The sequence below is a fragment of the Streptomyces sp. PTL18 genome, from assembly GCF_059510295.1.
The window spans coordinates 339515-395071 of sequence record NZ_JCAJZO010000005.1 but is presented as its reverse complement, the minus strand read 5'-3'; the positions used below and the strand labels follow the sequence as shown (position 1 = coordinate 395071).

The following is a 55557-nucleotide window of genomic DNA, read 5'->3' as shown; positions in this document are numbered from 1 at the left end:
CCGTATGCCCCAAGAGTTCGGCCTCAGACGCCTGCTGACTATGAGTGAAATACGATTTGTCGCGGCGTCCGGGTGACGGCGGGTGCGTACGGGTGAACGAGGTGGCGGACAGGCTGCCGCGGCTCAACGTTTTGCGACCCACGGGGGAGTGTCGTGTTCGGAATGGTCCGGCCCTGTCGTCACCGGATGAGCGAGGGCCTGCGGGCCCAGTGGACGGCGCACCTGTGCGGGCTGTGTCTCGCGCTGCGCCGGGACCACGGGCAGCTCGCGCGCCTCGTCACCAACTACGACGGCCTGCTGGTCTCCGTTCTGACGGAGGCTCAGGCCGCGCGGACCGCCGGGCGGCGCACCGCCGGTCCCTGTCCGCTGCGCGGCATGCGCACCGCGTCCGTCGCGCGGGGCGAGGGGGCGCGGCTCGCGGCCGCCGTGTCGCTGGTGCTCGCCGCCGCCAAGGTGCGCGACCACGTGGCCGACGGGGACGGGCTGTTGGCGCGCGCGCCGGTGGCGTTCGCCGCGCGCCGGGTGGCCGCGAACTGGGGCAGGGCCGGGGCCCGTACCGGCTCCGACATCGGGTTCGACACCGCCGTGCTGGTGGACGCCGTGGACCGGCAGGTGGGCATCGAGGCGCTCGCCGGGCCCGGCACTCCCCTCCTGGCCGTCACCGAACCGACCGAGACCGCCACCGCCGCAGCCTTCGCGCACACCGCGGTCCTCGCCGGGCGACCCGGCAACACCGCACCGCTCGCCGAGGCCGGCCGGTTCTTCGGGCGGCTTGCGCACCTGCTGGACGCCGTGGAGGACCGCGGGGCGGACGCCGCGTCGGGCGCCTGGAACCCGCTGACGGCCACGGGTACCCCACTTCAGGAGGCCCGTCGCCTCGCTGACGACGCGCTGCACGGGATACGGCTCGCGCTGCGGGAGGTCGAGTTCGGCGACGGGCGGCTCGCCCACGTCCTGCTCGTCCACGAGCTGCGGCGCTCGGTGGACCGGGCCTTCGGCACGGAGTCCTGCGGGCACGACCCTCAAGGCGCCTTCGGCCCACCGCGGCAGAACGGCCCGTACACCACGGAGGACCTCTCGAAGCCCGGCAAGCGCGGCCTCCTCGCCGGCTGCGCGGTCGCCGTGGGGCTGTGCTGCAGCTGCCGGGTGTGCTGCGCCGACGAGTTCGAGGGGCCGTGGTCACGGAAGAGGCGAGAGGGATGGTGCAACGACTGCGACTGCGACTGCGACGATTGCGGCGACTGCTGTGAGTGCTGCGGCAACTGCTGTTCCTGCGGCGACGGATGTGACTGCGGCTGCGACTGCTGATGTCCGTCACGTGAACAAGAAGCATGATCTGGTGACCGGTGCGCCATGGAAATCGTTGGCGAGGGGCAGAACGATTTTCTGCCCCTCCGACCATTCGTCCTCCATATAAGGCACTTAAGGCACTTCATCAGTGGACGTCACACCCCCCACCACCCGCGCCAGAATGCTGAGGTTCCTCGTCCTCGCCCTGGCCGTCCTGCTCTCCCTGCTCGGCGCGGCCGCCGCCCAGCAGATCTCCGAGCACCGCGACGCGGCCGTCGCCGCCGACCACGCCCATCTGGAGATCGCCCTCCAGGGGCTCGTCCACGAGCTGCAGAAGGAGCGCGGGCTGACCGCCGGATACGTCGGCGGCGTAGGGCAGTTCGGCCCGAAGCTGCTTGCGCAGCGCAGAGCCACCGATGCCGCCCGCGCCGGGCTGGACCGGGTGCTGCGGGGCCGCGACGATGCCGCCGCCGACTCCGTGCGCGCGTCCCTGCGACGGCTCGACGAGCTCACGGTGATCCGCCGGCAGGCCGACGACGGCACCGGCGCCGTCCAGGCGACCTTCGCCTCCTTCAGCGCCGGTATCGCCGCCCTCGACCGGCTCGAGCTCGGCCTCGGCGACGTGTACGACGTCCAGGTGCGCGCCGTCTGCCAGACGCTCCACATCCTCGGTGACGCCAAGGAGTCCACCGGCGAGGAGCGCGTCCTCGTCCTGGGTTCGCTGCGCGCCGGACGGTTCCACGGCGACGACTACAGCCGCTTCCTGCAGCTCCGCGCCGCCAGGCTCGCCGCCCTGGAGAGCTTCCCGCGCTATGCCACCGCCGCCCAGCGCCGGCGCCTCAAGGCCGCGCTCGGCACACCCGAGGCCGAACGCGCCCTCACCTACGAGAACGTCGCCGTGCACGCGGACGGCCGCCTCCGCAACGGCGGCATTCCTCCGATGGCCTGGTGGGATTCCATGACCTCCACCGACGACGGACTGCGCGCGGTGCAGATCTCGCTCGGCAGGGACGTGGAGGAACGCGCCGCCACGCTGGAGCACGCCGCCCAGCGCGATCTGCTGCTGCTCGTGCTGTTCGCGTTCGGCACCGTGGCCGCGCTCAGCCACCTCGCCCTCGACTGCCTGCGCTCGGTGCAGCACGTCACCCTCGGCCTCGCCGCCGGGCAGGCACTCCTGCGCCCAGCACCTCTGGCCGCCGGGCAGGCATTCCCGCGCCCGGCGTCGCTCGGGGGCGGGGGCGGGGGCGAACCGTTCAGTTCTCCGGTTCCGGAGGCGAGAGCCGCGACCTGCTGATCGCCGAGTCGAACCTCAGCCCGGGCTGCTGAGCGACCGCGTACCGCGGGCGGTTGATCCCGGTCCTGGCCGCTGATCCCGGTCCTGGCCGCGACCGGGCATCGGTGCCGCTCGTTCCCGGCCCCTCGACGCCGAACCGGTCGCCCACCGGCACGCGGCCGGTGTCGTCGACGGCTTCGCCCTCACGCCCGCCGAGCCGCGCCGTGACCTGAAGCGGCTCGTCAACGGCACGGTCGCGCTGCGCCAGCACCGCGGCCTGTTCCGCACCTTCCATCCGGGCAGCACTGCAGGGAGCACCCGGACCTGCCCCGGCCCGCCCACCGGTACGTCGTGACCGGGGAACGCCATGACGCCACGCCATGACGCCACGTCATGACGCCGCGCTCTGTCCGACGCCGTCCGCGGAACGGGTTCCTCCGATCGGGCGCCGCCGATGGGTTCTTCCTCGTACCCGCATCCCACCACGCTGCGCTCGCACCCCGGGCACACGGATCCCGTGTGGAAGGGTTGACCACATGACGACGGACGCATCCGACGAGTGGAAACAGTGGCACGAGCACCGCACCGCACAGGTGTCGGAGCCGTACGGGCCGCTCGCGTTGACCGGTACCTACTGGCTCGACGATTATCCGGATGGTCATATTCCGGAGATTCCCGGACGGTGGACGGATGACGGTGACGCGGTGGTGCTGACGGCCGGTGAGGCCGACGGACTGACGGTCGACGGGCGGCCCTTCACCGGTGAGGTCCGCCTGGACCCCGGTGCGGGGCCGGTGAGCGCGGCGCGCGTCGCGGCCGGCGAGCGCCGCCTGGTCGTCCTCGCCCGCGAGGGCGCGCGGGGCGTGCGTGACTACGACCCGGCCGCCCCGGCACGCCGGACCTTCCGGGGCATCGATGCCACACCGTACGATCCGCGCTGGTCCGTCGAGGGGCACTTCACCCCGTACGGGGAGAGCCGCACCGTACGCGTCGAGAACGCCGACGGACGTCATCGCGGGCTCGGCCTCGGCGGAGTGCTCGCCTTCACCCTCGACGGACAGGACCTGACGCTCCAGGTGTCGGTCGAGGGCGACGGCTCGCTGTGGGCCGTGTTCGCCGATGCCACCAGCGGGGACACCAGTTTCCGCTTCCGGTTCCTGCGGCCGCCCGCGCCCGACGCCGAGGGACGCACGACCGTGGACTTCAACCGCGCGCTGCTGCCGCCCTGCGCCTTCGCGCACCACTTCATCTGCCCCTTCCCGCCCCCGGGCAACACGCTGGGCGTCGCGATCGAGGCGGGGGAGCGCGCCCTGCTGTAGACACAAAGCGCCACAGGGCCGCTGTCAACCCCTATGAGCCATAGAGAGGTTAAAGACCGCACGGCCGAAAGGCGCCCTTGCGCCCTTCGGCCAGGCGGCCGAATACTCCCCCACAGCGCTTGTCAGGGGCACGGCGTGTCCGGAATCCGGATGGCACGGCCCCCGGCTGCGACTCACGGGCCCCATCCCCCACGTGGGCCCCCGACTTCCCTTGGAGGGGAACGACAAGTGAGGATCAAGCGCACCAACCCCACGAGCGGCCTCGCGAGACGGACCCGGCTGATCGCCGTGGCCACCGGGCTCCTGGCCGCCGCCGCGTTCACGGTCCCCAGCGCGAACGCGAGCTCCGCACAGACCTTCAGCGCGAACCGGCTGGCCAAGGCGAGCGACTCGGTGCTCAAGGCCGATGTCCCGGGCACCGCCTGGGTCGTCGACCCGAAGACGAACCGCGTCGTCGTCACCGTCGACAGCACGGTCTCGAACGCCGAGATCGCCAAGCTCAAGCAGGAGGCCGGCGGCAACGCCGGCGCCCTCACGATCGAGCACACCCCGGGCAGGTTCAACAAGCTGATCTCCGGCGGCAACGCCATCTATGCGAGTAGCTGGCGCTGCTCGCTCGGCTTCAACGTCCAGGACAACAGCGGGAACTACTACTTCCTGACCGCCGGTCACTGCACCGACGGCGCGGGCACCTGGTGGTCGAACTCCTCGCACTCCACCACGCTCGGCACCACGGCCGGCTCCAGCTTCCCCGGCAACGACTACGGCATCGTGCGCTACACCAACAGCTCGGTGACCAAGTCGGGCACGGTGGGCAGCGTCGACATCACCAGCGCGGCCACCCCGTCCGTCGGCACCACCGTCTACCGCCGCGGCTCCACCACCGGCATCCACAGCGGCCGCGTCACCGCGCTCAACGCGACGGTGAACTACGGCAACGGGGACATCGTCCACGGCCTCATCCAGACCACGGTCTGCGCCGAGCCCGGCGACTCCGGCGGCCCGCTGTACTCCAACAGCGGCATCGCCTACGGCCTGACCTCCGGCGGCAGCGGTGACTGCACCTCCGGCGGAACGACCTTCTTCCAGCCGGTCACCGAGGCCCTGAGCGCCTACGGCGTCCACGTCTACTGACACCGAAGGACACCAAGGCCCTTCGAGCCGGCCCATCCGCACGGCCGACCTGCATCCGGCGGCAGGCGAGCCCCCGTACGCGACCCGCGTGCGGGGGCTCGTCCTTGTCACGTCACCGGCCTGCCGTCGAAGCGGCACCAGGCACGCACCTGATGCGCCCACTTCGGACCCCGGGTGCCGGCATGGTCGAGGAGCCGCCGGCGGTGGCGGCCGAGAAGAACTCGACGCCGGGGCCCGCCCTTCCCGGTCGAGCTGCTCAAGGTCCCGGAGCGGGCGCAGCGGCCGGTGGCGCCGCCTCGGCCGCACGCTTCTTCTGGCTTGAGTCCGGACCCTGGAGGGATGGATTCCGGACAGGACCGGACCATGACGGCTGCGCGGGGACCCTGGGCCGACCTGTGGGACGGGGATCGGGGGCGCGGGAGGTTCCCGCCCCCGCTGCCGACGGCGTCCTGCGCCCGCGCGCCGGGAGAAGGAACTCTCATGTGTGGTGGTTCATCCCTGTTTGTGCATATGAACCGCCGGGGAGGATGATCGTACGGGAGTTCGAAAATTGGTCTATGGTGGGGGCGAGGGGGATGGGAACAGACGTTCGAGAGCTGCTTGGGTGGCTCATGGGTACGGGAGGTGCGTGTGCCGGGTTTCACGCATCTGCACACCGCCTCCGGGTTCTCCCTGCGGTACGGCGCCTCGCACCCGGAGCGGCTGGCCGAGCGTGCCGGTGAGCTGGGGATGGACGCCCTCGCCCTCACCGATCGGGACACCCTGGCGGGCGCGGTCCGGTTCGCCAGGGCATGCGCGGCCGCCGGTGTCCGGCCGTTGTTCGGGGCGGAGCTGGCGGTGGCGGAGTACGAGCCCGCGCGGCGGGAGAGGCGCCGCACCCCCGTGCGCGGTGGTGCCTTCGTCGACGAGTCGACACCCCGCGCGGTCTTCCTCGCCCGGGACGGCGCCCGCGGCTGGGCCGCCCTGTGCCGCCTGGTCTCCGCCGCCCACGCGCACGAGGGCAACCCCCTGCTGTCCTGGGCCGACAACCACGCCGACGGCCTGACCGTCCTGCTCGGCCCGGATTCCGACGTGGGTCGTGCCCTCGCCGCCGGGCGCCCCGACCGCGCGGCGAAGCTGCTCGCACCCTGGCGGGAGGTCTACGGCGACGCCCTGCGACTGGAGGCCGTCTGGCACGGCCGCACCGGCACCGGACCCGGCTCGCTGCGCCTGGCCGCCCGCACCGTCGCCTTCGCCGCCGAGCAGTGCGTCCGGCCCGTGCTCAGCAACGCCGTCCGGTACGCCGACCCGGGGCTCGGCCCGGTCGCCGACGTCCTGGACGCCGCCCGCCGCCTGGTCCCCATCGACCCCACCAAGGAGCTGGACTCCGGCGAGGCCCGGCTCAAGGACGCGGGCGCCATGTTCGAGATCGCCGAGCGGGTGGTGGAGGCGGCCGGCTTCCGCCGGGACACCGCCCACCGTCTGCTGGAGCAGACGCAGGCCACCGCCGCCGAGTGCCTGGTCGACCCCGAGGACGACCTCGGCACGGGCACCGTCCACTTCCCCGAACCGCACCTCGTCGGCGCCGGCCGCCGCACCGCCCAGCGCACGCTCGCCTCCCGGGTGGCGGCGGGCATGGTGCTGCGCGGCTACGCCGGCCGCCGGGACTACTGGGAGCGGATGCACGAGGAACTGGACATCATCGCCCACCACGGCTTCGCCTCCTACTTCCTCACCGTCGCCCAGGTCGTGGACGACGTACGGACGATGGGCATCCGGGTCGCGGCGCGCGGCTCCGGCGCGGGCTCCCTGGTCAACCACCTGCTCGGCATCGCGCACGCCGACCCCGTCGAGCACGGGCTGCTGATGGAGCGCTTCCTGTCCAAGCGCCGCACCGCCCTGCCCGACATCGACATCGACGTGGAGTCCGCGCGACGCCTGGAGGTCTACCGGGCGATCATCGGCCGGTTCGGCACCGAGCGGGTCGCCACGGTCGCGATGCCGGAGACGTACCGGGTCCGTCACGCCATCCGTGACGTGGGCGCCGCCCTGTCCATGGACCCCGCCGAGATCGACCGCATCGCCAAGTCCTTCCCGCACATCCGCGCCCGCGACGCCCGCGCCGCGCTGGAGGAGCTGCCCGAGCTGAGGCGACTGGCGGGAGAGAAGGAGCGGTACGGCCTGCTCTGGGAGCTGGTCGAGGCCCTGGACGCCCTTCCGCGCGGGGTCGCCATGCATCCGTGCGGGGTCCTGCTCTCCGACGCCTCCCTCCTGTCCCGTACGCCGGTCGTGCCGACCAGCGGCGAGGGCTTCCCCATGTCGCAGTTCGACAAGGACGACGTCGAGGAACTGGGGCTGCTCAAGCTCGACGTGCTCGGGGTGCGGATGCAGTCCGCGATGGCGCACGCCGTCGCGGAGGTGAAGCGGGTGACGGGGAAGCGGATCGACCTGGACTCCCTCGCACCGGGCGACCCGGCGACGTACCGGCTCATCCGTTCCACGGAGACGCTGGGCTGTTTCCAGATCGAGTCGCCGGGCCAGCGGGACCTGGTCGGACGGCTCCAGCCGGCCACGTTCCACGACCTGGTCGTCGACATCTCCCTCTTCCGGCCCGGCCCGGTCGCGGCCGACATGGTGCGGCCGTTCATCGAGGCCCGGCACGGACGGGCTCCGGTCCGCTGTCCGCACCCGGATCTGGAGGAGCCGCTGAAGGAGACGTACGGCGTCGTCGTCTTCCACGAGCAGATCATCCACATCGTCGACATCATGACCGGCTGCGGGCGGGATGAGGCGGACCAGGTGCGGCGCGGGCTGTCCGACCCTCGGGCGCAGGGGCGGATCCGGGTGTGGTTCGCACAGCAGGCGGCGGCGAGGGGGTACGACGCGGAAACGATTCAGCAGACCTGGGAGATCGTCGAGGCGTTCGGCTCCTACGGCTTCTGCAAGGCGCACGCGGTCGCCTTCGCCGTCCCCACGTACCAGTCGGCGTGGCTGAAGACCCATCACCCGGCCGCCTTCTACGCCGGCCTGCTCACGCACGACCCCGGGATGTACCCGAAGCGGCTGCTGCTGGCGGACGCGCGGCGCCGGGGCGTGCCGATCCTGGCGCTGGACGTGAACAAGTCGGGCGTCGCACACCGTATCGAACTGGTGTCTGAATCGCTTGATTCCGCCGGACGTTGGGGCCTGCGCCTCGCCCTCTCCGACGTGCACGGCATCAGCGAGGCCGAGGCCGAACGGATCGAGACCGGGCAGCCGTACGCCTCCCTGCTCGACTTCTGGGAGCGGGCCCGGCCGAGCCGCCCCCTCGCCCAGCGGCTCGCCCAGGTCGGCGCGTTGGACGCGTTCGGCGCCAACCGCCGTGACCTGCAACTGCACTTGACCGAACTGCACCGGGGCTCCCGGGGCGCGGGTGGCGCCCAGCTCCCCCTGGCCGGTGGGCGCAGGACCGCGCCGGCCGGGCTGCCCGACCTGACCCCCCAGGAGAAGCTCAGCGCCGAGCTGGGCGTGCTGTCCATGGACGCCTCGCGCAACCTGATGGACGACTACCGCACGTTCCTCGACGAACTGGGCGTGATCTCGGCGCGCCGGCTGCGCGACGCACGGCACGGTGAGACGGTGCTGGTCGCGGGCGCCAAGGCGGCCACCCAGACCCCGCCGATCCGCTCCGGCAAGCGGGTCATCTTCACCACGCTCGACGACGGCACGGGCCTGGTCGACCTCGCCTTCTTCGACGACTCCCACGACACCTGCGCCCACACCGTCTTCCACTCCTGGCTGCTGCTGGTGCGCGGGGTGGTGCAGCGGCGCGGACCGCGCAGCCTCAGCGTGGTGGGCTCGGCCGCCTGGAACCTCGCCGAGCTGATGGAACTGCGGGCGGAGGGCGGCCTCGACGAGGTGGCGGCGCGGTTGGCGGAGCCCGCAGCGCACCCGCAGGACGGCGGCGACGGCGACGCGGCGAAGGGTCGGCGCATCCGGATGCCCACGGGGTACGAGATGAACCCCTGGGCCGACATGCGTCCCGCGGGCGAGGGCCCGGCGGGCGGAAGGAAACTGTGGCACCAGAGTCCGGGGAGTGCGGGATGACCATCCTCTGCGTACGTTTCCAGCTGCCCGAGCTGTACGAGGCGGCCCTGCCCGGGCTGCTCGGGCTCCTCGAGGAGTTCACACCCGTCGTCGAGGCGCTGCCGCCCGACACCGCGCTCGCCGACCTCGGGGGAGCGGAGCGGTACTTCGGGCGGGACGCGGTCGAACTGGCCAGGCTGATCCGCGTACGGGCCCTCGCGCACCACGGGGTGGACTGCGCGATCGGGGCCGGACCCGGGCCGATGCTGGCCCGCATGGCCCTCGCGGAGGCGGCGCCCGGCGAGACCCGGGCGGTGCCCGGCGACCCGGACGCCGTCACGGAGTTCCTGGCCGACCGCCAGGTCCGCGCGCTGCCCGGGGTCGGCGGCACGACCGCCCGCACCCTCGCCGAGTACGGCCTCGACACCATCGGCGGGCTGGCCGCCGCACCCCTGTCGACGGTGCAGCGGCTCGTCGGCGCCCGGATCGGCCGCGACCTGCACGAGAAGGCGCACGGCATCGACCGCGGCCGGGTCGTACCCAACGCCGTCACGCGTTCGCTGGCCACCGAACGCACCTTCCAGCGCGACGAGTTGGACGCGGACCGGCACCGCCGTGCCCTGCTGTCCGCCACCGAGGAACTGGGCGCCCGGCTGCGCGCCGTGGAGCGGGTCTGCGGCAGGCTCACCCTCACCGTGCGCTACGCCGACCGCTCCGCGACGACCCGTACCCGCACGCTCACCGAGCCGACCGCCCACTCGGCGGCGCTCGCCGCCGAGGCGTACCGCATGTACGAGGCGCTCGGCCTGCAGCGCGCCCGTGTCCGTGCGGTCGCCCTGCGCGCCGAGGACCTGACCTCCGCCGAACACGCGGCTCACCAGCTCATGTTCGACCCGGTGGACGAGAAGGTCCGCCGCATCGAGGAGGTCGCGGACCGGGCACGCGCGAAGTTCGGGCCGCGGGCGGTGATACGGGGGGCGCTGGCCGCCTAGGCGTCAGCTCGCCCACGGGGGCGGGTTCGCCTTCGCGCGACTCGCCCCGGACGGGGCGACCGTCACCGAACTGGCCGCCCTCTCGGGGTGACCAAGCAGGCCGCCAGCCAGTTGGTCGAGGAGATCGTGCGGAAGGGGTATGCGGAGCGACGGCCTCACCCCGGGGACGCGCGGGCGCGGCTGATCGTGTTGACCGAGCGGGGGTGGGCCTGCACCCGGGTTCCCTCCAGCGCCAGTTGCTGCGTATCTCCCCCTATGGGCCGATCAAGCCCGTCTGGTGATGCTTCGTCTCATGTGTTCAGGGCGCTATCAGGAATCGCGACCCCGTTCAGCCGACACTGGAAGTTTTTACTGACGCGTAACTTCACTTGTCACCTACTCGTCCGTAACTTGACGAGTGAACAGCATCCCGTGATCCGGATCACAGGGCGCAAGGTCATCGCTCCTTCCCCGAGCCGCAAGGAGATCACCCGATGCTGCCCTGGAAACGCCTGCTCAGACCCCTTGCCGCACTGCTGCTGGCCACCGCGGTCGCCGTCGTCCCCGCCGCCACCGCCGAAGCCGCGCCGAGATGGGGGTCCCCCCTGCTCGAGCGAAGCCGAGAGCTTGCGGGAGGTTGGAACGACTACTCCTGCAAGCCGTCCGCCGCCCATCCCCGCCCGGTCGTCCTCGTCCACGGGACCTTCGCGAACTCCGTCGACAACTGGCTGGCCTTCGCGCCCTACCTGGAGACCCGCGGCTACTGCGTCTTCTCCTTCGACTACGGTCAACTGCCGGGCGTCCCGCTCTTCTACGGCCTCGGCCCCATCGACAAGTCGGCGGAGCAGCTGTCCGCCTTCGTCGACAAGGTGCTCGCCGCGACCGGCGTCGCCAAGGTCGACATCGTCGGTCACTCCCAGGGCGGCATGATGCCCCGCTACTACCTCAAGTTCCTCGGTGGCGGCGCCAAGGTGAACGCCCTCGTCGGCATCGCGCCCGACAACCACGGCACGACCCTGGACGGCCTCACCAACCTGCTGCCGTACTTCCCCGGCGCGCAGGATCTTCTGTCCGCGGCCACGCCCGGGCTCGCCGACCAGGTCGCCGGGTCCGCCTTCCTCACGAAGCTCAACGCGGGAGGCGACACCGTGGCCGGCGTCCACTACACGGTCATCGCCACCAAGTACGACGAGGTGGTCACGCCGTACCGCTCCCAGTTCCTGAGCGGGCCCGACGTCCACAACGTGGTGCTGCAGGACCTGTGCGGGGTGGACCTCTCCGAGCACGTGGCGATCGGGCTGGCGGACCGGATCGCCTTCCACGAGGCGGCCAACGCCCTCGACCCGGCCCACGCCACCGCGACCACCTGCGCGTCGGTGTTCAGCTGAACGTTCCGAAGAAGCCCGCCGGGGCCTGTCCGGCCTGAGCCGCCGGACAGGTCCCGGAGTGAGGGGCGAACAGCAAGCTAGCCCCAGGGAGCCGTGAAATCGCCTGTTCGGGGCCGCTGCTGGAGATCCTTATGGTCCCGTTAAGGGCGTGCTGAATCTGCGATCAGGGAACGACCCTGTCCGCGACCAGGAAAGGGCCGTCCGGCCCTGAAGGACGCCGCCGCGGACGTCACTTCCCGGTCAGGCAGAACGGATGCCCGGCCGGGTCGGTGAGGACCCGCCATCCGCCGTGGTCCGGCTGGTGCCCCGGTTTGCCGGCGCCCGACTCCAGCAGCAGTGCCTCCGCCTGGTCGAGGTCGTCGACCGCGAAGTCGAGGTGGATCTGCTGCGGCACGGACTGGTCCGGCCAGCGCGGGGCCCGGTAGTCGTCGACCCGCTGGAAGCCGATGAAAAGCCCGTCGTCACGGGTGAGTCCGGCGAAGTCGCCGTTGGATTCGGGGTGGAGCTCCAGCCCGGTGGCCCGCTGGTAGAACGCGGCCAGCGCCAACGGGTCGGAGCAGTCGAGTGTGATCGCTGTCAGTCTCATCTGCGGGGGCACGCCACCTCCGTGACCGTTGTTGCGCCCCTGGGTCAGCCGTCCGGCCACCAGATGCGGGCGATGTCCTTGCGGACCTCCGGACGCTCCGTGGGGCGCTCGTCGGCTTCCTCACGCGTCCGGCGGGAGTCGGTCCTCTTCAGGGGCTTGTGCACGGTCACTCGGCGCATGGCTGCCTCCTTGTGCCTACTGGGTCCCGCGTTGGCGCGGGGGTAGGCCCTTTCGGCGAGGGTTCCTCATCGGTCGAGGTATGTCTGTGGCGGCTGTCACGATTCGACTGTCAGTGGCGGCCGGCACCCTGTTGCCATGAACCGCGACATCAACACGGATATGACCAGGAACATGGCCAGGAACAGCGGGGTCCAAACCTCGGCGGGCGCGGACCCCGGCGTGGACTGGGACGCCGAGGCAGCCACCTTCGACGCCGAACCGGACCACGGACTGCGTGACCCCGCGGTGCGCCAGGCCTGGGCCGCCCGGCTGGGGACGTGGCTGCCGCGGCGGCCCGGCGAGGTGCTGGACCTCGGCTGCGGCACCGGCAGCCTGTCTCTGCTCGCCGCCGAACAGGGACACCGGGTGACAGGGGTCGACCTGTCACCGGCCATGGTCGCGCGTGCCCGCGCCAAGCTCGCCGGCCGCGACGCGGTGTTCCTGGTCGGCGACGCGGCGACGCCACCAGTCGGCGAACAGCTCTTCGACACCGTCCTCGTCCGCCATGTGCTGTGGACCCTGCCCGATCCCGGCCGCGTCCTGCGCCACTGGCGGGGACTGCTCCGGCCGGCCGGCCGGCTGGTGCTGGTGGAGGGGGTGTGGGGGACGGTGAGCCCGGCCGGCATACCCGCCGACCGCCTGACCGCCCTGCTCGCGCCCCTCGTCCGTGACGTACGCGTCGAGCGGCTGTCGGACGACGCGCGGCTGTGGGGGAGGGAGGTGGACGACGAGCGGTACGCGGTGGTGGCGGTCGTCTGAGGGGCGGCTCGGTGCACGGTCAGCGCAGCAGGGCCTCGAAGCCTTCCGCCCTGGCCAGGAGTTCGAGCTGGTCCAGGGCGCGCACGGCGGCCGCCGCGGCCGCCGGGTCCCTGTCCGCCAGGCCGCTCGCCGCGAACTCGTCCTCGTCCAGGCGCAGTACCGCGGTGCCGTCCGCCGACCGCCACAGGTCCAGGTCGAGGTCCTCCACGACGAGTTCCGAGCCGGCGACCGCGGCGGGGCGGGTGATGTCGCAGTACCAGCCCTTGAGCGTGCCCTGCCCGTCCCTGACCTCCTTCACCGAGTACCACCGGTCGCGCCAGTAGTACTCGGTGAAGACGTCACCGGGCTCGAACCGTACGAAGCCGAAGTCACGGGCACCGCCACCCGCCCAGGGAGCCCGTACGACGACCCGGGTGCCGTCGTCGTGCAGCAGTTCGGCGCGATAACGGATCTTCGTCCGACCCGCCTTGACCAGGACCACCTCGAGGCGGCGTGTGGCATCAGGCGAATTCACGGACATGGCGCACCTCCGTGCCGCAGATCTCGTAACCGAACCACTTGTTGATCGCGATCATCGGGCCGTTGCCCGCGTCGTTGCCCGTGAACGCCTCCGTGAACCCGGCGGCGCGGGCGCGGTGCAGGGAGTGGTTCTTGGCGAGCTTGGCGAGGCCCCGGCCGCGGACGGCACGGGCGGTTCCGGTCATCACGGTGCCGATGGAGGTCCCCCCGCTCGAGCGAAGCCGAGAGTGGGGGAGGGCGGCGCCGTCGGTGCGGGCCGCGCTGAAGGCGGCGGGGCGGCCGTCGACCACGGCCACCGAGGTCAGCTCGGGGCTGAAGAGGGGGTGGCGCCAGGTCTCTTCCAGCCAGGCCTCGTAGTCGGTGAACTCGTAGTCGATGTCGCTCGGCTCGTCGGACATCGTCTCCGCGTCCAGTTCGAACAGCGGGCGGGGATCGTCGGCGAAGTCCGCGCCCGTGCGCAGCTCGACGCCCGGCGGCGGGTCCTCGAGCGGCGGCAGGGTGCCGTTCGCCAGGTCCAGGCGGAGGAAGTGGGCGGAGCGGCTGCCCCGGTATCCGTGCCGCTGGGCGAAGGCGCGGTTGCCGGGCTCGTCCAGGACCCAGGAGAAGAGCCGGGTGGCGCCCACGGAGGCCAGGTGCTCCTCGGCGGCGCGGACGAGGAGCGAGCCGGCGCCGCGGCGGGTGCGTTCCGGGTGCACGTAGACGTTGATGTTGCCCTGGCCGGGCTCCCGGCTCCCCTGGGCGAGGTGGACCTGGGCCGTGCCGATGACCTCGCCGTCCTCCTCGGCCACGAGCGGCCGGTAGTGGGCGTCGGGGTGCATGTGGGCGGCGTCGTAGGCGATGGACTCCGGGGTGAACAGGATGAACGGGAGGGCGAGTCGCCGGACCCGGGCGAAGCCCTCGGTGTCGGCCCGTACGTCGGGGCGGAGGTCGCGCACGATCACTGTCATGGGGGCGCACGGTATCCGGGCCGGGCGCGGGGGTGCCTCTCATTTTCCGGCGGGTGCGGGAGAATCGGACCGTGACCTTGAAGATCCGCATCGATGGGAGCGCGCCGCCGTACGAACAGGTGCGGGCGCAGATCTCCGAGCAGGCCCGGGCCGGCGTGCTGCCGGTGGGGTACCGGCTGCCGACCGTACGGGGGCTGGCCGAGTCCCTCGGCCTCGCCGCGAACACGGTGGCGAAGGCGTACCGGGCGCTGGAGGAGGACGGGGTGGTCGAGACGCGGGGCCGCAACGGCACGTTCGTGGCCGCCGCCGGCTCGGCCGCCGAGAGGGAGGCAGCGGTGGCCGCACAGGCCTATGCCGAGCGGGTGCGGCGGCTGGGGCTGGCCGAGGACGCGGCGCTGACCGCCGTCCGGGACGCCCTGCGGGCGGCTTACGGGGACTGACCGGTGTGGGTGTCTTGTGGGGTGTGCGGGGCTGACGGGTGCGGGTGCCCCGCGCGGGGACTGAGCCGTGTGGTTGGCTGCCGGCCGGGTCCACAAGGCGGCGGGGGAGAGTTCGGCACCTCCCCACTGCCTCAACGGCGTGGCGACCCCGACTCCGCCGTCGTGGCTGATCGCCGTTGCGGGCGGAAAAGGGGGGACGCACCGCTGCGGCGGGAGACATCACGTCGTTGCCGTACCCGTGGCCGGGGCGGGCAGCTGCCGCGGCGTGCGGGTCACCCGCATGCCCGCCGTGGTCGCCACATGCGCGAACACCGTCGCGTCCAGGACCGCGGCCGCGTGCGGGTCGTTGTTGAAGTAGGCGTACACGTCCACCTCCTCCGGCCACGCCGCCTCGATCCGCTGGACCCACGTGGTCAGGGCCCGGCGGCCGTAGCGGGGCCACGTCCGGGCCCGTCCCGTGTGGAAGCGGACGTAACCCCAGTCCGTGGTGCGCCACAGCGGGGTGACCGGGCGGGAGAGGACGTCGGCCCAGCACAGGGCGGCGCCGCGTGCCTCCAGTACCGCGCGCACCTCGGGTGTCCACCAGGAGTCGTGGCGCGGCTCGACCGCGACCCGGGCGCCGGGCGGGAAGCAGGCGAGGCAGTCGTCCAGGAGTGCCGGATCCACGCGCAGGGTGGGCGGGAGCTGGAGCAGGACCGGCCCCAGGCGGCCGGCGAGCCCGGCCGCGTGGCTCATCAGGCGGTGCACCGGCTCCTCGGGCTCCCTGAGCCGTTTGATGTGGGTCAGATAGCGGCTCGCCTTCACCGCCACCACGAAGTCCGCCGGCACCCGATCCCGCCAGGCCTCGAACGTCTCCCGCGTCGGCAGCCGGTAGAACGCGTTGTTGATCTCCACCGTGGCGAACCGCGTCGCGTACTCCTCCAGCCACAGCCGCATGGGGACGTGCGCCGGGTACAGGACGCCCCGCCAGTCCCGGTACTGCCACCCCGACGTGCCGACGAACAGGGTCATACCTCCATCAAAGCACCCCTCGTGGCCCGCTACAGATACAGCCCGGCGCCCGCCCCCGCCCGCTGGTCCGGCACCGATGTCGGCGACGTGCCCCGTCGCAGCGCGTACAGCTCGGCCAGTGTCGCCCCGTCGCGGCCCACGCCCTCCTCGCGACCCAGCCAGCTCACCGCCTCCGTGCGGGTGAGCGGGCCGACCTCGATACGGGCCAGGCAGCGGCCGGGGCGGACGACGGCCGGGTGCAGGCGCTCCAGGTCCTCGTTCGTCGTCACGCCCACCAGCACGTTGCGGCCCTGCCCCAGCAGTCCGTCCGTCAGGTTCAGCAGGCGGGACAGCGCCTGGCCCGCCGTGTGCTTGGCCTCGCCGCGGATCAGTTCGTCGCAGTCCTCCAGCAGGAGCAGCCGCCAGCGACCCCTGCCCGCCATGTCCTCCTCGCCGATCGCGATGTCCATCAGATAGCCGACGTCGCTGAAGAGCCGCTCGGGGTCCAGGACGCAGTCCACCTGGCACCAGTCCCGCCACGAGCGGGCCAGCGTCCGCAGCGCCGAGGTCTTGCCCGTGCCCGGCGGGCCGTGGAGCAGCAGCAGACGGCCTGCGATGTCCTCCGGGGTCGTCTTCATCAGGCCGTCCATGGCGTCGGCCACCGGCGCCGTGTAGTTGGGGCGGACCTCCTCCCACGTGCCCGCCGAGATCTGCCGTGTCGTACGGTGCGGACCGCGCCGCGGCGACACGTACCAGAACCCCATCGTCACGTTCTCCGGCTGTGGTTCGGGCTCGTCGGCCGCGCCGTCCGTGGCCTCGCCCAGCACCTTCTCCGCCAGCTCGGCGCTGGTCGCGGTGACCGTGACGTCCGCGCCCCGGTTCCAGCGGGAGACCAGCAGCGTCCAGCCGTCGCCCTCCGCGAGCGTCGCGCTGCGGTCGTCGTCGCGGGCCACCCGCAGCACCCGGGCGCCCGGCGGCAGGAGTGTGGCTCCGGACCGTACGCGGTCGATGTTGGCCGCGTGCGCGTACGGCTGCTCGCCCGTCGCGAAGCGCCCGAGGAACAGCGCGTCGACGACGTCGGAAGGGGAGTCGCTGTCGTCGACGTTGAGCCGCACCGGCAGAGCGTCGTATGGGTTCGCAGGCATGCCGCCATGATCCGTCACGGGACCGCCTGGTGCATCCGCTTTCCGTGGTCCGCCGGATGTGTCGCCTCTGTCCCCGTGTGCGGTTTCCGGATCGGACCCTTCCGGTACGGGCTGTTACCGGGCTGTCGCACACCGAAATCTGTCCGCGGGTCAAGGAGCGCCGTTAGGGTGGCCCGTGATGGGACGTCATGGGTGGAATTCGGGGGAACGGCGGTGGCGCCTCACCGCACTGCTCGGCGCGGCCGTGGCCGCTCTGGCCCTGGTGGTCACCCTGATCAGCACACTGCCCGGGAACGGCGCGGGCATCCGGGGCACCACACGCGACGGCGACAAGGTGCACGGCACACCGGTCGACCCGCCAGAGGTGACGAGGCCGGACGTCGGCTGGGGCTTCACGCACACCCAGTACAGTGCCGACGAGGGCAGCGACGCCGCCGTCGAGCGCGTCGAGGGGCTGCTGTCCGGGGCCGGGCTGCCGCAGAACCAGCACATCATGGGATGGGGCGCCGACAATCCCGAACCGGTCGAGGGCCGCTACGACTTCACGGCGATGGACCGCCGTATCGACTTCGTCCGCAGGACCGGTGGCGCGCCGGTCGTCACCCTGTGCTGCGCCCCGGACTGGATGAAGGGCGGCAAGGCGGGGGCCGGCAACACCGACTGGAGCCGGACCGCCCTCGAGACCGCCCCCACCCGCGCCCACTACAAGGACTTCGCCGCCCTCGCCGCCACCGTCGCCAGGCGCTACCCGGACGTGCGCCACTTCATCGTCTGGAACGAGTTCAAGGGCTTCTGGAACGACTCCGAGGCCCGCTGGGACTACGAGGGCTACACCGAGCTGTACAACCTGGTGTACAAGGCGCTCAAGCAGGTCGACCCCAAGATCATGGTGGGCGGGCCGTACCTGGTCATGGACAGCGTCGCCCCGCGGCAGAAGCAGAACGCCTCCACCGCCCTGCGCGGCCCCTGGGGCGCCATGGACCAGCGGATCATCGACGCCTTCGGCTACTGGAACACGCACAAGGCGGGCGCCGACTTCGTCGTCGTGGACGGCTCCAGCTACACCGACGACGACGACCTGCTGCCCGACGAGTTCGGCGCGACCGACAAGTTCACCGCCGTCAGCGCGTGGGTGCGGCGGCAGACCCACGGCCTGCCGCTGTGGTGGGCCGAATACTACGTCGAGCCCGCCGACCGCGACGACGAGCGCAAGGGCTGGACCGAGGACCGTCGCGTCGCCGTCCAGGCCGCAGGGATGATCGCCCTGGTCAAGGGCGGCGCGTCCTCCGGCTTCTACTGGAACCCGGAGGCCGAGAAGGGCACCGGCTGCCCCGGCTGTCTGTGGACGCCGACGGACACCGCGGGCGGCGGCCGGGCCCTTCCGATGTACGGCCTGGTGTCCCGCTTCTCCAAGGAGTTCCCGCCCGGGACCTCGTACCGTACCGTGTCCGTCGCCCCGGAGGACGCCCCCGACGTCCGGGTCCTCGCAACCGGCAAGGTCGTCCTCGTGGTGAACACCCTCGGCCGCACGATCAGCGCCCAGGTCGACGGCAGGAGGTTCGACATGAAGGCGTACGAGGTGAAGTGGCTCCGGCGCTGAGCCGTCAACCGCCGCACCCGAGCCGCCTCACCCGTACGTCCTGGGAACCTCAGCCCTTCCCCATGGTCAGGAACCGCTGCACCAGCGAGGCCAGCAGCACCGCCAGCAGCGGCAGCGAGAACCAGAAGCTCGACTGCAGCACCCGCAGCTGCCGCACGCCCGGCCGTACCGCGACCCGCACCAGCTCCCGCGCCGTCAGCATCAGCACCAGCGCCACGGCGGCGAGCCCCCCGACCACCGACCACGGCGTCCAGGTCACCCGGGGGCCGATCGGGCCCGGACGAGGCTGCGGGACCTCGCCCGCGGGCTGCTTGCGCAGCGCGTACAGGGTGACGTCATCGTTGACCAGGACCTTCTTCAGCTCCTGGCGGTCGTCCAGGTTCCGGATGAGCCGGGCGGCCCAGGTGGCCGAGTACCCGACATCCATCCGCAGGTACGTCACCTGGCTCCGGTTGACCATGAGGTACGAGTGGGGGCCCGCGTCCTTGAGCGACCTGACCAGGCCCGACACCAGGACGGGATCGGAGGGTGCCAGGGTCGGCACGTAGTTCACCTTCTCCATGTCCCGGGCACCCCACGGCATGGCCGGCGTCACGTCGTTGACCGTGTCGTTGCTCAGCCACAGCAGCCGTACCGTCGGTTCGTCGTGCGCGTACACATAGTCCATGGCCGCGACCTCGCCCGGGCGGACCCGCTCGAACGGCTCATTGCCCCAGCGGGCCACCAGGAAGCCGCCCATCAGCAGCAGCCCCGCCACCAGGGCCGCGAGCGGGGCGAGGCTCACCCGGTCCTTTTCCCGCTCCTCGGCCGTCACACCGGTGCGCGGGAAGAGGGCGAGCCCGCAGAGCAGGGCGGCGCCCGGCACCGCGAACATGAACACGCGCAGTGCCATCTCGCCGCCGTAGGACTGCATGCCGAAGCCCAGGAACGGCACGAAGGTGAGGACCAGCAGTGACCGCTCCCGGTACCTGTGCTCGCGCCGCCGCCACCAGCCCCAGCAGGCGAACGCCATCACGACGCCGGCGAGCAGCACGCGCGTGTACAGCACCAGTTTGTGCGTCGAGTCGCCGTCCTGGATACGGCCGGAGACGGACGTCGACACATTGCTGCCGACGCCGCCGACGCCGCCGAAGAGGTCCTCGAAGTGCCCGGACCAGTACGGCTCGGCCATGAAGCCCAGCCAGAACATGACCAGCACGGCGAACAGGACGGGCAGGCCGCGCAGTTCGGAGCGGCCCACCAGGACGAGCACCGCGAGCACGCCCAGCATCATGAACGGGGTGAGCTGGTGGGCCGGCACGCTCGCGGCGTACAGCGCGATCAGCACCATGAGGAGCACGGCGCGTTCCCCCCGGCCGGCGGGTTCCACCTCGGCCTCGCCGGGACGCCGCCCGGTCCACAGCACGCGCGGTGCGCGGAACCACACCAACAGGACCGCCACGAAGGCGAGGTAGAACAGATACGTGAAGCCCTGCGGGGAGAAGTAGTCCTGGCCGACCCAGCCGCTGAGCACGAAGATCCAGATGCCGGTCCACTTGGCCCGCCAGCTCGCCCGCATCGAGCGGACCAGCAGGAACATCGGGGCCAGATAGAGCAGCTGGATGGTCAGCGGCCACCAGCGGACGACCTCGGTGAGGTCGGTTGCCCCGCAGGCCCTGGCGACGAACGCGGCCAGCGCGAAGAACCCGGGCCAGCTCCAGCGGGCGTCCAGGAACGGTACGGCCGACCCGGTGCGGTCGATGTAGTCGAGGAACCCCAGGTGCTGCCAGGCCGTCGGGAACCGCGGCTCGGCCTCGATCACGGCGGGCAGCGCGTGCAGCGACACCACCGTGGCGAGCAGGGTGACCGACAGCAGGGCCTTGGGTTCGCGCCCCCGCCACAGCAGGGCGGCGAACACGACGACGAGCAGCGCTGCGCCGAGAAGGGTCGGTAGCGGCAGTACCGAGATCAGGCCGAGGCCGCCCATGCGGTCGAGGGAGGCGTCGTCGAGGCCGATCGCCGGCACCCAGTAGAGGAGCAGCGCGGAGACGAGCGCACAGCCGAGCAGAAGGGTTCCCGTGCGAGAGGTGCGCCGACGGTCTTCCCGCTGCGGGTCGTTCGTGATGTGCCACGCGGGGCCCCGAGCCCCCGTCGGGCCGCTGTAGGGCACCGGTGTGCCGGCCGGCGGCGTTCCCGGCCCCGGCCGCACGTCCGGCCTGCGTTCCTGGTGGTCGAAGTCCGCGTGGACGCCGAGCGCCAGCGTGTCCGCGTCCAGCTTCCTCGCCCAGGACGGGCCGCTCCTCCGTTCGGGGACCTCCAGGTCGGACAGGTCGCCGTCCGGCGCCGCGTCCTCGGGCACCGCGTCCGCCGGGGCCGCCCGCACGATGGCGAACAGCTTCGGGGCGGCGATCGCCACGATCACCGCCAGGCTGGAGATCTCCGCGACGCCCGCGCCGGTCAGCCCCATCCGGGGCAGCAGCAGCACGGTCAGCCCGAGCACCAGGACGCACAGCAGGCCCTGCAGGTAGGCGAGTCCGGAGGTGCGGCTCTGGGCGCGCAGCACCGCGAAGTACGTCTCCATCACGACCCGCAGCAGCGCGCCGACCGCGAACCAGCGCAGCAGCGGGGTCGCCGCGTGCGCGTAGCCCTCGCCGAAGACGTGCAGGATGACGGGCGCGCCCAGGAACAGCAGCCCGCACACCGGGAGCATGATCCGGGCCATGCGCCTCAACGCCGCCCGGGTGTTGGCGGCGAGCCGCGCCGGGTCGTGCGAGCCCTCTACGGTGAGCGAGGCGCCCATGTTGACGGCGAGCAGGTTGGTCGTGCCGCCGATGGTGGTGGTGATGTAGAAGTACGCGTTGTCCGCTGCGCTGACCTGCGAGGCCACGATCACCGGGACCAGGTAGACCACGGCGAGCGAGAACAGCGAGCCGGTGTAGTCGCCGGCCAGGAACCGCCCGATCTCCTTCAGCGACGGCGGGCCGGCGTGCTCCTCGGTCGACTTGACGTGCCGGGGCACCAGACGCCGGAACACCAGCCAGCCCAGCGGCACCGCGGAGGTGGCGATGGCCGCGACCCAGGAGACGAAGACGCCCAGCATCGGGACGGCCGCCGCGAGCCCGACGAGCAGCAGCAGCTTCACCGCGGAGAAGACGGTGTTGCCCACCGGCACCCACAGCGCGCTGCGCAGCCCGGTCAGCACACCGTCCTGGAGCGTGAGCAGGTTCCAGCCGACGACGGCCGCCACGAAGACCAGGGCGGGGCCGGTCCCGTGCAGGAAGCGGTACGAGGACCCCCACACGTTCAGCGTCAGCAGGAACACCCCGGCGGCGAGCGCCACGACGATCGAACTGCCCGTGTACGTGCGGAGGATGAGGCGCCCGGTGGTGCGCCCCGCGACCGGGATGAAACGGGCCAGGGCACCCGTCAGCGTCACCGCCGTGAGCCCGGCGAGCAGTTTCATCGCCGCGATCGCGGCCGAGCCCTGGCCGACCGCGGCGTCGGAGTAGTAACGGGCCGCGACCAGCCAGTAGCCGAGGCCGAGCACCGCGGAGATCCCGGTGTTGAGCATCAGCGCGTAGGCGTTGCGGAACAGCTGGCTGCCCCCTCCCGGGCCGCCGCTCCTTCCGGGCAGACGGAGGCGGCGGCCCGACGGCTGCCCGGCTTCCGCGGTCGTGGCCTCACCGGCCTGGGTCGTGGTGGCGTCAGACACGGGAACGGATGGCCTTCCGGCGGACCTGGCGTGCTCTTCGGACCATGGCGTACCCCTTGGTCAGGGCGCGGTCCCTGGCGAAGGTGCGGGCGATCGCGCGGCCCTGGACGAGCCGCTCGAACTCCTCGGCACCGGTGGTGCGGCGGACGGTGACCCGCTGCAGCGCGTACGGGCCCTGGCGGCGGCGGGCGAGAGCGTTGCCCACGGCGAGCGACTGGGCGAAGCCCGCCTCGCGCACCGTACGGCGCACCCGGCGGCTGGAGTAGCCGTACGGGTAGGCGAACGACACCGGCCGGACGCCGAGTTCACCGGCGACGATCTCCTTGCAGCGCAGCAGCTCGAACCGGAGCTCGTCGTCGGCGAGCTGGTCGAGCTGGGGGTGCGTGTGGCTGTGCCCGCCGATCTCGACCCCGGCGCCCGCGAGTTCGCGGACCTGGTCCCAGTCGAGCATCGTGTCCAGGCCGCCGCCCGTGTCGTGGGCGCCCCGGATCCAGCCGGTGGAGACGAACAGCGTGGAGGCGAAGCCGTGCCGGGCCAGCACGGGCAGCGCGTGCCGGTGCACGCCCTCGTAGCCGTCGTCGAAGGTGATCAGGACGGGCCGCTCGGGCAGTGGACCACCCTCCCGCCAGCTCCTCGCGAGCTCGGCCGTGGTGACGGGCGTCAACTTGAGGTCCACCAGCAACGCCATCTGCTCGCGGAACGCCTCGGGTGCCACCGACAGGGCACGCGTCGCCTCGTTGGGCGCCGTGGCCACCGAGTGGTACATGAGGATCGGCACGCGCTGGTCGCTCATGCGGCGGCCCCCTCACCGTCCGGGACGCCGGCCACGGCGAAGGCGGCGCCGTCCCTGCGCGCCCGGACGCTTCCGACCAGGTACCCGCCGGCCGCCGTGAGCACCCCGGCGACGATCGCGCCCGCCCGGCCCGCGCCCCCCGGGCGGGCCAGCAGTGCGTCGCGCAGGCCGCGGCCCACCCCGGCGGGCAGCACCCGGGTGGCGTAGCGGCGCTCCGACTGCAGGCCCTTCCCGGCACCGACGCTGCGGGCCACGAGCGCCTTGGACAGGCCCTCGGCGTAGGCACGGGTGCGGAAATAGGCGAAGTGCTCGCGCGGCTCGGGCACCCGGTGGTGGATCACCGCCCGGTCGTCGATCAGCAGGATCGCCTCGGGCCTGGCCCGGGTGAGGCGGATGCACAGCTCCGTCTCCTCGCAGCCCAGGGGTCGCTTGTCGCCGTCGCGCCCGATGCCGGTGGCGAAGCCGCCCGCCGCGTCGAACGCGCTGCGGCGGAACGAGGCGTTGCCGCCGAGGACGTTGCGCACCCGGGCCCGGCCGGGCGGCAGCCCCCTGTACGTACAGCCCACCACCCAGTCGAACTCCTCCGGGAACCAGGCCGGGCGGCGGCCCGACGCCCAGATCGGCATCGTACGGCCGCCGACTGCCATGACACGCGGGTCCTCGTATCCGTCGGCGAAGTGCTTCAGCCAGTCCCGCTCGGCCACCGCGTCGTCGTCGAGGAAGGCGATGATCTCGCCGTGTGAGGCGGCGATACCGGTGTTGCGGCCCGCGGACAGGCCGCGGGGGCCCGTGTTGGCGAGCACCCGGACCGACCCGCCCTCGCGGGCCTCCTTGTACTGACCGCTCAGCCGCTCCAGCAGGGCTTCGTTGTGGTCCACGACCAGCAGCGTCTCGCGCGCCGGCCGGGACTGCGCCCGCACCGAGGCGACCGCCGCGAGGATGTCCTCCCAGCGGTCCTCGGTGTAGACGCAGATCACCACGGAGATGTCCGGCGCGCTCAAGGCATCTCTCCCTGACCGGAGTCGAGCGCCACCGCGCGCGGACGGCGGCGCAGCGCACGCCGGTTCGAGCGCTCCTTGAGGATCACCTTCAGCACCCGCAGCCCGTCGCGCACCGCACTGAGGTTGCTGGTGCCGTGGATGCGGAGGTACTCGTGGCTGGGTATCTCCTGCACCTTCAGGCCGGCCTTGACCACCCGGATGTTCATCAGGGTCTCGACCTCGAAGCCGGTGCAGTCGAGGTCGATCTTGTCGAGGCAGTGCCGCCAGAACGCGTTGTACCCGTAGCACAGGTCGGTGTAGCGGGCGCCGAACTTGGCGTTGACGATCGCGCACAGCACCCGGTTGCCGAGCTTGCGGATCGGGGTCATGTCGGAGGTGCCGCCGCCGTTCGCGAACCGCGAGCCCTTCGCGAAGTCGGCGCCCGACACCAGCGCGGAGACATAGCTGACGATCTCCTGGCCGTCCGCGGAGCCGTCCGCGTCGACCATCACGATGATGTCGCCGGTGCACTCCGCGAACCCGGTGATCAGGGCGTCGCCCTTGCCCTTGCCCCGCTGTTCGACGACCTTCACCGCCGGCCACAGTTCGCGCGCGACCTCCACGGTGTGGTCGGTGGAATTGCCGTCCACAAGAACCACTTCGTGAATCCAGTCCGGAAGGGTCTTGAAGACGTAGGGGAGATTCTCCGCCTCGTTCATGGCGGGAATCACCACGCTCACCGGTGGCGCGATGGCCAGGTGGGAAGAGATCGGCCGGTACTTGCCCTGCGGTGGCGGACCTTGATCCGAGACAGCACGGCGCAGAACAGAACTCATGAGTCTTGTCCCTCTCGTCCGGTCGGACCGTCCGCCCCCGGACGGTCCGGCTCTGTGTCCGGTTCGAAAGGGGGGTTCTCACCGACGGCATGCCGACATGGTTCTCCGGGCGCGCCGGGTGAGCTGGCAAAGCTGACCGTCTGCCGAAAGGCAGCCGGTTGCGCGGCACGGCTCGTACGACCGGGATCGTCGAGCACGGCACCCCCCTACCGCGCCCCGCGCCGGAACCATCGCGGTACCTGAGCCCTCCCCTGGAGCCGCATGATGATGGACCGTTACGGGTTGGTGTATGACGGTATTGGCGATTACGGCACCATGGCAAGACCTATGGCGATTGTCAGTATTTTTGTTGATGCGGCCGTAACGCAACTACTCGAACGGATTTGTCCGATCCGTTTGAATGTACGCATGGTCGGCTCGAACAGGTCCGGCCGTGACGGCGCGATTCCCGGCGGTGCGTGCCGGCCTCCACGTCGTCAGCCCCGTTTTCCCGCCACGCGGCCGTGATGCCGCCGTGCCAGGACCGACAGGAGGACGAGGGAGCTGAGCGCGGTCACCGCGACGATCCCGCCGGCGACCGACCACTGGTGCAGGGTCAGCATGCCCTGGGCGACCAGAAGGTCGATCGCTGCCCCTCCCGCCGCGGACACCACCGTGCGGGGATAGGGTTTCAGCCCCCTCAGGGCGGCTCCGAGGGCCGTCGCCGGCGCGGCGAGCAGGAAGAACAGGGTGAACGGGCCGCGCAGCGGTGAGCCGGAGTCGCTCAGCGCGAGGATCGCGCCGACCGTCGCGACGGCGACGGCCGCCCCCGCGAGCAGCGGAAGCGGGTCCCTCCCCGGACCGTGCCCCGGCCGCCCGCTCTTCTCCGGTGATGGTGGCTTGATACCTAAGGTCTGCATTGGCGACTTTGCCCCCCGAAGCGCCGGATGCCGGGCTTCAATGTCGCGCAGTCGGCGGGAGGCCGTCAAGACGGGGGAGACCGCTCGCGAAGGTTCCCGGCCCGCTTCAAACCTGTGTTCAGGTGCGGGTAAATCCGTCGAACCGGTGAAAAGGTCTTGGCATGGACACTTCCTGTCAACACGCGTAGCTGCTATGCCGGTTGTGGCAGAGGTCCTGCTAAAGGGAGGTTCCATGAGACGTTCCCGGTATACGGCATATATCAGTTCACTCCTCCTCGCCCTCGGCCTGGCCCTCACCGGGGCCGCCGCCGCCCAGGCGTCCCCCCTCGCAACGGCCACCGGCTACGTGGCTCTCGGCGACTCCTACTCCTCGGGGGTCGGCGCCGGCAGCTACATCGGCTCCAGCGGCAACTGCGACCGCAGCACGAAGGCCTATCCGTACCTGTGGCAGGCCGCCAACGCACCCGCCTCGTTCAGCTTCATGGCCTGCTCCGGCGCCAAGACCACGGACGTACTGAACAACCAGCTCGGCACCCTCGGCGCCTCCACCGGGCTCGTCTCGATCACCATCGGCGGCAACGACGCGGGCTTCTCCGACGTCATGACGACCTGTGTGCTCCAGTCCGACAGCGCCTGCCTCTCCCGGATCGACACGGCGAAGGCGTACGTCGACTCGACCCTGCCCGGCCAACTCGACAGCGTCTACTCGGCGATCCGGGCCAAGGCCCCCGCGGCCCACGTGGTCGTGCTGGGCTACCCCCGCTTCTACCAGCTCGGCACCACCTGCCTCGGACTGTCCCAGACCAAACGGTCCGCGATCAACGACGCCGCCGACTACATAGACGCCGCGATCGCCAAGCGCGCCGCCGACCACGGCTTCACCTTCGGCGACGTCCGCACCACCTTCAGCGGCCACGAGATCTGCTCCGGCGACTCCTGGCTGCACAGCGTCAACTGGCTGGACATCGGCGAGTCCTACCACCCGACCGCGGCCGGCCAGTCCGGCGGCTATCTGCCGGTGCTGACCGGCGCGGTGTGACGGTCACGACCGTCACGAAGAAGAGGGGGAGGCCCCGCCCGTCGGGGTCTGCCCGTCACAACTCACCGAGAACGGCACCACATCGGACGTGACCGCGACCGGGCTGCGCACCTCCACCCCGATCGCGTTCCGCACGATGCCGCCCTCCTCGTACGTGGTGACGACGACCTGCCGCTGCTTGGTCTTCGTCTCACCCGCCGCGAAGGACAACGTCTTCCAGCCCGGATCCGAGACCTGCCCCGTCTTCGTGACCCAGCGGTAGGACACATCGACCGGAACGCTGCCCACGGTGAACGTGGCCGTGAACGTGGGCGTCTCCGCGTCCGGCGGCGGGCAGGTCCCCGCGTAGTCGGTGTGTGCGCCCGTGAGAGTCACCCGGACCGACTGGGCGGGCGGGCTCGTCCTACGACCGCCCCCGCTGCCGCCGCCACTGCCGGTGGAGGTTCCGCCACGGGGGGAAGCCGCCCACGACGTGCTCGCCTCCGGGCTGCTCGCGGGGGCGCCGCTGACCGTGCCGCCGTGCGTCGACCCGCTGCTCGCACCGTCCGTGCCGTGCCGGTTCACCAGCGCGTACGTCAACCCCGCCACCGCCAGGACGAGTGCGGCCAGCCCCGCCACCAGCACCACACCCGCCCGGCGGTTGCGGGGCGGCGGCGGGGACGGAGCGGAGTACGCGGGTGCGGGAGCGACCCGGGTCGCGGCCGGCGGCGGGAGCGCGGCGGTGCGCGGCTCAGCCGGACCCGGGAACGCCGCGACCGTCGGCGTGTACGCGGCACCACCCGTGCGCGGGGTGCCGCCCGCCGCGACGATCCGCAGGTCCTGCTCGGCCCGCTCGGCCGGAATCCGCTCGGCCGGGTCCTTGCGCAGCAGTCCCTCGATCACGGGAGCCAGCGGGCCCGCCCGGCGCGGCGGCGGCAGTTCCTCGTCGACCACCGCGCGGAGCGTGCTCAGCGGAGTGTCGTGCCGGAACGGCGAGTTGCCCTCGACCGCCGCGTACAGCAGCACACCGAGCGACCACAGGTCGGACTCCGGTCCGGGCGTGCGGCCCAAGGCCCGCTCCGGCGCGAGGAATTCGGGGGAGCCGATGACCTCGCCGGTCATGGTCAGTGCGGAGCTGCCCTCGACCATGGCGATCCCGAAGTCCGTGAGGACCACCCGGCCGTCGTTCGCCAACAGCACGTTGGCCGGCTTCACATCGCGGTGCAGCACCCCGGCGGCGTGCGCGGCACGCAGGGCGGCCAGCACCTCGGCGCCGATGTGCGCGGCCCGCTGCGGGGAGAGGTGGCCCTCCGCGTCCAGCAGGTCCGACAGGGCGATGCCGCGGACCAGTTCCATCACGATCCAGGGGCGGCCGTCCTGGTGGGCCACGTCGTAGACGGTCACCACGTTCCGGTTCGCCACCCGGGCCGCCGCCCAGGCCTCCCGCTCCAACCGCGTGTACATGCGCTCGACCTCGGACGAGGGGAGCCCGGCCGGGGCGCGCACCTCCTTGACGGCGACCTCGCGGTGCAGGACCTCGTCACGGGCACGCCAGACCGTCCCCATGCCGCCCTGGCCGAGAGGGGACAGCAGGCGGTAGCGTCCGGCGATCACACGTTCACTGCCCGGCTCTTCGGACACGGACCGTCTCCCCTTCGCATCCGCGCGATGTATCCACGTATCCACTCCGCATGATTTCTCCCCAAAAGTAGCTCAACCGAGTGCGGATGCCGCCCCCTTGAACACCAGTCCGGCGCCCAGGGCGAGGACCACGAAGGCGGAACCGAGGGGTGCGGTCCTGCGCAGCAGGGCGGCCGCCGGGTTCTGGATCCAGCGCGGCCGCCGGTCCAGGAGGCGGTTCATCCCGCTGCCCAGCTTGACCACGACCACCCCCGCCGCGGTCAGCGTCAGGGCGAGCCCGACGCCGTACGCGACGACGAGCAGCAGCCCGAACCAGGCCTGGCCGAGCGCCGCCGCACCGACGAGGACGACGACGGCGGAGGGACTGGGCACCAGCCCGCCCGCGAAACCGAGGAGGACGGTGCCGCGGAGAGTGGGCGTGGCGGGGTGGGCGTGGGGGACGCCGCCGTGGGTGTGCGTGTGACCGTGCCCGTGCTCGCGCTCGTGTTCGTGCGTATGGGTGTGGCCGTGGTCATGTGTGTGCCCGTGCGTGTGTCCCCGGTTGCGCCAGGCCCGGCGCACGAGGGACGCGCCCGCCAGGGTGACCAGCACGCCGCTCGCCAGTCCCAGCCAGGCGATCACCGACGGCGCCGCCGCCGAACCGGCCGTGACCAGCAGGCCCAGGGCGACCACGCCGAGGGTGTGGGTGACCGTCACCGACGCGGCCAGCGGAAGCACGTCCCGGAGCCTGGCCCGGCCTCCGCGGGCGGCCGCCGTCGCCGCCATCAGGGTCTTGCCGTGGCCCGGGGCGAGAGCGTGCATCGCACCGAGGCCGACGGCGATGAGGAGGGCGAGCGCGGCGAAACCGAGCGTGAGGTGGTGGCGGGCGACGAGGTTGCCCAGCGCCCGGGTCCAGCGGTCCGCGCCGCGCGGAAGGATCGAGGCGGCGGGCGCGTCCCGCTCGTCGTCGGCCAGGGCGGGGCCGCCCGGCCGCACCCGGAGCGAGGCCTTGACGGTGTCGGCGGGTGAGGAGAGCAACTCCTTCGGATAGCTGGTCAGTTCGCGGGACAGGGAGGTCTTCGGCACGTCGGAGGCGGTGAGCGTCATACGGTCGCCGCGCGCGGTGATCTCCCGCCAGCCCGGGCCGGTGGTGGCGCCCGCGCTGTGGAAGCCGACGGTGAGGGTGCCGCCCGCGGGCAGCGGAGCGGTCAGCCGGCACTCCACGCGCAGGGTGTTGAGCCCCGCCTGCCCGGGCCGCAGCCGGGCGCGGCTGCTACGGACGCCGAGCGGCGTCGGGTGACCGCCGACGGTGAGCCGGCTGCCCTCGGCGGCCCTCGCACACCGCTGCCGGGCCCATTCCGTGAGGCCGAGCCTGGTGATGTCGGGCCTGGCCTGGGTGGCGGGGATCTCGGCGAGGTCCTCGACGTGGTCGACCCGTACCTGCCCGGGCGCGGCGACCAGGCCGTCGTAGCGGTTGACGGTGAAGTTGCCGAGCGGGTGGGCGCTCGCGGCGGTGGCGGTGCCGAGGACGAGCGCGCAGAGGGCCGTGAGGACGGCCGCGCCCGAGACGGCGAGACGACGGGTGTTCACCGCATCGCCTCCAGGGCCTTGCGGGCCTCGCGCGCGCCCAGCGGGGAGAAGCCCGGGTTCAGCTTCAGCGCGGCGGTGAGGGAGGCGCGGGCCTGACCGGTGCGGCCGGTGGCGCGTTCGATCATGCCGCGGTGGTAGAGGAAGGCGGCGTTGCGGTAACCCGTGGCCGTGGCCTGGCGGGCGTAGGGAAGGGCTTCCTGGTCGCGGCCGTTGACGTGCAGGGCCCAGGCGAGGGCGTCGGCGGTGTGCACGGTGTGGCGTCGTGCCCACTCGGCGCGGGCGGCCTTCAGCGCGGCCGCGCGGTCGCCGTGCTCGGCGGCGGCGAGAGCGGTGTCCAGATCGGCGTTCACCCCGTTGGCGCGGGCCAGGGAGACCCACGCGTCGACGAGGGCGTACTGGTCACGGGCCCTCCCGGAATCGCCGGCCGTGCCCCGCGCCTCGTACAACTCTCCCAGTTCCACCAAGGGCCGGGGGAGCGGATACCGCTCGACGACCTGCTCCATGCCGCGGATCGCGTCGGCGGTGTCGCCCTGGGCGGCCTGGGAGCGGGCGCGTCCCTCGAGGGCGGGGAGGTAGGAGTCGTCGGCGGCGAGGGCGCGGGCGTAGAAGTCGAGGGAGTCTCGGTACTGGCCCTGGTTCCAGGCGAGCTGACCGAGCGCCGTGGCGACGTACGCGATGTCGCCCCGCGAGGTGGCCGTGGCCAGGGCCTGTTCCAGGACGCGGCGGGCGGTGCTCACGTCGCCGCGCAGCTCGTGGACGTAGGCGTAGCGGGTGAAGACGGGGACGCCGGGGTGGCGGGAGTCGGCCAGGTCGGCGGCCTTCGAGGCGTCGGCGTAGCGGCCGAGTTCGACGAGGGCGTCGATACGGGAGCACAGGGCGCGCTCGCTGTACGGGTTCTGCCGCAGCGCCTGGTCCGCGTAGTGCAGGGCGCCGGCGAAGTCGTGCCGGGCGGCGGCGAGGGCGGCGCGCCCGGCGAGCGCGGCGTCGTTGCCGGGCCGGACCTGCAGCGAATGCTCCAGCACGTGTTGGGCCTGCGGATAGCGGGAGGGGTCGCCCTTGGTCCGGGCCTGCTCGACGTAGGCGAAGCCGAGGGTGGCCCAGCTGCCGTAGTCACGGGGCTGGGCGCGGAGGTGTGCCTGCAGCGACCGGATGCTGCTGTCGAGATCCCCGCCGGCGAGGAGTTCGGGCGACACCCCGCTGGGCATCGAGGCGACGGGCGCCGCAGCACCGTCCCGCAGGGCCCCGACGACCACGGCCCCGGCGGTGAGGGCGACGGCCAGGGAGGCCGCACCGACCGCGAGCTGTACACCCCGCCACCGCCGCCCGGCAGCGGAGAACCGCCGCACGGCGGCAACCCGCTCGTCGGCTGCGTCGGGGAATTCCGCCGTTGCGGCAGGCTGTGCCTCGGTGGCCTCGGTGGCCTCGGTACCGGTGACCCCGGTCGCCTCCGGTCCGTCGGCCGGTGGCGAAGGCGCCGGCTGTCCGCCGTCCCGCGTGCCTGCCGACGCCTGCTCCTCGGACGCCGACTCGGTCGTAGGGGCCGCGGAAGCCGCCTCCTCGTCCTTCGACGCCGCCGGTTCGGTGACCGGAGCGTCGTCCTCGCCGGAGTCGGCTGCCGGGTCCGGGGCAGGGCCCGTGCCGTCGGCTCGTTCGTCCGACGCGTCGGCGCACCCGGCGCCGAAGACGCGCTCCCAGGCCTCCCTGACGGCCTGTTCACCGTCGCCGTGGCCGGTCTCCGGCGCGTTGTCGTTCGTACCCGGGGACATGCCCTCTCCTCGATCTGCTGGGCGGAAAACGGGGTGGCGCGGCCCGTGCCGTGGGGGACGGGGAAGTACGGGCCGCGCCGGTTCGGGGGACGGCGACCGGCCGTCAGTACGCGCGGTAGCGGTTGCGGCGGCGCCACCACATCAGGGCCGTGCCGATCAGCAGGACGCCCGCGACACCACCGGCGGCGGACGTCGCGATCAGCGTGGTGTTGTTCGTGTCGGCGCCCGCCGCCTGCAGTCCGTCACCCAGCTGGTTGCGCACGTTGTTGCCGGTGCCCTTCGCCAGCGGGCCGCGCGAGCCCGACGTCGGCTCGGCGAGGTACGGGAAGGAGTGCCCGAACTTCTGGTCGTTCGCGTCGACACCGTCGCCCAGGTCGTTCTTGGAGCCGACCAGCTCGCCCTCCACGACCTGCAGCGCCTCGTCGATCACGTCGTCGGTGAGCCGACGGCCGTTGGGGAAGCCCGCGTTGTCGCCGTCCAGCACGCCCAGCCGCTTCGGGTACGCGCTCGGCTTGACCGAGGTGTTCAGGCGCAGCTCCTCCGCCGGGCGCACGTACGGTGGCTGGTTGAGGCCCTTCACACCCTTGAGGAACACGTCGACCAGGTCGTTGCGCGGCTCCGACGGCGCCTTGATCTTGTAGATCTGCTCGATCAGCTTCGGCAGCTCCGGGTTCGTCACGTTCTTCAGGAACTGCGCGTCGTCGTACGGTGAGGACGCGTTGAACCTGTCCTTGTCCTTCTGCGGATTGACGACCTCGTTGACCAGGGGATTGCCCAGCCGCGAGACCTGCGACCAGTGCCCGCGCGCGTCCTTGCGCTGGACCGTCCCCCAGACACCGACGATCGGCTGGTACGACGACTCCCGGATCAGGTCGTTCGGCACCTGCAGCGCCAGGGAGTTGACGTTGTAACCCTTGAGGGTGTCGTTGCCGACCTCCGAGAGGTTCCCGCCGTACAGCAGGTCGAAGACGCGCAGGTCCGCGAAGAACGGGTCGTCGGCCTGCCCGGCGAAGGTCGTCGCCCCGCCCGCGAGCTTGTACACCGCCTCGTCGCGCAGCTTGCCGTAGTCCGGCATCGACGCCTTGCCGACGTTCGACGGGGCGACCGGCACGTTGTCCGCCACCCTCGTCTTCGCCACCAGCTTCTGCTTGTGCAGCTTGATGAGGTCGATGTCGTACGTCTGGGTGACGTTCAGGTCGGGGTCCTTGAGGCTGTCGACCGGCCCGGTGTTGTAGAGGAAGGTGTGCTTGTTCTTGACGTGCGTCTTGAACGTGTAGCGGAAGATCAGATCGCTCTGCGCGTCACCGTTGTTGTCGATGTGGAGGTCGTACTGCGCGTCGTCCGCGAACGTGTAGAAGTTCGGACCGCCCGCCGGCTCCTCGAACGGGACGAAGTTCGCGATGAGCGTCGTCGTGTCCGGCTTGTCCGGGCTGACGAACGCGTACAGGTCGGTGTTGTCGTACTGCGGCTGCCCAGAGATCAGCGGGGCCTCCCGGTGGGAGGAGGCGGAGGCCGCCCCCGGTACCAGCGCGGTCACGCCGACGGCTGCGAGCCCGCCCGCGGCCAGCGCACCACAGATGAGGGTCGCGATGCCCCTGCGACTCACGCCGTTCCTGGAGATTGGTGTCATGCCGTCCGTCCTCAGTGCCAACTTGCCTGACGCAGAGGGATACGGAGCGGTGGCCCGGGCGTCTTGGTCGCATCTGAAAAAACTTTTCGTGCCTGCTCGACCCGCGTTTCGGCCCCGCTGATCCGTATCCCCTCCGAAGGCGGGTCAGCAGCGAGCGCCCAGTGGAGCGAGCATGCCGTGGACGGCGTCGGTGAGGGGGGTACGAGTGGAGGCGGACGAACTTCTGGTACTCGTGGCCGGAGGCGACCAGAAGGCCTTCGAGGAGCTGTACGGGCTGGTGTCCGGGCCGGTGTTCGGCCTGGTCCGCCGGATCGTGCGGGACCCGGCGCAGTCGGAGGAGGTGGCGCAGGAGGTGCTGCTCGAACTGTGGCGCTCCGCCCCCAGGTTCGACCCCGGCCGCGGCAGCGCCCTGTCGTGGATCCTCACCCTCGCCCACCGCCGCGCCGTCGACCGGGTGCGCAGCGCCCGCGCGGCCGGTGAACGCGAGCAGCGTGAGGCCCGTCGCGCCCACCACCCCGCCTTCGACCAGGTCGCCGAGGAGGTGGAGGCCGGCCTGGAACGCGAATGGGTGCGCCGCTGCCTGAACCGCCTCACCGCCCTGCAACGCCAGTCGGTGACCCTCGCCTACTACGACGGTTACACCTACCGTGAAGTGGCCGAGCGACTCTCGCTGCCGCTCGGCACGGTCAAGACGCGGATGCGCGACGGACTCACCCGGCTGCGCCAGTGCCTGGGAGGGGTCGCATGAGCATCCTCGGCCGACTGCTGCGCCGCGAAGACCTGCACTCCCTGGCCGCCCCCTATGCCCTGGACGCCCTGGAGCCCGCCGAACGCGTCCGTTTCGAGCGGCATCTGAAGGGCTGTGACCGTTGTGCCGCCGAGGTGCGGGACCTGTCCGAGGACGCGGTGCGGCTCGCCTGGTCCACCACGGCCCTGGCCCCGCCCGGCCTGCGCGAGCGGGTCCTGACCGCCGTGCGGACCACTCCGCAGGACCCCGCGCCCGCGCGGGGAGCCTCCCGCGCCCATGAACCGCACCTGCCGCCGCACGTCTGGGGCACGGCACCGCCGCCGCCGCGCACCCGTGCGCCCCGGGCGCGCCCCCTGTTCGCCCCGCTGGCCACCGCCACGGCTGCCGCGGCCCTCGTCGTCGCCGCGCTCTTCGCGGTGCAGGCGACGCGGACCCAGGACCGACTCGACGCCGAGCGCGCCCAGGCACGTGAGATCGCCCACGTTCTCGCCGCTCCGGACGCCCGTGCGACCAGTGACCGTGACGTGAGGGGCCGAGGAATCGGAGTGATTGCCTCCGCATCGGAGGGGCGCGCCGTCGTCACCCTCCGCGGACTGGGCGCACCGCCCAGCGGCCGGGTGCACCAGCTGTGGCTGATGCGCCCGGGCGTGCCACCGCGCTCCCTCGGGCTCTTCCAGGGCGACAGGCCCCTGGTCGCGAGCGGTCTGACCAAGTCGGCGACGTCACTCGCCGTGACCGTCGAACCGGACGGCGGATCACCTCAGCCCACCGGCCGGCCCGTCGCCCAACTCGCCCTGCAGTCCATAGGTTTCGGAGAGTAGCCGTCAACGGTTCGTCAACGCCCTTACAGGGAAGGTGAATCCTGTGCCCGCGATACACGCGTGCCACGAGAGAGCGATAGGGTTACTCTGCCCGGGCCGGGTGGACTCGTACGGGTGGGGAGTGACATGGAACAGATAACAGTGCGCAGCAGGGCCAGGGTCCCTGCGATCACCTGCGGGAGCAGCGCGACCAGTTCGCGCCTCGACCGCCATCTCTCGGTGCTGGCCGGTCCTGCCGTCCCGCAGCGTGAGGCGGCCGAGGCGACCTCGCTGATGCGTGAGCTCACCGCGCGTGACGCCGCGCACGGCCGCAGCAGCAGGGGTGGACGCATGAGCGGTGTCTCGCTCTTCGCGCCGCTGCGCCGGCTGCGTCGTTCGCTGTTCGGCGGACGCTGAGCGTCACCCGCGTTCCTTCTGGGCCCGCGCTCAGGCCGCCACACCGTCCCGGCGCAGCGCTGCGATCTCCTCGTCCGTCATCCCCACGGCACGCAGCAGAGCCTCGGTGTGCTCCCCGAGCGCGGGTACGTCCCCCATCCGCGCCTCCGCACCTCCCGGCAGCGTGATCGGCGGCAGGAGCGCCCGCAGCGGCCCCACCGGCGTCCCCACCTCCCGCCACCGCTCCCGGGCCGCCAACTGCGGGTGCTCCGCCACCTCGTACAGGTCCCTCAGCCGCGCGCAGGCGATGCCCGCGCCCTCCAGCCGGGCCATCGCCTCGTCGGAGTCCAGCGCGCCCAGCGCCCTGCCGACGAGCGAGTCCGTGCGGTCCCGGTGGGCGACCCGTGCCGCGTTCGTGGCGTACCCCGGATCGTCCGCCAGCTCCGGCTGCCCGAGCACCCGTTCGGCGAGCCGCCGCCACTCCCGGTCGTTCTGCACGGACAGCAGCACCCGGCCGCCGTCGGCCGTCGGATAGGCGTCGTACGGTGCGATGACGGAGTGCGCGAGGCCGGTACGCGCCGGGGGAGTGCCGCCGTGCATCGCATGGTGCAGCGGATGCCCCATCCACTCCGCCAGCGCCTCGAGCATCGAGACCTCCACCGGCCCGCCACGCCCGGTGGCGCCCCGCCGCACAAGCGCCGCGAGCACCCCGGAGAACGCGTACATGGCCGCCGCGATGTCGGCCGCCGGGATCCCCGCCTTGACCGGTTGCCCGGGGGTCCCGGTCACCGACACGAGCCCCGCCTCGCACTGCACGAGCATGTCGTAGGCTCGCTTGTCCGCGTACGGCCCCGACGCCCCGTACCCCGAGATGTCCACGGCGACCAGGCGCGGATGGGCGGCGCACAGCGTGGCCGCGTCCAGGCCGAGCCGGGCGGCGGCCCCCTGCGCGAGGTTCTGCACGAACACGTCCGCGTCGGCGATCAGCCGCCGCACGACCTCCAGCCCGCGCGGGTCCTTCAGGTCCAGCGCGATCGACTCCTTGCCGCGGTTGCACCACACGAAGTGGGATGCCAGGCCGCGGGCGGCGGTGTCGTAACCGCGCGCGAAGTCGCCGCCGTCGACCCGCTCGACCTTGATGACCCGGGCACCGAGATCGGCGAGCTGGCGGGTCGCGAAGGGGGCCGAGACGGCCTGTTCGACGGCGACGACGGTGATGCCCTCAAGGGGCGGCGGGAGCTGGTCCATGGGACGGATCATGACCCGGGGGCGGTGGCCTTGTCAGCAGGCGGTCACCGGCGACGTGCGTAGCGGCGGACGGCGAGCGGCGCGAACACCGCGATCAGCACCGCGCACCAGGTGAGCGACCCGGTGACGGGATGCGCCACCGGCCAGGCGGCACCGTGTGGGACGGGAGCGTTCCCGAAGAGGTCACGCAAGGCCGTGGTGACCGCGCTGATCGGATTCCACTCGACCAGGGTGCGCAGCCAGCCGGGCATGCCGTCGGCGGGGATGTACGCGGTGGACAGCAGCGGCAGCACGAAGGTGGTGCTGGCCAGCTGGCCGGCCGCCTCCTCGTTCCGGGGCAGCAGCCCGAGGAGGATCCCGGCCCAGGTGCAGGCGAACCGGAACAGCAGCAACAGGCCGACCGCGCCCGCCGCCCGGGCCGCCGATCCCTCGACACGCCAGCCCACCGCGAGGCCGACCAGCAGCAGCGGCACCATGCCGACCGCCGAGACGACCAGGTCCGCGACGGCCTGCCCGAACGGCACGGCCGCCCGGCTCACCGGCAGCGTGCGCAGGCGGTCCATCACGCCCCGGTGCGCGTCCTGGGAGGCCTGGAGCATCCCCGTGGTCATCCCGCCCGCGGCTGTGGCCGCCAGCAGCCCCGGGACCAGGAAGGACCGGTACTGCCCGCCGGGCATCGCGACCGCGCTGCCGAAGACGTATCCGAAGAACAGCAGCATGGTGATCGGCATCGTCTGCGTGAGGACCACCAGGCCCGGGTTGTTGCGGATCCGCTGCAGCTGCCGTCCCAGCATCGCGGTGCCGTCGTACGCCAGTGTGCTCATGCCGCGAGCTCCTTGCTGTCGGTGAGGCGGAGGAAGACGTCGTCGAGGGTCGGCGGCCTCAGGCTCGCGTCGAGCAGCGGCACGTCCGCCGTGTCGAGTGCGCGCACCAGGCGGGGGAGGGTGAGCGTCGGATCCCGGGTGACGGCGCCGACGGTGCCCCGCTCGTGGTCCAGCGACGGCTCGGCCCCGGTCAGCCGGTCGAGGACGCCCGCCGCCTTCTCGATGAGGTCCGTGTTCATGACGACGACCTCGGCGTACACGCCGACGAGCGCCTTGAGCTCGGCCGGCGAGCCGGTGTGCGCGACGCGTCCCCGGTCCACCAGGGCGATGCTGTCGGCGAGTCGGTCGGCCTCCTCCAGATACTGCGTGGTGAGCAGCACCGTCGTGCCCTCGGCGGTGAGAGCGCGCACGGCGTCCCAGATGCGGTTGCGGCTGGCGGGGTCCAGGCCCGTGGTGGGCTCGTCCAGGAAGAGCACGTCGGGGCGGCGCACCAGGCTCGCCGCCAGGTCCAGCCGCCGCCGCATGCCGCCCGAGTAGCCGGACGCCGGCCGGTCGGCGGCCTCGGCGAGCCCGAACCGCTCCAGCAGCTCGTCGGCCCGCGCCGCCGCGTCCCGGACCCGGTGCAGCCGGGCGAACAACCGCAGGTTCTGCCGACCGGTCAGGTCCCCGTCGACCGACGTGGCCTGGCCGGTCACGCCGATCCTTCGGCGTACGGCCGCGGGCTCGCGCACCAGGTCGTGCCCCGCCACCCGCGCCGACCCGGCGTCCGGGCGCAGCAGTGTGGTCAGCAGCCGTACGGCGGTCGTCTTGCCCGCCCCGTTCGGCCCCAGCACCCCGCAGACCGTCCCCTCGGGGACGGCGAGGTCGAGGCCGCGCAGCGCGTGCACCTGCCCGAAGCGCTTCTCCAACCCCTCACTTAGTACAGCGTACGTAGTAGTCATGGGTCGACCATAGCGCACTACGTACGCCGTACGTAACTACGATGGTGGGCGAGGTGATGAACGATGGCGGGCCGAGCGGCCGAACCCCATGTGATCTGGGCGCGCCCCGAGCGCGCGGGCCGCGGACCGAAACCCGCGTACACCCGGTCCGACATCGCGGCCGCCGCGGTGCGCGTCGCCGACGCCGAGGGCCTGGACGCGGTCTCGATGCGACGCGTCGCCGCCGAACTGGGCTGCGGCACGATGTCGCTGTACAACTACGTCCCCCGCAAGGAGGACCTGTACGAGCTGATGATGGACGCCGTCGGCGGTGAGCACGAGCTGTGGGAGCCGTCGGGCGACTGGCGCGCCGACATGCTGCACATGGCCCACCAGGCCCGCGCCCTCATGCACCGGCACCCCTGGCTGCCGCGCCTGATCTCCGGCCACTACGGCTTCAGTCCCAGCGCGCTGCGCTACCTCGAGCACTGTCTGCGCTCCCTGGAACCGCTCGAGGCGAGTGCCGGGACGAAGCTGGAGCTCATCGCGATGGTGAACGGCGTGGTGACGACGGCCGTCGCCAACGAGCTCTCCACGGCGGAGCGTGCCCGCACCCTGCCGTGGTCGGCGGAACAGGAGCAGGAGGTCCGCATGGCCTACCTGGGCGGACAGCTCGCGACCGGCGCCTATCCGCGCCTGGCGGCGGCCCTGACGCAGGCCGCCGGGCAGGTCGACCTGGACGAGGTGTTCCAGCGGGTGGTGGAACGGGTGCTCGACGCCTTCGAACCCAGGCCCTAGGGTCGGACGCTAGACCAGCGCGAACTGCCCCTCGGGGCCCTCCTCGTGGTGGTCCAGGACGGAGGCCGGGCGGCGCGCCGACTCCGGGACCGGCAGCAGCCCCGCCTCGCGCAGTTCGGTGGCCGTGACGGGCGCCGCGACGCTCAACTGCGCCTGCCGCGACCGTACTTCCGTCAGCAGGGTCAGGACCGTGATGAGTTCCAGCAGCTCCGACGTCCAGGTCTGCGGCCAGGTCGCCGGGCGGATCGCCGTCAGCGCGCCGGGCTCCCCCTCCGCCGTACGGACCGCGAACCACTGCTCCAGCACCCGGACGCCGGCCACCTCGAAGTCCCAGGCCTGCGGCGGAACCGGCGCGATGCGGCCCCCGTCGAGATGCAGGCTCTCCTCGTCACGGTCGTAGTGGAGGGCCAGGGGCCGGGTGGGGAGCGGGGCACGGACATAGGGGCGGCGCCCGCCCGGGAGTTTCGGGCGTTCCCCGTCGCGGCGCATCAGCCACATCATGCGCCGGCCCACCTCGACCCCGTCGGACCACACGTCCGGGTCGGAGGTGAGCGGGACGGCCGGTCCGTCGGGCCCGGGACGTGCCGTCGCCATGGCCCAGGCGAGGACGTCCTCGGGAGCGGGGGAGCGGCCGAGGCGGGACGTCAGGTGCTCCAGCAGGCCGGGGGCGAGGTTGGGCTCCTCGGCGCCCGGGCGACGGTACAGCGGGCGGATGCGGCCGGCCCGGAGCAGCGGCAGCAGGGACGTCGCGACCAGGAGGGGGCCGCCGGAGTCCGTGGCCGTCTCCACGGCGAAGATCTGGTGCGTATCCGCCACCCGCCACAGCTCCGGCCGGGCGGTGTCGATCAGGCGGTGGTCGGGGATCAGCCACTGTTCGTCGAAGGGGGCGCAGAGCACACGTACCGGCTCCGAACAGGGGCCCGACGCGCGTGACAGCTTCTCCGTGCCGCTGGTCTGGCCCGGCAGCCGGGCGACCGCCGAGTGCAGGCTGCGCGAGCGCGTCGGCTCGAACAGGGCCTCCCGCCCGGGGCCGTCGGCCTTCATGAGCGCGTCCCAGCGGGCCCTGAGGGATGCCGCGTCGGGCGCCGAGGGCCAGGCGCGGCCCGGCCGCAGCGGTGCGACGGACCACGGCATGAGGTCCGCGAGCAGCGGAGCGTCGTCGTGCGTCACGCTGGGCATCGTACGACGCCTTCAGGTGGCCTCGAGGGTGACCGTGAAGGAGAAACGGTCCCCCCGGTAGTGGATGACGGCCACGTCCAGGGCGCGCCCGTCGCTGTCGTAGGTCACCCCCGTGTAGTGCAGGATCGGGCTGAGCAGGGGGATTCGGAGCAGTTGAGCGGTCTCCGGGTCGGCGAGCCGGGCCTCCACGGTGTCCGTGATGCGGCTGATGTCCGCGCCCACGACGTCGCGCAGCACCTTGGTCATCGGCCAGCGCACCAGGTCCTCCAGGGCGATGCGCTCGGCCAGTTCCGGGCGGACGTAGTTGCGGGCGTGGTTGGTCGGCTCGCCCGTCTTCTCGTCACTGCGCAGCCGGTGGTACGTCGCCACCTCGGCCAGATCCGGGAAGTGGTCGGCGAGCTCGCCCGGCACCGGGCGCCCGCCGTGGTCGAGCAGTTCCGTCGTCATACCGGACTGCTGGGCGACGATCGCGTCCACCGAGCCCAGCAGCCGCACCGGGGCACCCCTTCGCGCGCTGGGCTCGATGAACGTGCCGCGCCGGCGGTGGCGCGTGATCAGCCCCTCGTCCTCCAGCTCCTTCAACGCCTGCCGCATGGTCAGCACGCTGACCCCGTAGTGCCCCGCCAACTGCTCCTCGGTGGGCAGTCGCAGCGGGTCCCCGGGCGAGCGGCCGAGTATCGAGGCACGCAGCGACTGCGACACCTGGTACCAGAGCGGCAGCTTGCGGTTCAGGACGATCGAGTCGGGCGCGAAGGAGGTCACGGGCCATCCGTACCGGTAGGGAATGCTCAGTGCAAGGGCCGGAAGTGGCGTTCGAGGCCCTGCCACACGTCGTCGTACCCGCGTTGCAGGTGCTCGGCCCGTGCCGCCTGCGGTGTGAGCGTCACCGGCCACCGCGTCTCGAACATGAACGCCAGCCCGTCGTCGATCCTCTGCGGCCTGAGTTCCGCGGCGCTCGCCTTCTCGAACGTCTCGCGGTCCGGACCGTGCGCCGACATCATGTTGTGCAGCGAGCCGCCGCCCGGCACGAAGCCCTCCGCCTTCGCGTCGTAGGCGCCCTCGACCAGGCCCATGTACTCGCTCATCACGTTCCGGTGGAAGTAGGGCGGCCGGAACGTGTCCTCGCCCACCAGCCAGCGCGGCGCGAACACCACGAAGTCGACGCCCGCCAGACCAGGGGTGTCGGAGGGGGACGTCAGCACCGTGAAGATGGACGGATCCGGGTGGTCGTAGGAGATGCTCCCGATCACATTGAAACGGCGCAGGTCGTAGATGTACGGCACATGGTTGCCGTGCCAGGCGACCACGTCGAGCGGTGAGTGGTCGTAGGTGGCCGTCCAGAGGCTGCCGCAGAACTTGTTCACCACCTCCACCGGACCCTCGACGTCCTCGTACGCGGCGACCGGCGCCCGGAAGTCCCGGGGGTTCGCGAGGCCGTTGGCGCCGATCGGGCCGAGGTCGGGGAGGCGGAAGGACGCCCCGTAGTTCTCGCACACATAGCCGCGCGCTGACTCATCCAGCAGCTCCACACGGAAGCGCACCCCACGCGGGATCAGAGCGACCTGGGCGGGCTCCACATGAAGCAGCCCGAACTCGGTGTGCAGCAGCAGTCCTCCGCGCTCCGGGACGATCAGCAGTTCGCCGTCCGCGTCGCTGAAGACCCGCTCCATGGAGGTGTTGGCGTGGTACAGGTGCACGGCCATGCCGGTGCGCTGGGTGGCGTCGCCGTTGCCGCCGAGGGTCCACAGGCCGGCCAGGAAGTCCGTCGCGGGCCCGGGCTCGGGCAGCGGGTTCCACCGCAGCCGGTTCGGGTCGGGCGCCGTCTCGGTGAAGGGCGCCGTGCGGATCGTGCCGTTGTCCGTGCGGGTGAACGCCGGGTGAGCCGCCGAGGGACGGATGCGGTACAGCCACGAGCGGCGGTTGTGCGCCCGCGGCTCGGTGAAGGCCGTACCGCTCAGCTGCTCCGCGTACAGCCCGAGCGGGGCGCGCTGCGGCGAGTTGCGGCCCTCGGGCAGGGCGCCCGGGACCGCCTCGGAGCTGTGCTCGTTGCCGAACCCGGAGAGATACGACAGTCCCTCCGCGGTCTTCCTCGCGTCCCCGCTCATCACCGCTCCCTCGTCGCTGATTCCTATGCATCACCGTAGGATTCGGCGGGCGGGTGCGCAAGGGGGGAGGGGCGGGGCGGAGACAGTGGGGCGGGTGGAGGCCGAGTGCGACCACCGGGGGACACGAGAACCCGACTTCAGGGGGATCCTGCCGGCCGGAGGGCGCAATACGCTCTCCGGCATGTCGTGGACGCGCGGACTGCTCGTCGCGCTCGCGGTGGGTGCCCTGCTCGGCGGCTCGGCAGGCTGCGCCTCCAGCGAGGCGCACGAGCGCAGGGGCGGGGTGTCGGCCTCGCCGGTGGGCAAGGTGCTGGACGGCACGGACGAGGAAGGGCGGCACTACCGCGAGATCGACAAGAAGGACGCGCCCCAGGTGGCGATCGAGGTGCAGCCGGCCCCCGGCGGCACCTGGGACGTGCGGCTGACGCTCCGCCACTTCCGCTTCACGCCCCCGGGTGTGCGCCCGGTGGCCGTGGCGGGCCACGGCACGGCCCGGGTCTACCTGGACGGCCGGGCCCTGACCCGGTTGCGCACGCCCGACTACCGCCTGCCCGGCCGGCTGGTCCCGCGCGGCACGCACCACGTCACGGCCCGGCTGTACGCGGACGACCGGACGGTGTGGGCGGTGCACGGCAAGCCGGTGGAGAGCACGGCGGACATCACGGCCTCCGGGACGGAGGGGGCGGGGGCGCCGGGGCGTTCGGCCTCCGGGGCGGCGGTGACGGGGCGTGCGTCGTCCGCGGCGGAGGGGGCGCCGGGCCCGCCGTCCGGCGCGAAGCGGACACCGAGCCCTGGGCGCACGAGATGAACCCCGCGCACATCCGATGAGTGCAAAGGCCACCGATTCCCGTACACAGGGACGAGGTTCACCTGCAACCGGCGGAAAGGCATGATGAAGCCCGTGCCCCACGCGACATCGCTGCGCCGCGCGCCCGTCCAGCGCCGTAGCGCCGAACGACTGACCAGAATCCTCGACGCCTGCGCCGACCTGCTCGACGAGGTCGGTTACGACGCCCTCAGCACCCGGACCGTGGCCCTGCGCGCCGGCGTCCCGATAGGCTCCGTCTACCGCTTCTTCGGCAACAAGCGGGCCATGGTCGACGCCCTGGCCGAACGCAACCTGGAGCGCTACACCTTGCGCGTCACCCACCGCCTGGCGGAGACGGGCGGCGAGGGCGGCTGGCGCACCGCCATGGACGCCATGCTCGACGAGTACCTGGACATGAAGCGCACGGCACCCGGGTTCTCCCTCGTCGACTTCGGCAACCAGATCCCCGTCGGCGCCCGCGACACCGAGCCGAACCACCGCGTCGCCGACCGCCTGACCGAACTGCTGTCGGCGTACCTCGGCCGAGAACCGGACGAGGCCCTGCGCCGCACGCTGCTGGTCGCGGTGGAAACCGCGGACACCCTGGTCCACCTGTCCTTCCGGGTGTCCCCGGAGGGGGACGAGAAGATCATCGCGGAGATGCGTGAGCTGCTGCGGGCGTATCTGGGCAGGGCGCTGGACTGACCCCCGTGTGGTGGGCGTCACCGTGCGGCCCGGGGGCTCCCCAGCATGCATACCGGTCGGTATGCTCACCTCGTTCGTGCGTCATCGCCGTCGCCGCCCACCGGGAGGACCCGTGTCCCGCACCGCCCTGCGTATCTGCCCCCTCTGCGAGGCCACCTGCGGGCTGACGCTCACCATCGAGGGCACCCGGGTCACCGGTGCCCGCGGCGACCGGGAGGACGTCTTCAGCAAGGGGTTCGTCTGCCCGAAGGGTGCCTCGTTCGGGGCCGCAGACTCCGACCCGGACCGGCTGCACGGGCCCCTCGTGCGCCGGGACGGGGAGTTGCGCGAGGCCACCTGGGAGGAGGCGTTCGACGCCGTCGCCGCAGGGCTGCGGCCGGTCGTCGAGCGGTACGGGCCGCACGCCGTCGGTGTCGTCCTCGGCAACCCCAACGTGCACACGATGGCCGGCGGTCTCTACCCGCCCGTCCTGCTCGCCGGACTCGGCACCCGCAGCGTCTTCACCGCCTCCACGCTGGACCAGATGCCCAAGCACGTCTCCAGCGGGCTGCTCTACGGCGACGCGAACGCCATACCCGTCCCCGACCTCGACCGGACCGACCACCTGCTGCTCATCGGCGCCAACCCCCTGGAATCCAACGGGAGTCTGTGCACCGCCCCCGACTTCCCCGGCCGACTCAAGGCCCTCAAGGCCCGCGGCGGCACCCTCACCGTGATCGACCCGCGCCGCACCCGCACCGCCCGGCTCGCCGACCGGCATGTCGCGATCCGCCCCGGCACCGACGCGCTGCTGCTCGCCGCGATGGCGTACGTCCTGTTCGAGGAGGAGCTGGTCGGCCTCGGGGACCTCGCCCCGCACGTCCAGGGAGTCGAGGAACTGAACGCGGCCCTGGGTGACTTCACCCCCGAGGCCGCAGCGGCGGCCTGCGACGTCGACGCCGGCACCATCCGCACCCTCGCCCGGGAGCTCGCCGCCGCCCCCACCGCCGCCGTATACGGCCGCATCGGCAGCTGCACCGTCCCGCACGGCACCCTCGCCAGCTGGCTCGTCGACGTCCTCAACGTCCTCACCGGCAACCTCGACCGTCCCGGCGGTGCCCTCTTCCCGCTGTCGGCCACCGACAGGACGCCCCGGCCCGCCGGGCCCGGCCGAGGGTTCGCGCTCGGCCGCTGGCACTCACGGGTGCGCCGGCACCCCGAGGCCAAGGGCGAGCTGCCGATCTCCGCGCTCGCCGAGGAGATCGACACCGCCACCGACGAGGGCAGCCCGATCCGCGCCGTCATCGCGATCGCCGCCAACCCCGTGCTCTCCGCCCCGGACGGCGACCGCCTCGACAAGGCGCTCGGCTCGCTCGACTTCATGGTCAGTGTCGACCCCTACCTCAACGAGACCTCGCGCCACGCGCATGTCGTCCTGCCGCCGCCCCCGCCCTCCCAGGCGCCGCACTTCGACTTCGCCTTCAACACCCTCGCCGTGCGCAACCAGGTCCGCTACACCCGCGCCGCCGTCCCCCTGGAGCCCGGCCGCATGGCCGAGACCGAGATCCTCGCCCGGCTGATCCTGGCTGCGACGGGCATGCAGGGCGCCGACCCGTCCGCCGTGGACGACCTCGTCATCGGCCAGACCCTCGGCAAGGCCGTCACCGAGGCCCACTCGCCCGTCCACGGCCGGGACCCCGAGGAGCTCGCCGCGCAGCTCGGCGGCGACAGCGGCCCCGAGCGACGGCTCGACCTGATGCTGCGCCTCGGCCCGTACGGCGACGGGTTCGGCGCCAGGCCCGACGGGCTCACCCTCGAAGGACTGCTCGCGCACCCGCACGGCATCGACCTCGGCCCCCTCGAGCCCCGTCTGCCGCAGCCGCTGAAGACCGTCAGCGGCAAGGTCGAGCTGCTGCCGGGACCCCTCGCGGACGACCTGCCGCGCCTGAAGCAGGCACTGAGCGAGCGCCCCGACGGGCTCGTCCTCGTCGGCCGGCGCCACCTGCGGTCCAACAACAGCTGGCTGCACAACGTGCCCGCCCTCACCGGCGGCTCCAACCGCTGCACCCTGCACATCCACCCGGAGGACGCCGAGCGGCTCGGACTCCTGGACGGTGCGCCCGTGCGGGTCAGGGGTGCCGGAGGGGCGGTCACCGCGCCCGTCGAGATCACCGACGGCATCCGGCCCGGTGTCGTCAGCCTTCCGCACGGCTGGGGCCACCACCGGCCCGGTACCCGGATGGGTCACGCCGCCCTCGACCCCGGCGTCAACGTCAACCAGCTCCTCGACGGCAGTCTGCTCGACCCGCTGTCGGGCAACGCGGTGCTCAACGGCGTGCCCGTCGAACTCGCCCCGCTCACCGCACGCCGCTGACCTCGTATTCCGTGCGTCGGGTTCTGCCTCGGCGTCGGGCGGCCGCTGTCCGTGACGACCCTCGTACAGACCGCCTCCGAGGACGCCCGCTCCACCGTCCTCGCCCTGCGGCTGACCGGCAACCGTGACGGCCGGGCCGCCGCGCCCGCCGCCGCGGGACCGGTGGCCCGAGTGGCTGGCGTGACGGCGCCGTTCGTGATGCCGGGCGCGCTGCTGCTCGCCGCCGGGGCCGCCCTGCGCTCACCCGCCCCGTCCGGAGGAACAGGACGGCCCGTCGTCCTCGGCGGCGTCCACCGCCACGGCGCCCCCGACCGGCACCCGCAGCGGCACCGACGGCGGGCCGAAACCGAGCAGTCGCTTTCTCATCCGGCGAGACCGGACACCGGATCACGTCAGGAGTCTTCCCCCGAGCGCATGCCGTCCGTTAACTTCCGTGACCCACAGTCCCGTACGACCCGCACGGGACACCGGACCGCGCAGCACCAGCGGTCCCGTAGCCCCGGAAGCCGCCATGACTCGTGCCATTTCCCTGCGCCAGGTCAGCAAGTCGTACACGCGGGGCGTCCGCGTGGTGGACCGTCTGTCGCTGGACATCCGCCCCGGCGAGTTCCTCGTCCTGCTCGGCCCGTCGGGATGCGGCAAATCGACCGTCCTGAGAATGATCGCCGGGCTCGAGGAGGCGACGGAGGGAGAGATACGGCTCGACGGCGAGTACGCCAACCACCTGACTCCCTCCGAGCGGAACATCGCGATGGTCTTCCAGAACTTCGCGCTCTATCCGAACATGACCAGCCGCGACAACATCGGCTTCCCGCTGCGCATCGAGAGCCCCGGCGAGGACCCCGGTCTGCGGATCGAGTCGACGGCCCGCATGCTCGGCATCGAGGACCTGCTCGACCGCTTTCCCGCCGAGCTCTCCGGTGGCGAACGACAGCGCGTCGCCATGGGCCGCGCGATCGCCCGCCACCCGTCCGCCTTCCTGATGGACGAACCGCTGTCCAACCTCGACGCCAAGCTCCGCAACCACCTGCGCGCCGAGATCTCCCACCTCACCGGGGAGCTGGGCGTCACCACCGTGTACGTCACCCATGACCAGGCCGAGGCCATGTCGCTCGGCGACCGTGTCGCCGTGATGCGCGGCGGGGTCCTGCAGCAGCTCGCCGCCCCGCGCGACGTCTACGGGCTGCCGGAGAACGTCTTCGTCGCCGCCTTCATCGGCACGCCGCGCATCAACCTGCTGCGCGGGCTCGTCCGAGCCCCGCTCGGCGGCACGATGTCGATCAGCCTCGGCCGCCAGTGGCTGACGCTGCCCCACCCTCTCAGCGCCGACCACCAGATGCTGCGGGTGCAGCAGGGCCGCGAGGTGATCGTCGGGCTGCGTTCGGAGGCGGTGCGCATCGCGTCGCCCGCCGCCGCGCGCCCCGGGGAGGTACCGATCACCGGGCAGGTCAGGCACCTGGAGTTCCAGGGACACGAGGTCCTGGTCCACTTCGACACGGGATCGAGCCCCGCCGTCGTACCGGAACTGGAAGCGGCGCGCCCGGGCCGGCCCACCCGGCGCCGCCGCCGTGAGGGAACCGTCCTGGAGCGGCTGCGGGAGCGCGCCGCCACCCTGCGGTCGGGACAGCCGGTGGCCGTCCTGGACGACCCCGCGGGTACGGACGCCGACCCCTTCGCGCCGACGGCCGAGACGGGCCGCCTCTTCGGGGACCTCGTCGTCCGTACGACCCCCGATCTCCGGCTGAGCCACGGCATGCAGGTTCCGCTTCTGGTCGATCTGGCCCACCTCTTCGTCTTCGACCAGCACGGTCAGCGCGTGTGCCCGGCGCCGGCCCGTCTGCCCGACCTGGAGGAGTGAGAGGGGACGCCCGGCTCCCGGAGCCCCCTGGCGCCGCAAAACTAACATCGCTAGTTTGGTGGCGATCGCCAGCGTGGGCGCGAAGACGCCGCCCGGCCCGGGAGGAAGACCATGAAGCCACATGACGGCATGTACATCGACGGTGCCTGGCGCCGCGCCGTCGGCGCGGACACCATCGAGGTCGTGAATCCGGTCGACGAACAGGTCATCGGCCGGGTACCGGCAGGCACCGCCGAGGACGTCGACGCCGCCGTACGTGCCGCCGGCCAGGCCCTCCCGGCCTGGGGCGCCACCGAGCCGGCCGAGCGTGCCGCCCGGCTCACCGCCCTGCGTGACGTGCTCGTCGCCCGCAAGGACGAGATGGCCGAGACCGTCACGGCCGAGCTGGGCTCCCCGCTGCCGCTCTCGCAGACGGTGCACGTGGGTCTGCCGATCGCGGTCGCCGGCTCCTACGCGGAGCTCGCCGCGACCCACTCCTTCGAGGAGAAGGTCGGCAACTCCACCGTCCACCGGGAACCGGTCGGTGTGGTGGGCGCCATCACCCCCTGGAACTACCCCCTCCACCAGATCGTCGCCAAGGTCGCTCCGGCGCTGGCGGCGGGCTGCACGGTCGTCCTGAAGCCCGCCGAGGACACCCCGCTGACCGCCCAGCTCTTCGCCGAGGCCGTCCACGAGGCGGGCCTGCCGGCCGGGGTGTTCAACCTGGTCACCGGTTACGGCCCGGTCGCGGGCCAGGCCCTCGCCGAGCACCCGGGCGTCGACCTGGTCTCCTTCACCGGCTCCACGGCGGTCGGCCGCCGGATCGGCGCGACGGCGGGAGCGGCCGTCAAGAGGGTCGCCCTCGAACTGGGCGGCAAGTCCGCGAACGTCATCCTGCCGAGTGCCGACCTCGCCAAGGCGGTCAACGTGGGCGTCGCGAACGTCATGTCCAACTCGGGCCAGACCTGCAGCGCCTGGACGCGGATGCTGGTGCACCGGGAGCGGTACGAGGAGGCGGTCGAACTCGCCGCCGCCGCAGCCGCGAAGTACGGCGACCGCATCGGCCCGGTGGTGAACGCCAAGCAGCAGGCACGGGTGCGCGGTTACATCGAGAAGGGTGTCGCGGAGGGCGCGCGGCTGGTCGCGGGCGGCCCGGAAGCCCCGCGCGAGCGCGGCTACTTCGTGCGGCCCACCGTCTTCGCCGACGTGGCACCCGAGATGACGATCGCGCAGGAGGAGATCTTCGGCCCGGTGCTGGTGATCCTCCCCTACGAGGACGAGGAGGACGCCGTGCGGATCGCGAACGGCACGGTGTACGGGCTCGCCGGTGCCGTGTGGGCGGGCGACGACATGGAGGCGGTCGCGTTCGCACGGCGGCTGCAGACCGGGCAGGTCGACATCAACGGCGGACGCTTCAACCCCCTCGCGCCCTTCGGCGGCTACAAGCAGTCGGGGGTCGGCCGCGAGCTGGGCGCCCATGGCCTAGCCGAGTACCTCCAGACCAAGTCCCTCCAGTTCCGGGAGCGTTGAGTCAGATGGTCCGTGCCGCTGTCCTGCCCGCCGTCGGTGCTCCCCTGGAGGTCACCGCCATCGAGCTCCCGGAGCCCGGCCCCGGCCGGGTCCGGGTCCGGCTGGCCGCAGCCGGGGTCTGCCACTCCGACCTGTCCCTGTCCAACGGCACCATGCGGGTGCCGGTCCCCGCGGTGCTGGGCCACGAGGGCGCCGGCACGGTGGTGTCGGTGGGGGAGGGCGTCACCCATGTCGCGCCGGGTGACGGCGTGGTCCTCAACTGGGCACCGTCCTGCGGGACGTGCCACGCCTGCGCGCGCGGCGAGGTGTGGCTGTGCGCGAACGCGCTCGCCGGCGCCGCCGACATCCACGCCCGCCGTGCCGACGACGGCACGGACCTGCACCCCGGCCTGAACGTGGCCGCGTTCGCGGAGGAGACCGTGGTCGCGGCGTCCTGCGTGCTGCCGGCACCGGACGGTGTGCCGCTGACCGACGCCGCCCTGCTGGGCTGCGCCGTGCTCACCGGGTACGGGGCCGTGCACCATGCGGCGCGGGTGCGGCCCGGGGAGACGGTCGCCGTGTTCGGCGTCGGCGGGGTGGGCCTCGCCGCGCTCCAGTCGGCCCGGATCGCGGGTGCCGCTCGGATCGTCGCGGTGGACGTGTCCCCCGCGAAGGAGGAACTGGCCCGGCGGGCGGGTGCCACCGACTTCGTGCTCGCCTCCGACGCCACTCCCCGCGAGATCCGCGGCCTCACCGACAAGCAGGGCGTCGACGTGGCCGTGGAGTGCGTGGGCCGCGCGGTCACCATCCGCGCGGCCTGGGAGTCCACCCGGCGTGGCGGGCGGACGACGGTCGTCGGCATCGGCGGTAAGGACCAGCAGGTGACGTTCAACGCCCTGGAGATCTTCCACTGGGGCCGCACCCTCTCCGGCTGCGTCTACGGCAACTCGGACCCGGCGAGGGACCTGCCGGTCCTGGCGGACCATGTCCGGGCGGGGCGTCTGGACCTGGGCGCGCTGGTGACGGAACGGATCGCGCTGGAGGGGATCCCGGCCGCCTTCGACACCATGGTGGCGGGCAAGGGCGGCCGGGCGCTGGTGGTGTTCTAGGATTCGGCGGCCGGGACCTGCTCGGGGGTGGCGGGCTGCGACGGGGCCGGGGCCCTCCTGCGGGGCCGCGACCGCGACACCGCCACCCCGGCCAGGCACAGCGCACCACCGCCGAGCGTCAGCAGCCCCGGGACCTCGCCGAGGAACAGCCAGGACATCAGGACGACCAGCGCGGGCACGGCGTACGTCGTCGCGCCCATGCGGCCGGCTGTCGTACGGGCCAGGGCGTAGGCCCAGGTGGTGAAGGCGAGGGCGGTCGGGAACACGCCCAGATAGACCATGTTGAGCGTCGCGGACACCGGCGCACGAGCCGCGTCGTGGACCAGCTGCCCGGCGAACGGCAGACAGGCGGCCGCGCCCACCAGGCATCCGAAGGTCGTCGCCTGCAGCGCTCCGGCCGTCCCCAGCGCGGGCTTCTGGGCGACCACCCCGGCCGCGTAGGCGACCGCGGCGAGCAGGCAGAGCACCACCCCGAGCAGCGAGGAACCGCCGCCACCCGACATCGACAGGCCGACGGTCACGGCGCCGACGAACGACACCGCCATTCCGGCGACGAGCCGCGGCGGCATGGCGTCGCCGAGCAGCCGCGCACTGAGCAGCGCGATCAGAATCGGCCCGATGTTCACCACAAGGGCGGCGGTCCCGGCGTCCACCTGCTGCTCGCCCCAGTTCAGGACCACCATGTAGACGCCGAACCACAGCAGTCCCGATATGGCGATCCCGCGCCACGCCGAACGCGGCGGCAACCGCTCACCCCGCAGGAGACAGATCACCCCCAGCGTCATGGATCCGGCCAGCAGCCGTCCGAGCGCGAGCGCGCCCGGCGAGTAGGCGGCGCCCGCGCTGCGGATCGACACGAAGGCGGAGGCCCACAGCACGACGGTGACGACGGCCGCGCCCGCGGCCGGACGAGAGGGGGAGGCGTGCATCATGCTCCAGAGGCTGGGAGGGAAGAAGGCGGCGGGGTCAACGAGTTCCGGATGGGACGTGGGGGCTCAGCGCAGCACGGCCGGCTCGATCCCGAGCAGCTCGCACAGACTGCGCTCGCCCTCCGCGGTGACCTTCACGGCCCGCTCGGAGCCGATGCGCACGCACCAGCCCGCGTCCAGGACGTGACGGCACAGGGCGGCGCCCGCGACCCCCGCGAGATGAGGGCGCCGCTCGGTCCAGTCGAGACAGGAGCGGGCCAGCGGACGGCGCCCCTTGCGGTCGAGGCCGATCCCGAGAGCGCCGAACCACTCCAGGCCCGGGTCGGTCAGCGCGAACCCCGTGTCCTGACGCAACAGCCCACGGGCGGTCAATGCCTCGGTGACGACGGTGCCGAGCCTGCCGGCGAGGTGGTCGTAGCAGGTGCGGCCGCGTGCCATCGCGGACCCGGCGCTCGCCTCCCGCAGTGTGCGCGGGCCTCGTACCCCCGCGTCGGGGACGACCTGGGCGGCCAGGTCCTCCACCAGCTGGGCGACCCGCGTGTCGGCCAGCCGCACGTACCGGTGCCGTCCCTGCCGTTCCTCGGCGAGCAGACCGCCCGCGACGAGCTTGCCCAGGTGTTCGCTCAGCGTCGAGGCCGCGACACCCGCGTGCCGCGCCAGCTCACCGGCCGTCCATGCCCGGCCGTCGAGCAGCGCCAGCAGGCAGGCGGACCGTGTCTCGTCGGCGATCAGCCCGGCGAGCCCGGCGGCTCCGGCATCGTTGCGCCTCGTCATGCGTCCAGCATGGGACACGGACGCTTCGGCGCCCACCGAAGCATGCCGGGCACGCCCAGCTGTTCTACGTCGGGCGCCTCACCCGCTCGTACTGCTGCTCCAGCCCGTCCAGCAGCGCGGCGAGGCCGGTCTCGAAGGCCCGCTCGTCGATCTTCTCCTGCTGCTCGGCGAGCAGATGGGCCTGTCCGAGATGGGGGTAGTCGGCCGGGTCGTACGCCGCCGCGTCGTCGACGAAGCCGCCCGCGAACGACCCGAGCGCGGATCCCATGACGAAGTAGCGCATCAACGCGCCGATGGAGGTGGCCTGTGCGGGCGGCCAGTCCGCGTCGACCATCGCGCCGTACACGGCGTCCGCGAGGCGCAGCCCGGCGGGGCGGCGGCCGGGACCGCGGGCCATGACCGGCACGATGTTCGGATGCTCGCGCAGCGCGGCCCGGTAGGAGACGGCCCAGTCGTGCAGCGCGGTCCGCCAGTTCCGTCCGTCCTCGAACATCGACAGGTCGACCTGGGCACTCACCGAGTCGGCGACGGCCTCCAGGATCTCGTCCTTCGTACGGAAGTGGTTGTAGAGGGACGGCCCGCTGACACCGAGTTCGGCGGCGAGCCGGCGCGTGGAGACGGCCGCGAGGCCCTCCGCGTCCACCAGCGCCCGCGCCACCTCGACGATGCGGTCGGTGCTCAGGAGGGGCTTGCGCGGTCGTGCCATGGCGCACATAGTAGGGCTGCCACTCGAAACTAGCAGTGCTAATTTAAATGTGCCCTTTTCAATGACCTGCCGCAGGGGTGATGTGTCGTGAACCTGGAGCTCGGCGAGGAGCAGTCGGCCGTGCGACGGCTGGCCGAGGAGTTCGTGGACCGGGAGATCGCCCCGCACGTCGTCGCGTGGGACCGGGCCGAGGAGGTGGACCGCTCGATCGTCAGGAAGCTGGGCGAGGTCGGGTTCCTCGGGCTCACCATCGACGAGGAGTACGGCGGGTCGGGCGGCGACCACCTCGCGTACTGCCTGGTCACCGAGGAACTCGGCCGCGGTGACTCGTCCGTGCGCGGCATCGTCTCCGTCTCCCTCGGCCTGGTGGCCAAGACGATCGCCGCCTGGGGGAGCGAGGAGCACAAGCGGCGCTGGCTGCCCGGACTGACCTCGGGCGAGCTGGTCGGCTGCTTCGGCCTCACCGAGCCGGGCACCGGATCCGACGCGGGCAACCTGACGACGCGGGCCGTGCGCGACGGCGACGACTACGTGATCAACGGCACCAAGATGTTCATCACCAACGGCACCTGGGCCGATGTGGTGCTGCTGTTCGCCCGCTCGACGGACGCTCCCGGCCACAAGGGCGTCTCCGCCTTCCTGGTGCCGGCCGACACCCCCGGCCTGACCCGCCGCCCGATCCACGGCAAGCTCGGCCTGCGCGGCCAGGCGACCGCCGAACTGGTCCTTCAGGACGTCCGCGTCCCCGCGTCCGCGATGCTGGCGCCCGAGGGCAAGGGTTTCTCCGTCGCCATGTCCGCGCTCGCCAAGGGCCGGATGTCGGTGGCGGCGGGCTGTGTCGGCATAGCCCGCGCCGCGCTGGAGGCGGCGGTGCGGTACGCCGGCGAGCGCGAACAGTTCGGCCGGACCATCGCCCACCACCAGCTCGTCCAGGAACTCATCAGCGACATCGCCGTCGACGTGGACGCGGCCAGGCTGCTGACGTGGCGGGTCGCCGACCTCATCGACCGCGGGCTGCCCTTCGCCGTCGAGTCCTCCAAGGCCAAGCTCTTCGCCTCCGAGGCCGCCGTCCGCGCCGCGAACAACGCCCTCCAGGTCTTCGGCGGCTACGGCTACATCGACGAGTACCCCGCGGGCAAACTCCTGCGCGACGCCCGCGTGATGACCCTCTACGAGGGCACCAGCCAGATCCAGAAACTCCTCATCGGACGCGCGCTCACCGGGGTTTCGGCGTTCTGACCCCGCCGCGGGCGCGCGGGGCAGGGGTGCCCGCGGCGGCCGGACGAGCGGGAGGCGCGGCCCCGTGGCCCGGCTCGTCGGCCGGTGCCCTCGGTCCGGGGGGCGGTGCGGGGTGGGAGCCGGGCGGTTGAGTACCCGGGTGAGTACCCCGACGGATGTCGCCGGCGCCCCCGTCGCCGACCCTGGTGGGCATGAGTGAGACTCCGGTCGGACAGCAGAGCACGGCCGCCTTCCACGGGCAGGCCGTCGCGTCCTTCGCCATCGCCCTGGTGGCCACCGCGGTCGGTATCCTCCGGCTGCACGCCGACGCCTGGGTGCGGGCCTTCCTCGGGATCGCCGTCCTCTACCTCGTGACCTCCGCCTTCACCCTCGCCGAGGTGATCAGGGACCGCCAGGAGGCCGGGCAGATCGTCAGCCGCGTCGACCAGGCCAGGCTGGAGAGGATGCTCGCCGAGCACGACCCCTTCGAAAAGCTCTGAGCGGGCTCCCTAAGCGACCGCTCACCTTCAGAGGTATGGTATTCGTCCTGCCAGTGGAAGGGGCGAACGAATGAGTGCGGCGGAGGAGACACCCGGCGGCGAGGTGGAGCCGTGGACCGAGGTGACCCCGGACGCGGCCCGGCGGTTGCTGATCGCCGCCGTGGAGGCCTTCGCCGAGCGCGGCTACCACGCCACGACCACCCGTGACATCGCGGGCCGCGCCGGCATGAGCCCGGCCGCGCTCTACATCCACTACAAGACCAAGGAAGAGCTGCTCCACCGCATCAGCCGGATCGGTCACGACAAGGCCCTGGAGATCCTGCGTACGGCCGCCCGGCGCGAGGGCAGCGCGACCGAGCGGCTCGCCGACGCCGTGAGCTCCTTCGTCCGCTGGCACGCGGGGCGGCGCACCACGGCCCGGGTCGTGCAGTACGAGTTGGACGCCCTCGGCCCTCAGGCCCGAGCGGAGATCGTCGCGCTGCGCCGCCAGGTCGACGCCGAGGTGCAGGGGATCATCGAGGACGGCGTGGCGGCCGGTGAGTTCGACGTGATCGACGTCAAGGGCACCACCCTCGCCGTGCTCTCGCTCTGCATCGACGTCGCCCGCTGGTTCACCATCGACGGCCCCCGCACCCCCGACGAGG

General features: G+C 72.4%; 49 protein-coding genes and 3 pseudogenes (1 of these 52 running past the window's edge). 27 read left to right on the top strand and 25 right to left on the bottom strand.

The genetic code is table 11. The features are described 5' to 3' along the window. Positions 1-153 precede the first annotated feature (153 nt). The 9 genes and pseudogenes from AC5WS8_RS12965 to AC5WS8_RS12925 all read left to right on the top strand — a co-directional run bounded on the left by AC5WS8_RS12965 (position 154) and on the right by AC5WS8_RS12925 (position 11419). Positions 154-1308, top strand: coding sequence for a DUF5685 family protein (locus AC5WS8_RS12965; protein WP_496103481.1), 1155 nt, complete (start codon positions 154-156; stop codon positions 1306-1308). A gap of 130 nt (positions 1309-1438) precedes the next feature. Next, the gene (locus AC5WS8_RS12960) at positions 1439-2584 is read left to right on the top strand and encodes a nitrate- and nitrite sensing domain-containing protein (RefSeq protein ID WP_496103480.1); all 1146 of its coding nucleotides are present in this window, start codon (positions 1439-1441) and stop codon (positions 2582-2584) included. A 112-nt stretch (positions 2585-2696) separates the two neighbouring features. After that, positions 2697-2947: pseudogene (locus tag AC5WS8_RS12955) on the top strand (LLM class flavin-dependent oxidoreductase); the annotation flags it as partial. Positions 2948-3099: 152 nt separating this feature from the next. Then, the gene (locus tag AC5WS8_RS12950) at positions 3100-3882 is read left to right on the top strand and encodes a DUF1684 domain-containing protein (protein WP_496103479.1); all 783 of its coding nucleotides are present in this window, start codon (positions 3100-3102) and stop codon (positions 3880-3882) included. 228 nt (positions 3883-4110) lie between these two features. Beyond that, positions 4111-5016, top strand: a complete 906-nt coding sequence (locus tag AC5WS8_RS12945; protein WP_496103478.1) for a S1 family peptidase — start codon at positions 4111-4113, stop codon at positions 5014-5016. Positions 5017-5646: 630 nt separating this feature from the next. After that, on the top strand, positions 5647-9081 hold the full coding sequence (locus tag AC5WS8_RS12940) for a DNA polymerase III subunit alpha (RefSeq protein ID WP_496103477.1): 3435 nt from the start codon (positions 5647-5649) through the stop codon (positions 9079-9081). Then, the gene (locus AC5WS8_RS12935) at positions 9078-10052 is read left to right on the top strand and encodes a DNA polymerase Y family protein (protein WP_496103476.1); all 975 of its coding nucleotides are present in this window, start codon (positions 9078-9080) and stop codon (positions 10050-10052) included. Before AC5WS8_RS12940 ends, AC5WS8_RS12935 begins: the two co-directional genes overlap by 4 nt. 22 nt (positions 10053-10074) lie before the next feature. Further along, positions 10075-10333 (top strand): annotated as a pseudogene (locus AC5WS8_RS12930) (MarR family winged helix-turn-helix transcriptional regulator); the annotation flags it as partial. Between the two features lie 192 nt (positions 10334-10525). After that, positions 10526-11419: an esterase/lipase family protein gene (locus AC5WS8_RS12925; protein WP_496103475.1), complete on the top strand. Its 894-nt coding sequence runs from the start codon at positions 10526-10528 to the stop codon at positions 11417-11419. Between the two features lie 229 nt (positions 11420-11648). Here AC5WS8_RS12925 and AC5WS8_RS12920 read toward each other — a convergent pair whose 3' ends face one another. Together AC5WS8_RS12920 and AC5WS8_RS12915 are read right to left on the bottom strand one after the other, a co-directional pair. After that, entirely contained in the window at positions 11649-12005 is a 357-nt protein-coding gene (locus AC5WS8_RS12920; protein ID WP_496103474.1) for a VOC family protein, read from the bottom strand. Between the two features lie 44 nt (positions 12006-12049). Continuing rightward, positions 12050-12184, bottom strand: a complete 135-nt coding sequence (locus AC5WS8_RS12915) for a hypothetical protein (RefSeq protein WP_103840696.1) — start codon at positions 12182-12184, stop codon at positions 12050-12052. A gap of 172 nt (positions 12185-12356) precedes the next feature. On the opposite strand from AC5WS8_RS12915, the gene AC5WS8_RS12910 reads away from it, so the two are divergent. Continuing rightward, positions 12357-12983 (top strand): class I SAM-dependent methyltransferase, encoded by a 627-nt coding sequence (locus AC5WS8_RS12910; protein ID WP_496103539.1) that lies wholly within the window; start codon positions 12357-12359, stop codon positions 12981-12983. A 19-nt stretch (positions 12984-13002) separates the two neighbouring features. On the opposite strand, the gene AC5WS8_RS12905 is transcribed toward AC5WS8_RS12910, so the two are convergent. Both AC5WS8_RS12905 and AC5WS8_RS12900 read right to left on the bottom strand, forming a co-directional pair. After that, a complete protein-coding gene (locus AC5WS8_RS12905) occupies positions 13003-13503 on the bottom strand; it encodes a ribonuclease FAU-1 family protein (protein ID WP_496103473.1) in 501 nt (166 codons plus the stop codon). Further along, positions 13484-14449, bottom strand: coding sequence for a GNAT family N-acetyltransferase (locus AC5WS8_RS12900; protein WP_496103472.1), 966 nt, complete (start codon positions 14447-14449; stop codon positions 13484-13486). Before AC5WS8_RS12900 ends, AC5WS8_RS12905 begins: the two co-directional genes overlap by 20 nt. Positions 14450-14520: 71 nt before the next feature. Here AC5WS8_RS12900 and AC5WS8_RS12895 point away from each other — a divergent pair, with 71 nt between their 5' ends. Then, complete coding sequence (locus AC5WS8_RS12895) at positions 14521-14889, top strand: GntR family transcriptional regulator (RefSeq protein ID WP_496103471.1); 369 nt, start codon at positions 14521-14523, stop codon at positions 14887-14889. A 219-nt stretch (positions 14890-15108) separates the two neighbouring features. Here the strand turns inward: AC5WS8_RS12895 and AC5WS8_RS12890 are convergent, their stop codons facing one another. Then, on the bottom strand, positions 15109-15900 hold the full coding sequence (locus AC5WS8_RS12890) for a DUF72 domain-containing protein (RefSeq protein WP_496103470.1): 792 nt from the start codon (positions 15898-15900) through the stop codon (positions 15109-15111). 29 nt (positions 15901-15929) lie between these two features. Next, positions 15930-17024 (bottom strand): DUF5925 domain-containing protein, encoded by a 1095-nt coding sequence (locus AC5WS8_RS12885; RefSeq protein ID WP_496103469.1) that lies wholly within the window; start codon positions 17022-17024, stop codon positions 15930-15932. 178 nt (positions 17025-17202) lie between these two features. Between AC5WS8_RS12885 and AC5WS8_RS12880 the strand changes: the two genes are divergently transcribed. Then, positions 17203-18624: a GH39 family glycosyl hydrolase gene (locus tag AC5WS8_RS12880; RefSeq protein WP_496103468.1), complete on the top strand. Its 1422-nt coding sequence runs from the start codon at positions 17203-17205 to the stop codon at positions 18622-18624. Between the two features lie 49 nt (positions 18625-18673). Here AC5WS8_RS12880 and AC5WS8_RS12875 read toward each other — a convergent pair whose 3' ends face one another. From AC5WS8_RS12875 to AC5WS8_RS12855, 5 genes are all read right to left on the bottom strand, one after another. Then, positions 18674-22315, bottom strand: a complete 3642-nt coding sequence (locus tag AC5WS8_RS12875) for a lipopolysaccharide biosynthesis protein (protein WP_496103467.1) — start codon at positions 22313-22315, stop codon at positions 18674-18676. Continuing rightward, positions 22308-23108: a polysaccharide deacetylase family protein gene (locus tag AC5WS8_RS12870; RefSeq protein ID WP_496103466.1), complete on the bottom strand. Its 801-nt coding sequence runs from the start codon at positions 23106-23108 to the stop codon at positions 22308-22310. The genes AC5WS8_RS12875 and AC5WS8_RS12870 overlap by 8 nt, the downstream gene beginning before the upstream one ends. Next, entirely contained in the window at positions 23105-24109 is a 1005-nt protein-coding gene (locus tag AC5WS8_RS12865) for a glycosyltransferase family 2 protein (RefSeq protein ID WP_496103465.1), read from the bottom strand. The genes AC5WS8_RS12870 and AC5WS8_RS12865 overlap by 4 nt, the downstream gene beginning before the upstream one ends. Next, complete coding sequence (locus AC5WS8_RS12860) at positions 24106-24924, bottom strand: glycosyltransferase family 2 protein (RefSeq protein WP_496103464.1); 819 nt, start codon at positions 24922-24924, stop codon at positions 24106-24108. The genes AC5WS8_RS12865 and AC5WS8_RS12860 overlap by 4 nt, the downstream gene beginning before the upstream one ends. 476 nt (positions 24925-25400) lie before the next feature. Next, complete coding sequence (locus AC5WS8_RS12855) at positions 25401-25823, bottom strand: hypothetical protein (RefSeq protein ID WP_496103463.1); 423 nt, start codon at positions 25821-25823, stop codon at positions 25401-25403. Positions 25824-26055: 232 nt separating this feature from the next. Here AC5WS8_RS12855 and AC5WS8_RS12850 point away from each other — a divergent pair, with 232 nt between their 5' ends. Beyond that, complete coding sequence (locus tag AC5WS8_RS12850; RefSeq protein WP_496103462.1) at positions 26056-26862, top strand: SGNH/GDSL hydrolase family protein; 807 nt, start codon at positions 26056-26058, stop codon at positions 26860-26862. 12 nt (positions 26863-26874) lie between these two features. On the opposite strand, the gene AC5WS8_RS12845 is transcribed toward AC5WS8_RS12850, so the two are convergent. The 4 genes from AC5WS8_RS12845 to AC5WS8_RS12830 form a co-directional block, all read right to left on the bottom strand. After that, complete coding sequence (locus AC5WS8_RS12845; protein WP_496103461.1) at positions 26875-28482, bottom strand: serine/threonine-protein kinase; 1608 nt, start codon at positions 28480-28482, stop codon at positions 26875-26877. Between the two features lie 72 nt (positions 28483-28554). Further along, positions 28555-30051 (bottom strand): nickel transporter, encoded by a 1497-nt coding sequence (locus tag AC5WS8_RS12840; RefSeq protein WP_496103460.1) that lies wholly within the window; start codon positions 30049-30051, stop codon positions 28555-28557. Further along, a complete protein-coding gene (locus AC5WS8_RS12835) occupies positions 30048-31817 on the bottom strand; it encodes a tetratricopeptide repeat protein (RefSeq protein WP_496103459.1) in 1770 nt (589 codons plus the stop codon). The genes AC5WS8_RS12840 and AC5WS8_RS12835 overlap by 4 nt, the downstream gene beginning before the upstream one ends. A gap of 103 nt (positions 31818-31920) precedes the next feature. Next, the gene (locus AC5WS8_RS12830) at positions 31921-33447 is read right to left on the bottom strand and encodes a DUF4331 domain-containing protein (RefSeq protein ID WP_496103458.1); all 1527 of its coding nucleotides are present in this window, start codon (positions 33445-33447) and stop codon (positions 31921-31923) included. 205 nt (positions 33448-33652) lie between these two features. Between AC5WS8_RS12830 and AC5WS8_RS12825 the strand changes: the two genes are divergently transcribed. The 3 genes from AC5WS8_RS12825 (at position 33653) to AC5WS8_RS12815 (ending at position 35412) form a co-directional block, all read left to right on the top strand. Further along, positions 33653-34195 carry a sigma-70 family RNA polymerase sigma factor gene (locus tag AC5WS8_RS12825; RefSeq protein ID WP_496103538.1) on the top strand — a complete coding sequence of 181 codons (543 nt, stop codon included), beginning with the start codon at positions 33653-33655 and terminating at the stop codon, positions 34193-34195. Further along, the gene (locus AC5WS8_RS12820) at positions 34192-35016 is read left to right on the top strand and encodes an anti-sigma factor (protein WP_496103457.1); all 825 of its coding nucleotides are present in this window, start codon (positions 34192-34194) and stop codon (positions 35014-35016) included. The genes AC5WS8_RS12825 and AC5WS8_RS12820 overlap by 4 nt, the downstream gene beginning before the upstream one ends. A 126-nt stretch (positions 35017-35142) precedes the next feature. After that, entirely contained in the window at positions 35143-35412 is a 270-nt protein-coding gene (locus AC5WS8_RS12815; RefSeq protein ID WP_496103456.1) for a hypothetical protein, read from the top strand. A 30-nt stretch (positions 35413-35442) separates the two neighbouring features. Here AC5WS8_RS12815 and AC5WS8_RS12810 read toward each other — a convergent pair whose 3' ends face one another. Genes AC5WS8_RS12810 through AC5WS8_RS12800 form a run of 3 tightly spaced genes read right to left on the bottom strand, consistent with a single transcriptional unit; the run spans position 35443 to position 38404 of the window. Further along, positions 35443-36639 (bottom strand): CaiB/BaiF CoA transferase family protein, encoded by a 1197-nt coding sequence (locus AC5WS8_RS12810; RefSeq protein WP_496103455.1) that lies wholly within the window; start codon positions 36637-36639, stop codon positions 35443-35445. Between the two features lie 44 nt (positions 36640-36683). After that, positions 36684-37463, bottom strand: a complete 780-nt coding sequence (locus AC5WS8_RS12805) for an ABC transporter permease (protein ID WP_496103454.1) — start codon at positions 37461-37463, stop codon at positions 36684-36686. Further along, on the bottom strand, positions 37460-38404 hold the full coding sequence (locus tag AC5WS8_RS12800; RefSeq protein ID WP_496103453.1) for an ATP-binding cassette domain-containing protein: 945 nt from the start codon (positions 38402-38404) through the stop codon (positions 37460-37462). Before AC5WS8_RS12800 ends, AC5WS8_RS12805 begins: the two co-directional genes overlap by 4 nt. A 63-nt stretch (positions 38405-38467) precedes the next feature. On the opposite strand from AC5WS8_RS12800, the gene AC5WS8_RS12795 reads away from it, so the two are divergent. Continuing rightward, complete coding sequence (locus tag AC5WS8_RS12795; RefSeq protein WP_496103452.1) at positions 38468-39181, top strand: TetR/AcrR family transcriptional regulator C-terminal domain-containing protein; 714 nt, start codon at positions 38468-38470, stop codon at positions 39179-39181. 9 nt (positions 39182-39190) lie between these two features. On the opposite strand, the gene AC5WS8_RS12790 is transcribed toward AC5WS8_RS12795, so the two are convergent. From AC5WS8_RS12790 to hmgA, 3 genes are read right to left on the bottom strand one after another with little or no spacing between them, the layout of a single operon-like run. Next, the gene (locus AC5WS8_RS12790) at positions 39191-40360 is read right to left on the bottom strand and encodes a type ISP restriction/modification enzyme (protein ID WP_496103451.1); all 1170 of its coding nucleotides are present in this window, start codon (positions 40358-40360) and stop codon (positions 39191-39193) included. 12 nt (positions 40361-40372) lie between these two features. Further along, a complete protein-coding gene (locus AC5WS8_RS12785) occupies positions 40373-41122 on the bottom strand; it encodes a GntR family transcriptional regulator (protein WP_496103450.1) in 750 nt (249 codons plus the stop codon). 26 nt (positions 41123-41148) lie between these two features. Further along, positions 41149-42465, bottom strand: a complete 1317-nt coding sequence (gene hmgA, locus AC5WS8_RS12780) for a homogentisate 1,2-dioxygenase (RefSeq protein WP_496103449.1) — start codon at positions 42463-42465, stop codon at positions 41149-41151. A 181-nt stretch (positions 42466-42646) separates the two neighbouring features. Here hmgA and AC5WS8_RS12775 point away from each other — a divergent pair, with 181 nt between their 5' ends. From AC5WS8_RS12775 to AC5WS8_RS12760, 4 genes and pseudogenes are all read left to right on the top strand, one after another. Next, positions 42647-43273 carry a nuclear transport factor 2 family protein gene (locus AC5WS8_RS12775; protein ID WP_496103448.1) on the top strand — a complete coding sequence of 209 codons (627 nt, stop codon included), beginning with the start codon at positions 42647-42649 and terminating at the stop codon, positions 43271-43273. Positions 43274-43357: 84 nt separating this feature from the next. After that, on the top strand, positions 43358-43978 hold the full coding sequence (locus AC5WS8_RS12770) for a TetR/AcrR family transcriptional regulator (RefSeq protein WP_496103537.1): 621 nt from the start codon (positions 43358-43360) through the stop codon (positions 43976-43978). Between the two features lie 112 nt (positions 43979-44090). After that, a complete protein-coding gene (locus AC5WS8_RS12765) occupies positions 44091-46331 on the top strand; it encodes a molybdopterin oxidoreductase family protein (protein ID WP_496103447.1) in 2241 nt (746 codons plus the stop codon). Positions 46332-46346: 15 nt separating this feature from the next. After that, positions 46347-46604 (top strand): annotated as a pseudogene (locus AC5WS8_RS12760) (MFS transporter); the annotation flags it as partial. Here AC5WS8_RS12760 and AC5WS8_RS12755 read toward each other — a convergent pair. Further along, positions 46572-46697 carry a hypothetical protein gene (locus tag AC5WS8_RS12755; RefSeq protein ID WP_496103446.1) on the bottom strand — a complete coding sequence of 42 codons (126 nt, stop codon included), beginning with the start codon at positions 46695-46697 and terminating at the stop codon, positions 46572-46574. The pseudogene AC5WS8_RS12760 and the gene AC5WS8_RS12755 overlap by 33 nt on opposite strands. 145 nt (positions 46698-46842) lie before the next feature. On the opposite strand from AC5WS8_RS12755, the gene AC5WS8_RS12750 reads away from it, so the two are divergent. From AC5WS8_RS12750 to AC5WS8_RS12740, 3 genes are all read left to right on the top strand, one after another. After that, positions 46843-48189 (top strand): ABC transporter ATP-binding protein, encoded by a 1347-nt coding sequence (locus AC5WS8_RS12750; protein WP_496103445.1) that lies wholly within the window; start codon positions 46843-46845, stop codon positions 48187-48189. A gap of 111 nt (positions 48190-48300) precedes the next feature. Then, entirely contained in the window at positions 48301-49698 is a 1398-nt protein-coding gene (locus AC5WS8_RS12745; protein WP_496103444.1) for an aldehyde dehydrogenase family protein, read from the top strand. Between the two features lie 5 nt (positions 49699-49703). Continuing rightward, positions 49704-50786, top strand: a complete 1083-nt coding sequence (locus tag AC5WS8_RS12740; RefSeq protein WP_496103443.1) for a Zn-dependent alcohol dehydrogenase — start codon at positions 49704-49706, stop codon at positions 50784-50786. Here AC5WS8_RS12740 and AC5WS8_RS12735 read toward each other — a convergent pair. From AC5WS8_RS12735 to AC5WS8_RS12725, 3 genes are all read right to left on the bottom strand, one after another. Continuing rightward, a complete protein-coding gene (locus AC5WS8_RS12735; protein WP_496103536.1) occupies positions 50783-51715 on the bottom strand; it encodes a DMT family transporter in 933 nt (310 codons plus the stop codon). The genes AC5WS8_RS12740 and AC5WS8_RS12735 overlap by 4 nt on opposite strands. A gap of 66 nt (positions 51716-51781) precedes the next feature. Continuing rightward, complete coding sequence (locus AC5WS8_RS12730; protein WP_496103442.1) at positions 51782-52489, bottom strand: ArsR/SmtB family transcription factor; 708 nt, start codon at positions 52487-52489, stop codon at positions 51782-51784. 64 nt (positions 52490-52553) lie between these two features. Then, complete coding sequence (locus AC5WS8_RS12725; RefSeq protein ID WP_496103441.1) at positions 52554-53195, bottom strand: TetR/AcrR family transcriptional regulator; 642 nt, start codon at positions 53193-53195, stop codon at positions 52554-52556. A gap of 87 nt (positions 53196-53282) precedes the next feature. Between AC5WS8_RS12725 and AC5WS8_RS12720 the strand changes: the two genes are divergently transcribed. The 3 genes from AC5WS8_RS12720 to AC5WS8_RS12710 form a co-directional block, all read left to right on the top strand. Further along, positions 53283-54434, top strand: coding sequence for an acyl-CoA dehydrogenase family protein (locus tag AC5WS8_RS12720; protein ID WP_496103440.1), 1152 nt, complete (start codon positions 53283-53285; stop codon positions 54432-54434). 191 nt (positions 54435-54625) lie between these two features. Next, the gene (locus AC5WS8_RS12715) at positions 54626-54913 is read left to right on the top strand and encodes a YiaA/YiaB family inner membrane protein (protein WP_496103439.1); all 288 of its coding nucleotides are present in this window, start codon (positions 54626-54628) and stop codon (positions 54911-54913) included. Between the two features lie 70 nt (positions 54914-54983). After that, positions 54984-55557, top strand: partial view of a TetR/AcrR family transcriptional regulator gene (locus AC5WS8_RS12710; protein WP_496103438.1) — the 5' portion only. 53 nt of this gene lie beyond the right edge of the window; 574 of the gene's 627 nt are visible here — the first part of the coding sequence; the start codon lies at positions 54984-54986; its stop codon lies beyond the right edge, outside the window.

Excerpts from the sequence above, each read along its gene's own strand:
- AC5WS8_RS12795 (WP_496103452.1), top strand. The coding sequence starts at position 38,468 with ATGGCGGGCCGAGCGGCCGAACCCCATGTGATCTGGGCGCGCCCCGAG.
- AC5WS8_RS12905 (WP_496103473.1), bottom strand. The coding sequence starts at position 13,503 with ATGTCCGTGAATTCGCCTGATGCCACACGCCGCCTCGAGGTGGTCCTG.
- AC5WS8_RS12740 (WP_496103443.1), top strand. The coding sequence starts at position 49,704 with ATGGTCCGTGCCGCTGTCCTGCCCGCCGTCGGTGCTCCCCTGGAGGTC.
- AC5WS8_RS12730 (WP_496103442.1), bottom strand. The coding sequence starts at position 52,489 with ATGACGAGGCGCAACGATGCCGGAGCCGCCGGGCTCGCCGGGCTGATC.
- AC5WS8_RS12750 (WP_496103445.1), top strand. The coding sequence starts at position 46,843 with ATGACTCGTGCCATTTCCCTGCGCCAGGTCAGCAAGTCGTACACGCGG.
- AC5WS8_RS12920 (WP_496103474.1), bottom strand. The coding sequence starts at position 12,005 with ATGAGACTGACAGCGATCACACTCGACTGCTCCGACCCGTTGGCGCTG.
- AC5WS8_RS12860 (WP_496103464.1), bottom strand. The coding sequence starts at position 24,924 with ATGAGTTCTGTTCTGCGCCGTGCTGTCTCGGATCAAGGTCCGCCACCG.
- AC5WS8_RS12855 (WP_496103463.1), bottom strand. The coding sequence starts at position 25,823 with ATGCAGACCTTAGGTATCAAGCCACCATCACCGGAGAAGAGCGGGCGG.
- AC5WS8_RS12805 (WP_496103454.1), bottom strand. The coding sequence starts at position 37,463 with ATGAGCACACTGGCGTACGACGGCACCGCGATGCTGGGACGGCAGCTG.
- AC5WS8_RS12925 (WP_496103475.1), top strand. The coding sequence starts at position 10,526 with ATGCTGCCCTGGAAACGCCTGCTCAGACCCCTTGCCGCACTGCTGCTG.
- AC5WS8_RS12950 (WP_496103479.1), top strand. The coding sequence starts at position 3,100 with ATGACGACGGACGCATCCGACGAGTGGAAACAGTGGCACGAGCACCGC.
- AC5WS8_RS12790 (WP_496103451.1), bottom strand. The coding sequence starts at position 40,360 with ATGCCCAGCGTGACGCACGACGACGCTCCGCTGCTCGCGGACCTCATG.
- AC5WS8_RS12735 (WP_496103536.1), bottom strand. The coding sequence starts at position 51,715 with ATGCACGCCTCCCCCTCTCGTCCGGCCGCGGGCGCGGCCGTCGTCACC.
- AC5WS8_RS12870 (WP_496103466.1), bottom strand. The coding sequence starts at position 23,108 with ATGAGCGACCAGCGCGTGCCGATCCTCATGTACCACTCGGTGGCCACG.
- AC5WS8_RS12880 (WP_496103468.1), top strand. The coding sequence starts at position 17,203 with ATGGGACGTCATGGGTGGAATTCGGGGGAACGGCGGTGGCGCCTCACC.
- AC5WS8_RS12885 (WP_496103469.1), bottom strand. The coding sequence starts at position 17,024 with ATGCCTGCGAACCCATACGACGCTCTGCCGGTGCGGCTCAACGTCGAC.
- AC5WS8_RS12820 (WP_496103457.1), top strand. The coding sequence starts at position 34,192 with ATGAGCATCCTCGGCCGACTGCTGCGCCGCGAAGACCTGCACTCCCTG.
- AC5WS8_RS12755 (WP_496103446.1), bottom strand. The coding sequence starts at position 46,697 with ATGAGAAAGCGACTGCTCGGTTTCGGCCCGCCGTCGGTGCCGCTGCGG.
- AC5WS8_RS12800 (WP_496103453.1), bottom strand. The coding sequence starts at position 38,404 with ATGACTACTACGTACGCTGTACTAAGTGAGGGGTTGGAGAAGCGCTTC.
- AC5WS8_RS12725 (WP_496103441.1), bottom strand. The coding sequence starts at position 53,195 with ATGGCACGACCGCGCAAGCCCCTCCTGAGCACCGACCGCATCGTCGAG.
- AC5WS8_RS12890 (WP_496103470.1), bottom strand. The coding sequence starts at position 15,900 with ATGACCCTGTTCGTCGGCACGTCGGGGTGGCAGTACCGGGACTGGCGG.
- AC5WS8_RS12850 (WP_496103462.1), top strand. The coding sequence starts at position 26,056 with ATGAGACGTTCCCGGTATACGGCATATATCAGTTCACTCCTCCTCGCC.
- AC5WS8_RS12715 (WP_496103439.1), top strand. The coding sequence starts at position 54,626 with ATGAGTGAGACTCCGGTCGGACAGCAGAGCACGGCCGCCTTCCACGGG.
- AC5WS8_RS12810 (WP_496103455.1), bottom strand. The coding sequence starts at position 36,639 with ATGGACCAGCTCCCGCCGCCCCTTGAGGGCATCACCGTCGTCGCCGTC.
- AC5WS8_RS12770 (WP_496103537.1), top strand. The coding sequence starts at position 43,358 with ATGAAGCCCGTGCCCCACGCGACATCGCTGCGCCGCGCGCCCGTCCAG.
- AC5WS8_RS12910 (WP_496103539.1), top strand. The coding sequence starts at position 12,357 with ATGGCCAGGAACAGCGGGGTCCAAACCTCGGCGGGCGCGGACCCCGGC.
- AC5WS8_RS12835 (WP_496103459.1), bottom strand. The coding sequence starts at position 31,817 with ATGTCCCCGGGTACGAACGACAACGCGCCGGAGACCGGCCACGGCGAC.
- AC5WS8_RS12775 (WP_496103448.1), top strand. The coding sequence starts at position 42,647 with ATGTCGTGGACGCGCGGACTGCTCGTCGCGCTCGCGGTGGGTGCCCTG.
- hmgA (WP_496103449.1), bottom strand. The coding sequence starts at position 42,465 with ATGAGCGGGGACGCGAGGAAGACCGCGGAGGGACTGTCGTATCTCTCC.
- AC5WS8_RS12935 (WP_496103476.1), top strand. The coding sequence starts at position 9,078 with ATGACCATCCTCTGCGTACGTTTCCAGCTGCCCGAGCTGTACGAGGCG.
- AC5WS8_RS12830 (WP_496103458.1), bottom strand. The coding sequence starts at position 33,447 with ATGACACCAATCTCCAGGAACGGCGTGAGTCGCAGGGGCATCGCGACC.
- AC5WS8_RS12900 (WP_496103472.1), bottom strand. The coding sequence starts at position 14,449 with ATGACAGTGATCGTGCGCGACCTCCGCCCCGACGTACGGGCCGACACC.
- AC5WS8_RS12915 (WP_103840696.1), bottom strand. The coding sequence starts at position 12,184 with ATGCGCCGAGTGACCGTGCACAAGCCCCTGAAGAGGACCGACTCCCGC.
- AC5WS8_RS12745 (WP_496103444.1), top strand. The coding sequence starts at position 48,301 with ATGAAGCCACATGACGGCATGTACATCGACGGTGCCTGGCGCCGCGCC.
- AC5WS8_RS12815 (WP_496103456.1), top strand. The coding sequence starts at position 35,143 with ATGGAACAGATAACAGTGCGCAGCAGGGCCAGGGTCCCTGCGATCACC.